The 57,294-nt window shown below is 70.5% G+C and carries 49 protein-coding genes, 4 tRNA genes and 1 pseudogene (1 of these 54 only partly in view); 20 read left to right on the top strand and 34 right to left on the bottom strand.

Annotated features, from left to right (window positions below; all coding sequences use genetic code 11):
* The 6 genes from ACWCRA_RS32410 to ACWCRA_RS32385 form a co-directional block, all read left to right on the top strand.
* Positions 1-442, top strand: partial view of a hypothetical protein gene (locus ACWCRA_RS32410; protein ID WP_451069240.1) — the 3' portion only. 665 nt of this gene lie to the left of the window's left edge; only the last 442 of its 1,107 coding nucleotides appear in the window; its start codon lies off the left edge, out of view; its stop codon occupies positions 440-442.
* Positions 442-1,167, top strand: a complete 726-nt coding sequence (locus tag ACWCRA_RS32405) for a hypothetical protein (RefSeq protein WP_351554798.1) — start codon at positions 442-444, stop codon at positions 1,165-1,167. Before ACWCRA_RS32410 ends, ACWCRA_RS32405 begins: the two co-directional genes overlap by 1 nt.
* A 28-nt stretch (positions 1,168-1,195) precedes the next feature.
* Positions 1,196-1,342 (top strand): hypothetical protein, encoded by a 147-nt coding sequence (locus ACWCRA_RS32400; RefSeq protein ID WP_351554795.1) that lies wholly within the window; start codon positions 1,196-1,198, stop codon positions 1,340-1,342.
* 16 nt (positions 1,343-1,358) lie between these two features.
* Positions 1,359-2,339 carry a peptidoglycan-binding protein gene (locus ACWCRA_RS32395; RefSeq protein WP_451069239.1) on the top strand — a complete coding sequence of 327 codons (981 nt, stop codon included), beginning with the start codon at positions 1,359-1,361 and terminating at the stop codon, positions 2,337-2,339.
* A gap of 97 nt (positions 2,340-2,436) precedes the next feature.
* Positions 2,437-2,676 carry a hypothetical protein gene (locus ACWCRA_RS32390; RefSeq protein WP_351554790.1) on the top strand — a complete coding sequence of 80 codons (240 nt, stop codon included), beginning with the start codon at positions 2,437-2,439 and terminating at the stop codon, positions 2,674-2,676.
* Positions 2,663-2,935 carry a hypothetical protein gene (locus tag ACWCRA_RS32385; protein ID WP_351554787.1) on the top strand — a complete coding sequence of 91 codons (273 nt, stop codon included), beginning with the start codon at positions 2,663-2,665 and terminating at the stop codon, positions 2,933-2,935. Before ACWCRA_RS32390 ends, ACWCRA_RS32385 begins: the two co-directional genes overlap by 14 nt.
* An 82-nt stretch (positions 2,936-3,017) precedes the next feature.
* Here ACWCRA_RS32385 and ACWCRA_RS32380 read toward each other — a convergent pair whose 3' ends face one another.
* From ACWCRA_RS32380 to ACWCRA_RS32335, 10 genes are all read right to left on the bottom strand, one after another.
* Positions 3,018-6,917, bottom strand: coding sequence for a DNA-directed RNA polymerase subunit beta' (locus ACWCRA_RS32380; protein ID WP_351554784.1), 3,900 nt, complete (start codon positions 6,915-6,917; stop codon positions 3,018-3,020).
* Between the two features lie 97 nt (positions 6,918-7,014).
* The gene (gene rpoB, locus ACWCRA_RS32375) at positions 7,015-10,497 is read right to left on the bottom strand and encodes a DNA-directed RNA polymerase subunit beta (protein WP_351554781.1); all 3,483 of its coding nucleotides are present in this window, start codon (positions 10,495-10,497) and stop codon (positions 7,015-7,017) included.
* A 620-nt stretch (positions 10,498-11,117) separates the two neighbouring features.
* Positions 11,118-11,501 carry a 50S ribosomal protein L7/L12 gene (gene rplL / locus ACWCRA_RS32370; RefSeq protein WP_351554778.1) on the bottom strand — a complete coding sequence of 128 codons (384 nt, stop codon included), beginning with the start codon at positions 11,499-11,501 and terminating at the stop codon, positions 11,118-11,120.
* Between the two features lie 110 nt (positions 11,502-11,611).
* Positions 11,612-12,142, bottom strand: coding sequence for a 50S ribosomal protein L10 (gene rplJ / locus ACWCRA_RS32365; protein WP_351554775.1), 531 nt, complete (start codon positions 12,140-12,142; stop codon positions 11,612-11,614).
* A gap of 337 nt (positions 12,143-12,479) precedes the next feature.
* Positions 12,480-13,649, bottom strand: coding sequence for a hypothetical protein (locus ACWCRA_RS32360; RefSeq protein WP_451069238.1), 1,170 nt, complete (start codon positions 13,647-13,649; stop codon positions 12,480-12,482).
* Between the two features lie 169 nt (positions 13,650-13,818).
* Positions 13,819-14,541 (bottom strand): 50S ribosomal protein L1, encoded by a 723-nt coding sequence (rplA, locus tag ACWCRA_RS32355; protein ID WP_351554769.1) that lies wholly within the window; start codon positions 14,539-14,541, stop codon positions 13,819-13,821.
* Positions 14,542-14,621: 80 nt separating this feature from the next.
* Entirely contained in the window at positions 14,622-15,056 is a 435-nt protein-coding gene (gene rplK / locus ACWCRA_RS32350) for a 50S ribosomal protein L11 (RefSeq protein WP_123188882.1), read from the bottom strand.
* A 182-nt stretch (positions 15,057-15,238) separates the two neighbouring features.
* Positions 15,239-16,201, bottom strand: a complete 963-nt coding sequence (nusG, locus tag ACWCRA_RS32345; RefSeq protein ID WP_451069237.1) for a transcription termination/antitermination protein NusG — start codon at positions 16,199-16,201, stop codon at positions 15,239-15,241.
* A gap of 90 nt (positions 16,202-16,291) precedes the next feature.
* Positions 16,292-16,570 carry a preprotein translocase subunit SecE gene (secE, locus tag ACWCRA_RS32340; RefSeq protein WP_190121725.1) on the bottom strand — a complete coding sequence of 93 codons (279 nt, stop codon included), beginning with the start codon at positions 16,568-16,570 and terminating at the stop codon, positions 16,292-16,294.
* A gap of 107 nt (positions 16,571-16,677) precedes the next feature.
* Positions 16,678-16,750, bottom strand: a tRNA-Trp gene (locus tag ACWCRA_RS32335).
* 273 nt (positions 16,751-17,023) lie between these two features.
* On the opposite strand from ACWCRA_RS32335, the gene ACWCRA_RS32330 reads away from it, so the two are divergent.
* Together ACWCRA_RS32330 and ACWCRA_RS32325 are read left to right on the top strand one after the other, a co-directional pair.
* Positions 17,024-18,250, top strand: a complete 1,227-nt coding sequence (locus ACWCRA_RS32330; RefSeq protein ID WP_351554763.1) for a pyridoxal phosphate-dependent aminotransferase — start codon at positions 17,024-17,026, stop codon at positions 18,248-18,250.
* A gap of 139 nt (positions 18,251-18,389) precedes the next feature.
* A complete protein-coding gene (locus tag ACWCRA_RS32325) occupies positions 18,390-19,421 on the top strand; it encodes an adenosine deaminase (RefSeq protein WP_351554761.1) in 1,032 nt (343 codons plus the stop codon).
* Positions 19,422-19,470: 49 nt separating this feature from the next.
* Here ACWCRA_RS32325 and ACWCRA_RS32320 read toward each other — a convergent pair whose 3' ends face one another.
* Positions 19,471-20,070, bottom strand: coding sequence for a TetR/AcrR family transcriptional regulator (locus tag ACWCRA_RS32320; protein WP_351554759.1), 600 nt, complete (start codon positions 20,068-20,070; stop codon positions 19,471-19,473).
* 103 nt (positions 20,071-20,173) lie between these two features.
* Here ACWCRA_RS32320 and ACWCRA_RS32315 point away from each other — a divergent pair, with 103 nt between their 5' ends.
* Entirely contained in the window at positions 20,174-20,833 is a 660-nt protein-coding gene (locus tag ACWCRA_RS32315; protein WP_351554756.1) for an NAD(P)-dependent oxidoreductase, read from the top strand.
* A gap of 30 nt (positions 20,834-20,863) precedes the next feature.
* On the opposite strand, the gene ACWCRA_RS32310 is transcribed toward ACWCRA_RS32315, so the two are convergent.
* From ACWCRA_RS32310 to ACWCRA_RS32285, 6 genes are all read right to left on the bottom strand, one after another.
* Positions 20,864-21,919 carry a UDP-N-acetylmuramate dehydrogenase gene (locus ACWCRA_RS32310; protein ID WP_351554753.1) on the bottom strand — a complete coding sequence of 352 codons (1,056 nt, stop codon included), beginning with the start codon at positions 21,917-21,919 and terminating at the stop codon, positions 20,864-20,866.
* A 448-nt stretch (positions 21,920-22,367) separates the two neighbouring features.
* A complete protein-coding gene (locus tag ACWCRA_RS32305) occupies positions 22,368-22,796 on the bottom strand; it encodes a MaoC family dehydratase (protein WP_351554751.1) in 429 nt (142 codons plus the stop codon).
* Positions 22,796-23,248, bottom strand: a complete 453-nt coding sequence (locus tag ACWCRA_RS32300) for a MaoC family dehydratase N-terminal domain-containing protein (RefSeq protein ID WP_351554748.1) — start codon at positions 23,246-23,248, stop codon at positions 22,796-22,798. Before ACWCRA_RS32300 ends, ACWCRA_RS32305 begins: the two co-directional genes overlap by 1 nt.
* 102 nt (positions 23,249-23,350) lie before the next feature.
* Positions 23,351-23,515 (bottom strand): 50S ribosomal protein L33, encoded by a 165-nt coding sequence (gene rpmG, locus ACWCRA_RS32295; RefSeq protein WP_003956487.1) that lies wholly within the window; start codon positions 23,513-23,515, stop codon positions 23,351-23,353.
* Between the two features lie 94 nt (positions 23,516-23,609).
* Positions 23,610-23,682: transfer RNA gene (locus ACWCRA_RS32290), tRNA-Met, on the bottom strand.
* Positions 23,683-23,728: 46 nt separating this feature from the next.
* A tRNA-Thr gene (locus ACWCRA_RS32285) sits at positions 23,729-23,801 on the bottom strand.
* Between the two features lie 305 nt (positions 23,802-24,106).
* On the opposite strand from ACWCRA_RS32285, the gene ACWCRA_RS32280 reads away from it, so the two are divergent.
* Positions 24,107-25,327, top strand: coding sequence for an amidohydrolase family protein (locus ACWCRA_RS32280; RefSeq protein WP_451069236.1), 1,221 nt, complete (start codon positions 24,107-24,109; stop codon positions 25,325-25,327).
* A 56-nt stretch (positions 25,328-25,383) separates the two neighbouring features.
* Positions 25,384-26,040: an SDR family oxidoreductase gene (locus ACWCRA_RS32275; RefSeq protein ID WP_351554742.1), complete on the top strand. Its 657-nt coding sequence runs from the start codon at positions 25,384-25,386 to the stop codon at positions 26,038-26,040.
* A gap of 16 nt (positions 26,041-26,056) precedes the next feature.
* Here ACWCRA_RS32275 and ACWCRA_RS32270 read toward each other — a convergent pair whose 3' ends face one another.
* The 3 genes from ACWCRA_RS32270 to ACWCRA_RS32260 form a co-directional block, all read right to left on the bottom strand.
* Complete coding sequence (locus ACWCRA_RS32270; protein ID WP_351554739.1) at positions 26,057-26,305, bottom strand: DUF6191 domain-containing protein; 249 nt, start codon at positions 26,303-26,305, stop codon at positions 26,057-26,059.
* A 288-nt stretch (positions 26,306-26,593) separates the two neighbouring features.
* Positions 26,594-26,953: a hypothetical protein gene (locus ACWCRA_RS32265; protein ID WP_351554736.1), complete on the bottom strand. Its 360-nt coding sequence runs from the start codon at positions 26,951-26,953 to the stop codon at positions 26,594-26,596.
* Positions 26,954-26,957: 4 nt separating this feature from the next.
* Positions 26,958-34,004, bottom strand: a complete 7,047-nt coding sequence (locus ACWCRA_RS32260; RefSeq protein WP_451069235.1) for a polymorphic toxin-type HINT domain-containing protein — start codon at positions 34,002-34,004, stop codon at positions 26,958-26,960.
* 197 nt (positions 34,005-34,201) lie between these two features.
* Here ACWCRA_RS32260 and ACWCRA_RS32255 point away from each other — a divergent pair, with 197 nt between their 5' ends.
* Together ACWCRA_RS32255 and ACWCRA_RS32250 are read left to right on the top strand one after the other, a co-directional pair.
* Positions 34,202-37,369, top strand: a complete 3,168-nt coding sequence (locus ACWCRA_RS32255) for an FG-GAP repeat domain-containing protein (RefSeq protein WP_351554730.1) — start codon at positions 34,202-34,204, stop codon at positions 37,367-37,369.
* A 480-nt stretch (positions 37,370-37,849) separates the two neighbouring features.
* Complete coding sequence (locus ACWCRA_RS32250; protein WP_351554727.1) at positions 37,850-38,365, top strand: GyrI-like domain-containing protein; 516 nt, start codon at positions 37,850-37,852, stop codon at positions 38,363-38,365.
* A 128-nt stretch (positions 38,366-38,493) separates the two neighbouring features.
* On the opposite strand, the gene ACWCRA_RS32245 is transcribed toward ACWCRA_RS32250, so the two are convergent.
* Positions 38,494-38,575 (bottom strand) — tRNA-Tyr (locus tag ACWCRA_RS32245).
* A 197-nt stretch (positions 38,576-38,772) separates the two neighbouring features.
* Between ACWCRA_RS32245 and ACWCRA_RS32240 the strand changes: the two genes are divergently transcribed.
* The 3 genes from ACWCRA_RS32240 (at position 38,773) to ACWCRA_RS32230 (ending at position 40,842) form a co-directional block, all read left to right on the top strand.
* Positions 38,773-39,261: a YajQ family cyclic di-GMP-binding protein gene (locus tag ACWCRA_RS32240; protein ID WP_351554724.1), complete on the top strand. Its 489-nt coding sequence runs from the start codon at positions 38,773-38,775 to the stop codon at positions 39,259-39,261.
* A gap of 361 nt (positions 39,262-39,622) precedes the next feature.
* Positions 39,623-40,087, top strand: a complete 465-nt coding sequence (locus tag ACWCRA_RS32235; RefSeq protein ID WP_351554831.1) for a methylated-DNA--[protein]-cysteine S-methyltransferase — start codon at positions 39,623-39,625, stop codon at positions 40,085-40,087.
* Between the two features lie 65 nt (positions 40,088-40,152).
* On the top strand, positions 40,153-40,842 hold the full coding sequence (locus ACWCRA_RS32230) for an alpha-ketoglutarate-dependent dioxygenase AlkB family protein (RefSeq protein ID WP_451069245.1): 690 nt from the start codon (positions 40,153-40,155) through the stop codon (positions 40,840-40,842).
* Positions 40,843-40,937: 95 nt separating this feature from the next.
* On the opposite strand, the gene ACWCRA_RS32225 is transcribed toward ACWCRA_RS32230, so the two are convergent.
* The 13 genes from ACWCRA_RS32225 to ACWCRA_RS32165 form a co-directional block, all read right to left on the bottom strand.
* A complete protein-coding gene (locus ACWCRA_RS32225; RefSeq protein ID WP_351554720.1) occupies positions 40,938-41,207 on the bottom strand; it encodes a GlsB/YeaQ/YmgE family stress response membrane protein in 270 nt (89 codons plus the stop codon).
* A gap of 244 nt (positions 41,208-41,451) precedes the next feature.
* Positions 41,452-41,844, bottom strand: a complete 393-nt coding sequence (locus ACWCRA_RS32220; RefSeq protein ID WP_351554718.1) for a YccF domain-containing protein — start codon at positions 41,842-41,844, stop codon at positions 41,452-41,454.
* On the bottom strand, positions 41,841-42,701 hold the full coding sequence (htpX, locus tag ACWCRA_RS32215) for a zinc metalloprotease HtpX (RefSeq protein WP_351554715.1): 861 nt from the start codon (positions 42,699-42,701) through the stop codon (positions 41,841-41,843). Before htpX ends, ACWCRA_RS32220 begins: the two co-directional genes overlap by 4 nt.
* A gap of 146 nt (positions 42,702-42,847) precedes the next feature.
* The gene (locus ACWCRA_RS32210) at positions 42,848-44,452 is read right to left on the bottom strand and encodes an NADH-quinone oxidoreductase subunit N (RefSeq protein ID WP_451069234.1); all 1,605 of its coding nucleotides are present in this window, start codon (positions 44,450-44,452) and stop codon (positions 42,848-42,850) included.
* Positions 44,449-46,032: a complex I subunit 4 family protein gene (locus tag ACWCRA_RS32205; protein WP_451069233.1), complete on the bottom strand. Its 1,584-nt coding sequence runs from the start codon at positions 46,030-46,032 to the stop codon at positions 44,449-44,451. Before ACWCRA_RS32205 ends, ACWCRA_RS32210 begins: the two co-directional genes overlap by 4 nt.
* Before the next feature lie 3 nt (positions 46,033-46,035).
* A complete protein-coding gene (locus ACWCRA_RS32200) occupies positions 46,036-48,048 on the bottom strand; it encodes an NADH-quinone oxidoreductase subunit 5 family protein (protein ID WP_351554709.1) in 2,013 nt (670 codons plus the stop codon).
* Positions 48,045-48,425: an NADH-quinone oxidoreductase subunit NuoK gene (gene nuoK, locus ACWCRA_RS32195; RefSeq protein ID WP_351554706.1), complete on the bottom strand. Its 381-nt coding sequence runs from the start codon at positions 48,423-48,425 to the stop codon at positions 48,045-48,047. The genes ACWCRA_RS32200 and nuoK overlap by 4 nt, the downstream gene beginning before the upstream one ends.
* Positions 48,425-49,003 carry an NADH-quinone oxidoreductase subunit J family protein gene (locus tag ACWCRA_RS32190; protein ID WP_351554702.1) on the bottom strand — a complete coding sequence of 193 codons (579 nt, stop codon included), beginning with the start codon at positions 49,001-49,003 and terminating at the stop codon, positions 48,425-48,427. The genes nuoK and ACWCRA_RS32190 overlap by 1 nt, the downstream gene beginning before the upstream one ends.
* Positions 49,000-49,623, bottom strand: coding sequence for a NuoI/complex I 23 kDa subunit family protein (locus ACWCRA_RS32185; RefSeq protein WP_451069232.1), 624 nt, complete (start codon positions 49,621-49,623; stop codon positions 49,000-49,002). Before ACWCRA_RS32185 ends, ACWCRA_RS32190 begins: the two co-directional genes overlap by 4 nt.
* A gap of 5 nt (positions 49,624-49,628) precedes the next feature.
* On the bottom strand, positions 49,629-50,594 hold the full coding sequence (locus ACWCRA_RS32180; protein ID WP_351554696.1) for a complex I subunit 1/NuoH family protein: 966 nt from the start codon (positions 50,592-50,594) through the stop codon (positions 49,629-49,631).
* Complete coding sequence (locus ACWCRA_RS32175) at positions 50,591-51,856, bottom strand: NADH-quinone oxidoreductase subunit C (protein WP_451069231.1); 1,266 nt, start codon at positions 51,854-51,856, stop codon at positions 50,591-50,593. Before ACWCRA_RS32175 ends, ACWCRA_RS32180 begins: the two co-directional genes overlap by 4 nt.
* Positions 51,853-52,473: an NADH-quinone oxidoreductase subunit B gene (locus ACWCRA_RS32170; RefSeq protein ID WP_451069230.1), complete on the bottom strand. Its 621-nt coding sequence runs from the start codon at positions 52,471-52,473 to the stop codon at positions 51,853-51,855. The genes ACWCRA_RS32175 and ACWCRA_RS32170 overlap by 4 nt, the downstream gene beginning before the upstream one ends.
* Positions 52,464-52,865 (bottom strand): NADH-quinone oxidoreductase subunit A, encoded by a 402-nt coding sequence (locus tag ACWCRA_RS32165; protein ID WP_351554687.1) that lies wholly within the window; start codon positions 52,863-52,865, stop codon positions 52,464-52,466. Before ACWCRA_RS32165 ends, ACWCRA_RS32170 begins: the two co-directional genes overlap by 10 nt.
* Positions 52,866-53,099: 234 nt before the next feature.
* On the opposite strand from ACWCRA_RS32165, the gene ACWCRA_RS32160 reads away from it, so the two are divergent.
* The 4 genes and pseudogenes from ACWCRA_RS32160 to ACWCRA_RS32145 all read left to right on the top strand — a co-directional run.
* Complete coding sequence (locus ACWCRA_RS32160) at positions 53,100-54,338, top strand: sensor histidine kinase (protein ID WP_351554684.1); 1,239 nt, start codon at positions 53,100-53,102, stop codon at positions 54,336-54,338.
* Positions 54,339-54,625: 287 nt separating this feature from the next.
* Positions 54,626-55,957, top strand: a complete 1,332-nt coding sequence (locus ACWCRA_RS32155; RefSeq protein ID WP_351554681.1) for a sensor histidine kinase — start codon at positions 54,626-54,628, stop codon at positions 55,955-55,957.
* A gap of 168 nt (positions 55,958-56,125) precedes the next feature.
* Positions 56,126-56,824, top strand: coding sequence for a response regulator transcription factor (locus ACWCRA_RS32150; protein ID WP_351554678.1), 699 nt, complete (start codon positions 56,126-56,128; stop codon positions 56,822-56,824).
* Between the two features lie 246 nt (positions 56,825-57,070).
* Positions 57,071-57,294 (top strand): annotated as a pseudogene (locus tag ACWCRA_RS32145) (2-oxoacid:acceptor oxidoreductase subunit alpha); the annotation flags it as partial.

Below are 57,294 nucleotides of genomic sequence, written 5' to 3'. Positions count from 1 at the left end.
CTACTCCTTCCCCCGGGACGCGACCCGGGGCGGCAGCACCGCACGGACCCGGGGCGCCGCCGCCAACAGCGACCAGAGCCAGGAGAGCCGGCCCGCGCTGTCCCGGGAGCATGTCGCCCAGGACCTGATCGACAACGGGTACCCGCGCGTGGACCTCTCCTCGGACCACTCGTCCGTCACCTCCGTGAAGGCGCTGGACTCCCTGGCCGCGGCGCAGCTCGCCGAGGCCAGGGGGGCCGTGGTCATCCCCGAGGTGACCGTCCGGCTCGACGACCGCGACCTGGTGCCCCCGATGCTCCTGGGCCGCACCGTGCGGCTGCGGATCACCGACGAATGGCACCCGGACGGGCTCGACGCCCGCTTCCGGATCATCGGGATCAAGGTCGCCCCGCCCCAGCGCGGACGCCCGGAGACCGCCGAACTGTTTCTGGAGGCCGGCTGATGACCGCTCTGCCCGAGGACCTCATCGATCTGATCCGGGAGCTCCAGCGCAAGGTGCAGCGGCTCTCCACCGCCGTCGCCGCCCGCCCCGCGCTCAACGAGATCACCAACGGGGACGTCACCATCAGCGGCGGCGGCAGTCTGCTGGTGACCAAGCCCGACAAGGGTGTCCTGCTGCACATCGGCGCCATCGGGGCCGTCGGGGAGAACCCCCGGGAACAGGGCGTACGCGTCCTCCGCGCGGACGGGTCGCTCGCCCTGACCGTCTCGGGGAAGCCCACCCAGGCCGTGAACATCTGGGACCGCTTCAACAAGGTCGTCCTCGCCGACGACACCCGGTCGGGCGGCCTCGCCCGCCCCTACATCCCCATCCCCCTCTACCCGTCCCCGATCAGGATCACCTCCACCACCTGGACCCGGGTGCTCCAGGGGGGCATGTACCTCCAGCAGCCGAGGATCGCGGTCGGCGTGTGGGTCCAGGCCGACGCCGGCACCACGGTCGAGGCCAGGGTCCGCTACCTCACCGCGGACGGCACGGCCGTGGAGATCGGCGACAGTGTCGCGGCGACGGGGACCACGGTGCCCGCCGGATTCGCCCAGGAGGTCTCCGCCCCGCACGGCCAGGCCTCCTACACCTGGAGCAACCTCTATGTCGAGGGCCGGGTGGTGGCCGGGACCGGTGGAGGCGCCGTGGGCGTGATCCACGCCGAGGGCCGCCAGTCCTGACCTCCCGTACCCGAGAAGGAGCCCCCGCGTGTCCAACGACGTGATCGTCTCCCCCGGCGGCGAGCTGCTGCTCCCGCCGGCCCCCGAACCGAACATCCCCCCTCCGGGCCCGCCTTCCGAACCCCCGGCCCAGCCGCCCAGCGAGCCCCATGCCGCCCCGCCCCCGCCCGTCTGACGGAAGGACGACCTCCATGGCCACCCCCCTCACCCCCGCCCGGCTGCTCGCCGCGCTCCGGGCCGAGGGTGTGACCGTCGTCGAGCACGGCGGCTGGCGCACCCACCACCGCAACCACGCCGGCGCCTGGGGTCCCGTGAACGGGGTGATGATCCACCACACCGTCACCCGGGGCACCGACTCCTCCGTACGGCTCTGCTACGACGGGTACGCCGCGCTGCCCGGGCCGCTCTGCCACGGGGTGATCGCCAAGGACGGCACCGTCCATCTCGTCGGCGCCGGGCGCGCCAACCACGCCGGCGGGGGCGACCCCGCCGTCCTCGCGGCGGTGATCGCCGAGGAGTACGGCGACCGGCCGCCCGCCCCGGCGGAACACCAGGGCAGCGCGGGAGCCGTCGACGGCAACGCCCGCTTCTACGGCTTCGAGTGCGTCAACCTGGGCGACGGCGCCGACCCCTGGCCCGCCGCCCAGCTCGACGCCGCCGAGCGGGCGTCGGCCGCGCTCTGCCGGGCCCACGGCTGGGGCGCCAGGAGCGTCATCGGGCACCGGGAGTGGTCCGACCGGAAGGTCGACCCGCGCGGATTCACCATGCCGGAGCTGCGCCGGCGGATAGCCGGGCGGCTCGGCGGGCCGCCGGCGCAGGAGAAGCCCCCCGCGCAGGAGAACCCGGAGCCGGGGAACCCGGAGCCGGGGAAACCGGAGCCGGGGAAACCGGAGCCGGGGAAACCGGGGAAGCCCCGTCTCCAGCCCTTCCCCGGGGCGGGCTTCTTCACCGCCCGGACCAGCTCCCCCGTGATCACCGCGATGGGGCGGCGGCTGGTCGCCGAGGGGTGCTCCGCCTACACCTCGGGCCCCGGCCCGCGCTGGAGCGAGGCCGACCGGCGCTCCTACGCGAAGTGGCAGCGGAAGCTGGGCTTCCGGGGCGCCGACGCGGACGGGCTGCCGGGCCACGCCTCCTGGACCGCCCTGAGGGTCCCGTACACCGGGAAGCGCTGAGGGACCGCCGGGAGGCGCCGGGAGCACCCGGGAGCACCCGGGAGCACTGACGCCACCGCAACCCACCAACCCCCGCCGACCAGAGGAGACCGGAGAAGTGTCCGAAGCCGCCAAGCGCACGGCGCGCACCGTCCTCCAGAGCGCCATCGGCATCGCCGTCGCGCTCCCCGCGATCGTGGACGCCTCCGGGCTGCCGGCCGCCCTGCCCTGGGTGGCCGGAGCCCTGGCCGTGGCCGCCGCGGTGACCAGGGTGATGGCCCTGGACTCCGTACAGCGGCTGCTGCCGTCCTGGCTCCGCGGCGAACCGTCCACAGGAGCCGCCGATGGCCGAGTCTGAGCCGAAGAGCGCCCCCGTCACCGTCACCGTCGCCGTGGAGCTGGAACGGCTGCACGGCACGCTGGAGGCCGGGTTCGCCCGGGTCGACGGCTCGCTCGCGCTGCTGGTGCAGCGGAGCGACCAGACCGACAAACACCTCGCGGACATGGAGTCCCGCATCGACGCGCTGGAGCGCGCCCGCTGGCCGCTGGCCAGTATCGCCGCGCTCACCGCCAGTGTCGGGCTGATGCTCGCCGTCTGGGAGCTGGCCGGGCGCTGACTCCCCCGGCCCCTGTCCGATACGCCGAAAGGGCGGTCACCCCGATACGGGGTGACCGCCCTTTCGCTGTTGTCGCTACCGCTTACTGGTTGTACGGACCGTAGTCGTAGTCCTCCAGCGGGACGGCCTGGCCGGAGCCGGTGCCGAACGGCGAGTAGTCGATGTCGTCGTAGCCGACGGCCGAGTACATCGCGGCCTTGGCCTCCTCGGTGGGCTCCACCCGGATGTTGCGGTAGCGGGACAGACCCGTACCGGCCGGGATGAGCTTACCGATGATGACGTTCTCCTTGAGGCCGATCAGGGAGTCCGACTTGGCGTTGATCGCCGCGTCGGTCAGAACCCTGGTCGTCTCCTGGAAGGACGCCGCCGACAGCCACGACTCGGTGGCGAGCGAGGCCTTGGTGATACCCATCAGCTGCGGACGGCCGGAGGCGGGGTGTCCGCCCTCGGTGACCACACGACGGTTCTCGGTCTCGAACTTCGAGCGCTCCACCAGCTCGCCCGGCAGCAGCTCCGCGTCACCGGACTCGATGATCGTCACCCGGCGCAGCATCTGCCGGATGATGATCTCGATGTGCTTGTCGTGGATCGACACACCCTGCGAGTTGTAGACCCGCTGGACCTCGCCGACCAGGTGGACCTGGACGGCCCGCTGGCCGAGGATGCGCAGCACGTCGTGCGGGTTGGTCGCACCGTAGGTGAGCTTCTGGCCCACCTGCACGTGGTCGCCCTCGTGGACCATGACCTTGGCGCGCTTCGAGATCGGGTAAGCGGTCTCGTCGCTGCCGTCGTCGGGGGTGACGACGATCTTCTTGGTCTTCTCGGTCTCCTCGATCCGGACGCGGCCGGCCGCCTCCGAGATCGGGGCGACACCCTTGGGCGTACGGGCCTCGAACAGCTCGACGACACGCGGCAGACCCTGGGTGATGTCGTCACCGGCCACACCACCGGTGTGGAAGGTACGCATCGTCAGCTGGGTGCCGGGCTCACCGATGGACTGGGCGGCGATGATGCCGACCGCCTCACCGATGTCGACGAGCTTGCCGGTGGCCAGCGAGCGGCCGTAGCAGTAGGCACAGGTGCCGACCGCGGACTCACAGGTCAGGACCGAGCGGGTCTTGACCTCCTCGACACCGGCCGCGACGAGCGCGTCGATGAGCACATCACCGAGGTCGACATTGGCCGGCGCGATGACCTTGCCGTCGACCACGACGTCCTCGGCGAGCATCCGTGCGTACACGGAGGTCTCGACGTCGTCCGTCTTGCGCAGAACGCCCTCGGCGCTCTTCTCGGCAATCCGCAGCTTGAGGCCGCGGTCGGTGCCGCAGTCCTCCTCGCGGATGATGACGTCCTGCGAGACATCCACCAGACGACGGGTCAGGTAACCCGAGTCGGCGGTGCGCAGGGCGGTGTCCGCCAGACCCTTTCGGGCACCGTGCGTGGAGATGAAGTACTCCAGCACGGACAGGCCCTCACGGAAGGACGCCTTGATGGGACGGGGGATCGTCTCGTTCTTGGCGTTGGACACCAGACCACGCATACCGGCGATCTGACGCATCTGCATCATGTTTCCACGAGCACCCGAGTCCACCATCATGAAGATGGGGTTGGTCTTCGGGAAGTTCGCGTTCATCGCCTCGGCGACCTCGTTGGTCGCGCGGGTCCACGTCTCGATGAGCTCGTTCGTGCGCTCCTGCTTGGTGATCAGGCCGCGCTCGTACTGCTTCTGGATCTTCTCGTCCGCCGCCTCGTACTGCGCGACGATCGCCTTCTTCGCCTCCGGGACGACCACGTCCGAGATGGCGACGGTGACGCCGGAGCGGGTGGCCCAGTAGAAGCCCGAGGCCTTCAGGTTGTCGAGCGTCGCCGCCACGATGACCTTGGGGTAGCGCTCGGCGAGGTCGTTGACGATCTCCGAGAGCTGCTTCTTGCCGACCGAGTAGTCGACGAAGGGGTAGTCCTCGGGCAGCAGCTCGTTGAAGAGCGCGCGGCCCAGGGTGGTGCGCAGGCGGAAGCTGTCCCCCTGCTGCCACTCGGGCTCGCCCTCTTCGCGGACCGGCGGGGTCCAGCCGCGCGGCGGGATGGTGCCCACCGGGAAGCGGATGTCGACCTTCGCCTGGAGCGACAGCTCGCGGGCGTCGAAGGCCATGATGGCCTCGGCGGTGGAGCCGAAGGACCGGCCCTCGCCCTTGACCTCGCGCTCCTCCTCGTCCGTGGTGAGGAAGAAGAGGCCCAGCACCATGTCCTGGGTCGGCATGGTGACGGGACGGCCGTCGGCCGGCTTCAGGATGTTGTTCGAGGACAGCATCAGGATGCGGGCCTCGGCCTGCGCCTCCGCGGAGAGCGGCAGGTGGACGGCCATCTGGTCACCGTCGAAGTCCGCGTTGAACGCGGTGCAGACGAGCGGGTGGATCTGGATGGCCTTGCCCTCGACGAGCTGCGGCTCGAAGGCCTGGATGCCCAGGCGGTGCAGGGTGGGCGCACGGTTCAGCAGAACCGGGTGCTCGGCGATGACCTCTTCGAGGACGTCGTAGACGACCGTGCGGCCGCGCTCGACCATCCGCTTGGCGCTCTTGATGTTCTGCGCGTGGTTCAGGTCGACCAGGCGCTTCATCACGAACGGCTTGAAGAGCTCCAGCGCCATGGCCTTGGGCAGACCGCACTGGTGCAGCTTCAGCTGCGGGCCGACGACGATGACGGAACGGGCCGAGTAGTCGACTCGCTTGCCGAGGAGGTTCTGACGGAACCGGCCCTGCTTGCCCTTGAGCATGTCGCTCAGGGACTTCAGGGGACGGTTGCCGGGGCCCGTGACCGGGCGGCCGCGGCGGCCGTTGTCGAACAGCGCGTCGACGGCCTCCTGGAGCATCCGCTTCTCGTTGTTCACGATGATCTCGGGGGCACCGAGGTCGAGCAGACGCTTCAGCCGGTTGTTCCGGTTGATCACCCGGCGGTACAGGTCGTTCAGGTCGGAGGTCGCGAAGCGGCCACCGTCGAGCTGCACCATCGGACGGAGGTCCGGCGGGATGACCGGCACGCAGTCCAGCACCATGCCCTTGGGGCTGTTGCTGGTCTGGAGGAACGCGGAGACGACCTTGAGGCGCTTGAGCGCACGGGTCTTCTTCTGGCCCTTGCCGGTACGGATGATCTCGCGGAGGCGCTCGGCCTCCTCGTCGAGGTCGAAGGACTCCAGGCGCTTCTGGAGCGCGGCGGCGCCCATCGAACCGTCGAAGTAGGTGCCGAAGCGGTCGCGCAGCTCGCGGTAGAGCAGCTCGTCGCCCTCCAGGTCCTGGACCTTGAGGTTCTTGAAGCGGTTCCACACCTCGTCGAGGCGGTCGATCTCGCGCTGGGCGCGGTCACGGAGCTGCTTCATCTCGCGCTCGGCGCCCTCGCGCACCTTGCGGCGCACATCGGCCTTGGCGCCCTCGGCCTCCAGCTCGGCCAGGTCGGTCTCGAGCTTCTTGGCGCGGGCCTCGAGGTCGGCGTCGCGGCGGTTCTCGACCTGCTGGCGCTCGACGGAGACATGCGCCTCCAGCGAGGGCAGGTCGCGGGTGCGGCGCTCCTCGTCGACGAACGTGATCATGTACGCGGCGAAGTAGATGACCTTCTCAAGGTCCTTCGGCGCGAGGTCCAGCAGGTAGCCGAGGCGCGACGGCACGCCCTTGAAGTACCAGATGTGGGTGACGGGGGCGGCCAGCTCAATGTGGCCCATCCGCTCACGGCGCACCTTGGCGCGGGTGACCTCGACGCCACAGCGCTCGCAGATGATGCCCTTGAAGCGGACACGCTTGTACTTGCCGCAGTAGCACTCCCAGTCCCGGGTGGGGCCGAAGATCTTCTCGCAGAAGAGTCCGTCCTTCTCGGGCTTGAGCGTGCGGTAGTTGATCGTCTCGGGCTTCTTGACCTCGCCGTGGGACCACTGGCGAATGTCGTCAGCGGTGGCCAGGCCGATCCGAAGCTCGTCGAAGAAGTTGACGTCGAGCACTATGCGTCAATCCCTCTCAGGGTTGTGTCTCAAGGTGGTCTGTACGGGGTCCGGGGCAGCGGCCGGGATCACCTGGAGGTGATCCCGGCCGGACCCGTCAGACCTCTTCGACGCTGCTCGGCTCGCGCCGGGACAGGTCGATGCCGAGCTCTTCCGCAGCGCGGAAGACGTCCTCGTCGGTGTCGCGCATCTCGATGGACATGCCGTCCGAGGACAGCACCTCCACGTTGAGGCACAGGGACTGCATCTCCTTGATGAGCACCTTGAAGGACTCGGGGATGCCGGGCTCGGGGATGTTCTCGCCCTTGACGATGGCCTCGTAGACCTTCACGCGGCCGGTGACGTCGTCGGACTTGATGGTCAGCAGCTCCTGGAGGGCGTACGCGGCGCCATATGCCTCCAGCGCCCACACCTCCATCTCACCGAATCGCTGGCCACCGAACTGGGCCTTACCACCCAGCGGCTGCTGGGTGATCATCGAGTACGGTCCGGTCGAACGCGCGTGGAGCTTGTCGTCGACCAGGTGGTGGAGCTTGAGGATGTACATGTACCCGATGGAGATCGGGTCCGGGAACGGCTCGCCGGAGCGGCCGTCGAACATCCGGGCCTTGCCGGACGGGAGGACCATGCGGTCACCGTCGCGGTTGGGGATCGTGGACTCGAAGAGACCGGAGATCTCGTCCTCGCGGGCGCCGTCGAAGACCGGCGTCGCGACATTGGTGCCGGCGGCGACATCGTCGGCGCCGATCGCCTTCAGCCGCTCCATCCACTCCTCGTTGCCCTCGACCTTCCAGCCCTGGCTGGCGAGCCAGCCGAGGTGGATTTCGAGGACCTGTCCCGGGTTCATCCGGGACGGGACACCCAGCGGGTTGAGGATGATGTCGACCGGGGTGCCGTCCTCCAGGAACGGCATGTCCTCGATCGGCAGGATCTTGGAGATGACGCCCTTGTTGCCGTGACGGCCGGCGAGCTTGTCACCATCGGTGATCTTGCGCTTCTGGGCGACATAGACGCGGACCAGCTGGTTCACGCCCGGGGGCAGCTCGTCGCCCTCCTCGCGGTCGAAGACGCGGACGCCGATGACCTTGCCGATCTCGCCGTGCGGGACCTTCAGCGAGGTGTCGCGGACCTCACGGGCCTTCTCACCGAAGATCGCGCGGAGCAGGCGCTCCTCCGGGGTCAGCTCGGTCTCGCCCTTGGGCGTGACCTTGCCGACCAGGATGTCCCCGGCGACGACCTCGGCACCGATACGGATGATGCCGCGCTCGTCGAGGTCGGCGAGGACCTCCTCGGAGACGTTCGGGATGTCCCGGGTGATCTCCTCGGGGCCGAGCTTGGTGTCACGGGCGTCGACCTCGTGCTCCTCGATGTGGATCGAGGAGAGGACGTCGTCCTGCACGAGGCGCTGCGACAGGATGATCGCGTCCTCGTAGTTGTGACCCTCCCACGGCATGAACGCCACGAGCAGGTTCTTGCCGAGCGCCATCTCGCCCTGCTCGGTGGCGGGGCCGTCGGCGAGGACCTGGGACTCGACGACCCGGTCGCCCTCGGAGACGATGACCTTCTGGTTGACCGAGGTTCCCTGGTTGGAGCGGGAGAACTTGGCCACCCGGTAGGTGGTGTAGGTGCCGTCGTCGTTGGCGACGGTGATGTAGTCCGCGGAGACCTCCTGGACCACACCGTCCTTCTCCGCCTTGATGACGTCGCCGGCGTCGACCGCGCAGCGGTACTCCATGCCGGTGCCGACCAGCGGCGCCTCGGCCGTGATCAGCGGAACGGCCTGACGCATCATGTTCGCGCCCATGAGGGCACGGTTGGCGTCGTCGTGCTCCAGGAAGGGGATCATGGCGGTCGCGACCGACACCATCTGGCGCGGCGAGACATCCATGTAGTCGACCTCGGCCGGCGGCACGTAGTCGACCTCGCCGCCGCGGCGGCGGACCAGGACGCGCGGCTCGGTGAAGCGCATCTCGTCGGAGACGATCGCGTTCGCCTGGGCGATGACGAAGCGGTCCTCCTCGTCGGCGGTCAGGTAGTCGACCTCGTCGGTGACCTGGCCGTCGGTGACCTTGCGGTACGGGGTCTCGACGAAGCCGAACGCGTTGACCCGGCCGTAGGAGGCGAGCGAGCCGATCAGACCGATGTTCGGGCCTTCGGGGGTCTCGATCGGACACATGCGGCCGTAGTGCGAGGGGTGCACGTCTCGGACCTCGAAGCCGGCCCGCTCACGCGAGAGACCACCCGGGCCGAGCGCCGACAGACGGCGCTTGTGGGTGAGACCCGAGAGCGGGTTGTTCTGGTCCATGAACTGCGACAGCTGGCTGGTGCCGAAGAACTCCTTGATGGAGGCGACGACCGGCCGGATGTTGATCAGGGTCTGCGGCGTGATCGCCTCGACGTCCTGAGTGGTCATGCGCTCGCGCACGACCCGCTCCATACGGGCGAGACCCGTACGGACCTGGTTCTGGATCAGCTCGCCGACATTGCGCAGACGGCGGTTGCCGAAGTGGTCGATGTCGTCGGTCTCGACGACGATCTGCGTGCCGGACTCGCCGACCGTCTCGGTCTCGCCGGCGTGCAGCTTGACCAGGTACTTGATCGTGGCGATGACGTCGTCGGTGGTGAGCACCCCGGCGTCCAGCGGCTCGTCGGCGCCGAGCTTCTTGTTCACCTTGTAGCGGCCGACCTTGGCGAGGTCGTAGCGCTTCGGGTTGAAGTAGAGGTTCTCGAGCAGCGTCTGAGCGGCCTCGCGGGTGGGCGGCTCGCCCGGGCGGAGCTTGCGGTAGATGTCGAGCAGCGCGTCGTCCTGGCCCTGGGTGTGGTCCTTCTCCAGGGTGGCGCGCATCGACTCGTACTCGCCGAACTCCTCAAGGATCTGCTCGGTCGTCCAGCCGAGGGCCTTGAGCAGCACGGTGACGGACTGCTTGCGCTTGCGGTCGATGCGGACACCGACCATGTCGCGCTTGTCGATCTCCATCTCCAGCCAGGCACCCCGGGACGGGATGATCTTGGCGGTGTAGATGTCCTTGTCGGACGTCTTGTCGATGGAGGAGTCGAAGTAGACACCCGGCGAACGGACCAGTTGGGACACCACGACACGCTCGGTGCCGTTGATGACGAAGGTGCCCTTGTTGGTCATGAGCGGGAAGTCGCCCATGAAGACCGTCTGCGACTTGATCTCGCCGGTCTCGTTGTTGGTGAACTCGGCCGTGACGAAGAGGGGCGCGGCGAAGGTGAAGTCGCGCTCCTTGCACTCGTCGATCGAGTTCTTGGGAGGCTCGAAGCGGTGGTCCCGGAAGGTCAGGGACATCGACCCGCTGAAGTCCTCGATCGGGGAGATCTCCTCGAAGATCTCCTCCAGACCGGACTTCGTGGGGACGTCCTGTCCACTCTCCAGAGCCGCCTCGACCCGAGCCTTCCACGCGGCATTGCCGAGCAGCCAGTCGAAGCTCTCGGTCTGGAGCGCGAGGAGGTTCGGAACCTCAAGAGGCTCCTTGATCTTTGCAAAGGAGATGCGCAGCGGGGCAGTGCTGGCGCCGTTGTTCGTATTCGCGGTCGAGGCGTTGCGCGAGGCGGCCAAGAGGGGGTCCTTCCGAGGGCTCGGACTCACTACGCGCGTACCGGTCCCAAGCCAGGCACAGGGAGAGAAGTCCCAGGTCAGGGATGATTCAATCCACTGTGCTGATGCGAGGGGATGCCCCTGGTGACGGGCAGGGGGCAGCTAACAGGCAGCGCAAAGGGTCAGTGTAGCCACTCGGCACACTGATGTCCAGTGCGGGTTCTGATGACCCTCGTTGTTCTCAACTCCGCGCTTGCCCCGCGCCGTGTGGCGCACCTCGATACTGCCCGTTCGGCCGCCGATCCATGCCTCGGATACGGATCGTTGTGACGACGCGTCCTGAGAATTGCGCGCTGCGTGCGGTTCGTCAAGGCCCCCCATCCCGGACCGGCCGCCGGGATCGTCACTGACCGGGCTCTGACCTGGGCCTGGTGGGCACGGCGATGATCACGATACTCCCCGCCCGGGGAAGCGCAACGCAGCCCTCGCTCAACGCGAAAAGGCGACCACCCGGATGGGTGATCGCCTTTCACGGGGCCCTGAGCCGCTTCACCGGGACCCGCGGTGGCGTCTCTCAGCCGTACCGCGGGCCCTCAGCGAGCCCTCTGCGGGGCCCGGAGAGTCACAGGTGACTCAGGAGGTCACTTGACCTCGACGGAGGCGCCGGCGCCCTTGAGGGACTCGGCGGCCTTCTCGGCGGCGTCCTTGGCGACCTTCTCGAGGACGGGCTTCGGGGCGCCGTCCACGAGGTCCTTGGCCTCCTTGAGACCCAGGGAGGTCAGCTCGCGCACGACCTTGATGACCTGGATCTTCTTGTCACCGGCGGCGGTGAGGATGACGTCGAACTCGTCCTGCTCCTCGACGGCCTCGGCGGCGGCGGCAGCGCCACCGGCGGCGGCAACGGCGACCGGGGCGGCAGCGGTGACGTCGAACTTCTCCTCGAACGCCTTCACGAAGCCGGCGAGCTCGAGGAGGGTCATCTCCTCGAACTGGGCGAGCAGGTCGTCCTGGGTGAGCTTCGCCATGATGGGCGATCCTTCCACTAAATCGGCGTGTGCCGGGTGTATGTGACGGCGGGCGTACGGCCCGCTGCGATCAGCGCCACGAGACGGCACTGATCAATGCGCGAGCCGAATTACTCGGCACCGCCCTGCTCGGCCTGCTTGGCACGAAGCGCCTCCGCGGTGCGGACGAACTTCGAGGGAAGCGCCTGGAAGAGCGCGGCAGTCTGGGACTGCTTGCCCTTCATGGCGCCCGCCAGCTTGGCGAGCAGAACCTCGCGGGACTCGAGGTCCGCGAGCTTCTTGATCTCATCGGCGGACATCGCCTTGCCATCAAGGACACCGCCCTTGATGATCAGGTTGGGGTTGTCCTTGGCGAAGTCACGGAGACCCTTCGCCGACTCCACCGGGTCACCGGTGACGAAGGCAACCGCCGTCGGACCGTTGAACAGGTCGTCGAGCGAGTCGATCCCGGCCTCGTTGGCCGCAATCTTGGTCAGCGTGTTCTTCACCACGGCGTACTGGGCGTTCTCACCGAGGGAACGGCGCAGCTCCTTGAGCTGAGCCACGGTGAGACCCCGGTACTCGGTCAGCACGGCGGCGTTCGAGCTGCGGAACTGGTCCGTCAGCTCGGCTACCGCGGCAGCCTTGTCGGGCCTTGCCATGAGCGTCGGCCTCCTTCCGGGTGATGATGACCGCGCGGACCCGAAGGAGGACTGTGCAAAACAAAACGCCCCGGCGCAGGCGCACGGGGCGTAGCTCGACCGGAACGAGTCCGGGAGCTTTCCACTGACACCTGCGCAGGTCGTCCGCAGCTAAGCGAATCCTTCGGTTGCCGCGCTCTCTGACGAGCACACGGCAACGACCAGCGGTCTTTGGCTTCCGGGGAAGACTACGCGAGCGGGGCGCGGTGAGGCAAATCCGTACGGACGGGACGGCAGCGCCCCGGCGCCCCGGCTCAGCGGCGGGCCCGGTCCGGGCCCGCCGTGACGGCCGCGGGCGTTAGCCCTGGGTTTTCAGCTTCTTGAGCTCCCGGTCGGCCTCCTTGAGCATCTCCAGCTCCTTGCGCAGCTCCTTGCGCAGCTCGTCGGCCGCCTTGTCGTCTCCCAGCTCCCTGAGCAACCGCTCGGATTCCTTCAGCTCCTTCTCGGCCCGCGCCAGCTCCTTGTCGGCCCGCGCCAGCTCCTTGTCAGCCCGGGCCGTGGCCTCGTCGGCCGCCTTCGCGTCGGCCTTGGCCGCCTTCTCGTACTGCTTGATCGCCTTCTCATCCTCCTCGGCCGTCCTGCCGAGGTCGGAGAGCATCTTCATCATGTCGAAGGTGTCGCCGGCCGGCGGTGCCTTCACATCGGCCTTGACGCCGTAGTCGGTGAAGGTGCCGGACATCTCCATCCGGCCCTTGTCCATCTTCATGGCGACATCCATCTTCACCGGGTAGTCGTCCTCGTTCACCCAGATGTCGGTGTCGTAGCCCTTGATGCCGACGCTCTTCATGTTCGCGACCAGCTTCTTGCGCTCGGCCTCGGTGAGCACCTTGAGCGACTTGTTGGACTTCATCATCTCGTCGATGGTCAGGGTGCCCCGGTAGTGCTGGGCCTTCTCGCCGTCGATCTTCTCCTCGCCGACCCGCTTCACATTCGGCGAGTCGAGCAGGAGCGCCAGCTGCTGGGCCGGGTCCTGGTCCATCGTCTCCATGCCGCCGGTCAGCTCACGCCGGGACGACTCCTTCCCCGACGCGGCGGCCATCTCGGCGGCCTTGCCGAGATCCATCTTCATCCAGCTCTTGCCGTTGCCCATCTCCTTGGCGGTCTCGGCGTCGAGCTTGGTGTAGACGACCTCGTCGACCCACTTCATCCGCATCTCGCCGGAGCCGCTGCCCGGGTCCTCGCCCATGAAGGCCCCGGTCCCGTCCATCGCCACGTCCATCACCATGGGATTCCAGCCCATGGTGCCGGTCATCCTCATGGTGCCGTCGCCCTCGGCGCCGAGGCCGGACATCTTGATCCGGTAGTCGATCCTGGCCGTCTTCGCTTCCTTGGTCTTCTTGTGCGCCGCCGTCAGAACCTGCGTCACCGTGCGCTCGGTCGTGGCCTGTCCCCCACAGCCCGCCATCGCCACGGCCACGGCCACCGCCGTCATCGAGACGCCGGCGCGCTTCCACGCGGTACTGCTCATTCCCCACCCCTTGGTGCATTCCGTGAATTGGTTGAAACCTAACCCACACCGAGGACAGCGGGACAACGGAAAACGGCCCCCGCACCTGGTGATCAGGTGTGGGGGCCGTCCTCTGAGCTGCTGCGCTCCCGCGCTCAGTGCGCGGGAAGGCCCGCGGCCGCCGTCAGGATCAGACGGAGGCCGGGTCCTCCTCGACGAGGAGGTTGCGGGTGCGGTTGGCGTCCAGGGGGATGCCGGGGCCCACCGTCGTGGTCAGGGTCGCCTTCTTGATGTAGCGGCCCTTGGCGGCGGACGGCTTCAGACGGAGGATCTCCTCCAGCGCCGCGGCGTAGTTCTCGACCAGCTTCGTCTCGTCGAAGGAGACCTTGCCGATGATGAAGTGCAGGTTCGAGTGCTTGTCGACGCGGAACTCGATCTTGCCGCCCTTGATGTCGGTCACAGCCTTGGTGACATCGGGGGTGACGGTGCCGGTCTTCGGGTTCGGCATCAGACCACGCGGACCGAGCACGCGGCCCAGGCGGCCGACCTTGCCCATGAGGTCCGGGGTGGCGACGACGGCGTCGAAGTCCAGACGGCCCTTCGACACCTCGTCGATCAGCTCGTCGGAGCCGACGATGTCGGCGCCCGCGGCACGCGCGGCCTCGGCACGGTCACCGGTCGCGAAGACCAGGACCCGGGCGGTCTTACCGGTGCCGTGCGGAAGGTTCACGGTGCCACGGACCATCTGGTCGGCCTTGCGCGGGTCTACACCCAGGCGGAAGGCGACCTCGACGGTGCCGTCGAACTTGGTGGACGCGGTGTCCTTGGCGAGACGGACGGCCTCGAGCGGGGCGTAGTTGCGCTCCCGGTCGATCTTGGCGTCCGCAGCGCGGAGATTCTTGCTGCGCTTCACTTCTTCTCCTGCGTGGTTCAGGTGTGGAGTTGTGGTGCGGACCAGCGCGTGGTCCTGCCACAGAGGTCAGACGGGGACTGTCAGCCCTCGACCGTGATGCCCATGGAGCGGGCGGTGCCGGCGATGATCTTCTCGGCGGCGTCCAGGTCGTTGGCGTTCAGGTCGGGCATCTTGGTGGTGGCGATGTCGCGGACCTGGTCGCGGGTGAGCTTGGCGACCTTCGTCTTGTGCGGCTCGCCGGAGCCCTTGTCCACACCCGCGGCCTTGAGGATCAGCTTGGCGGCCGGCGGAGTCTTGGTGATGAAGGTGAAGGAGCGGTCCTCGTAGACCGTGATCTCCACCGGCACGACCATGCCACGCTGCGACTCGGTCGCGGCGTTGTAGGCCTTGCAGAACTCCATGATGTTGACGCCGTGCTGACCCAGCGCGGGGCCGACCGGCGGAGCCGGGTTGGCCGCGCCGGCCTGGATCTGGAGCTTGATAAGCCCCGTGACCTTCTTCTTCTTGGGAGGCATTGCTCTCTCCGGGTCCTAGTGAGAGTTCAGAGCGCTCCACCCGATCATCCGGATGGAGGCATACCGTACAACGATAACGGGTATAGCTGTCCGGTTAAAAACCGACAGGTCAGAACAGCCACGAGGGCGGTTCTGACCTGGTCGGAGAGTCGGTCCCGGCGGGCCCCGGAGGGCCGCCCGGACTAGTTCTTCTGGATCTGGTCGAAGCTCAGCTCGACCGGGGTCTCCCGGCCGAAGATCTCGACCAGGCCCTTGACCTTCTTCGAGTCCGCGTTGATCTCGTTGATGGTGGCCTGGAGGGTGGCGAAGGGGCCGTCCGTGACGGTGACCGAGTCGCCGACCTCGAAGTCCAGCACCTGGACCTCGACCTTGCGGGCCGGAGCCGGCTCGCCCTTGGCCTCGGCGGCCTCGCGGGCGGCCTTCTCCTCTGCCTCCGGGGCGAGCATCTTGACGATCTCGTCCAGGGTCAGCGGGTACGGGTCGTAGGCGTTGCCCACGAAGCCGGTGACGCCGGGCGTGTTGCGGACGACGCCCCAGGACTCGTTGGTGAGGTCCATACGGACCAGGACGTAGCCGGGAAGCTTGTTCTGGCGGACGTTCTTGCGCTCGCCGTTCTTGATCTGAACGATCTCTTCCTCGGGCACTTCGGCCTGGTAGATGAACTCCTCGACGTTCAGCGAGACGGCGCGCTGCTCCAGGTTGGCCTTCACGCGCTTCTCGTACCCGGCGTAGGTGTGGATCACGTACCACTCGCCGGGCAGCAGGCGCAGCTCGTCGCGGAGCGCGGCGATCGGGTCGACCGGGGCCTCGGCCTCTTCGGCTTCCCCGGCCTCTTCCGCCTCGTCCTCGCCGGACTCGGCCTCGTCCTCGTCGGACTCGCCGGCCTCGACGGACTCAGCGTCCTCGTCGGAGACCTCGCCGACGACCTCGGCGACACCCTCGGTGTCGACCTCGATCAGGGCCTCGGTGTCGTCGTCGATGTGCAGAGCGGATTCCTCGGCCGGCGCCCCGGCCTCGGCGTCAGCAGCTTCCGCCTGGTCTTCGTCGGCCGCCTCAACGATGTCGAGCTCGTCCTCGGCGGACTCGGCGGACTCGAAGTTCTCGTCGCCGGGCTCAACGGCCTCGTTCAGGTTCGGGTCAGACACGGTGGCTGCTTCTTTCTGGATACAGATGGGTGGAACATGCGAAAGGCTGCCGCCATGCCGATACGTCCCCGGCCGGCACCCCTCGCGGGATCAGCCAAAGACGTACTTGACGGCTTCCTGGAATCCATAGTCCATCACGGTCACCAGACCGATCATGATGACGACGAAAACAATCACCACGGTGGTGTAAGTCGTCAGCTGGTTGCGCGTGGGCCAGACGACCTTGCGCAGCTCGGCGACAATCTGCCGGTAGAAGAGCGCGAGACGCCCGAAGGGGCCCTTCTTCCCGCGCTTGCCGCCCCTGCGAGACTTCTGGGGCGCCTCGTCCTCGGCATCAGGCGTGTCGATGGAGCCCACGGCGTCCGTCACGTTCTTTCACCTGATTCCGGGTCGTGGCCGTGCCGCGCCCGGTGGAGCCGCACGGCGGTTCATTGAATGTACGTACATGCGCACACGCCTGGCGAAGGTGTGTGTAGCAGGGCCGGAGGGACTTGAACCCCCAACCGCTGGTTTTGGAGACCAGTGCTCTACCAATTGAGCTACGACCCTTTGTGGCTTCCCCAACCTACCCCATCCGGAGATGTGGTCGCTGTGGGCCAACGACAGGTGAGTGTACGTGCTCGCAGGCCCGGCGTCGAACAGACAGCTCCCGAGCGGGTCTTGTCCGCCACCGCCCGGGCCTCGGCCGGGGCCCCGCCCGGACCTCGGAGGGAGCCCCGCGGGACGGGACGGCGGCGCGGCGGACCGCCACCCGTCCGGCCCTGTGTCCGGGGGTCGAAACACCTGTGCCGCACGGCCGGGGCGTCTGGGACGATGGACCGTATGAGCGCTGCAACCCCTCCCACCGAGCGCCGGGTCTCCGCCCGCATCGGCGCGATCTCCGAGTCCGCGACCCTCGCCGTCGACGCCAAGGCCAAGGCCCTCAAGGCCGCCGGGCGCCCGGTGATCGGCTTCGGCGCGGGTGAGCCCGACTTCCCGACGCCGGACTACATCGTCGACGCCGCGGTCGAGGCCTGCCGCAACCCGAAGTACCACCGCTACACCCCGGCCGGCGGCCTGCCCGAGCTGAAGAAGGCCATCGCCGAGAAGACCCTGCGGGACTCCGGCTACGCGGTCGACCCCGCGCAGATCCTGGTCACCAATGGCGGAAAGCAGGCGATCTACGAGGCGTTCGCGGCGATCCTGGACCCGGGTGACGAGGTCATCGTCCCCGCCCCCTACTGGACCACCTACCCCGAGTCGATCCGGCTCGCGGGCGGTGTCCCGGTCGAGGTGACCGCCGACGAGACCACCGGCTACCGGGTCTCGGTCGAGCAGCTGGAGGCCGCGCGCACCGAGCGCACGAAGGTGGTGCTCTTCGTCTCCCCCTCCAACCCGACCGGCGCGGTCTACAGCCGCGAGGACACCGAGGCGATCGGCCGCTGGGCCGTGGAGCACGGCCTGTGGGTGCTCACCGACGAGATCTACGAGCACCTGGTCTACGGGGACGCCGTCTTCACCTCGCTCCCCTCGGTCGTGCCCGAGCTGCGCGAGAAGTGCATCGTGGTCAACGGCGTGGCGAAGACCTATGCGATGACCGGCTGGCGGGTCGGGTGGATCGTCGGCCCGAAGGACGTGGTGAAGGCGGCCACCAACCTCCAGTCCCACGCCACCTCCAATGTGTCGAACGTCGCCCAGGCGGCGGCGCTGGCCGCGGTCTCCGGGGACCTGGAGGCGGTGGCCGCGATGCGCGAGGCGTTCGACCGCCGCCGGAAGACGATCGTGCGGATGCTCGGCGAGATCGACGGCGTGGTCTGCCCGGAGCCGGAGGGCGCGTTCTATGTGTACCCGTCCGTGAAGGCGCTCCTGGGCAAGGAGATCCGGGGCAGGCGCCCGGCGACCTCCGTGGAGCTGGCCGCGCTGATCCTCGACGAGGTGGAGGTCGCGGTAGTGCCGGGTGAGGCGTTCGGCACGCCGGGCTATCTGCGGCTGTCGTACGCGCTGGGCGACGAGGACCTGGCGGAGGGTGTGGCCCGCGTCCAGAAGCTGCTGGCCGAGGCGACCGACTGAGGCGACCGACTGACGGCTCCCGCGGAGACGGCGAGCGGCCCCGGACCGTCCGGGGCCGCTCGCCGCTTCTGTGTTCGGGCAAGAACCCGATCGGGGAACCGGCTTACCTCCCGGCGGGGGCATACGGCAAGATCCTGGGATGGAGCACGTACGAAACGTCAGCCGGCTGCCGAAGGCCCATCTGCATCTGCACTTCACCGGCTCGATGCGCCCCTCGACCCTGCTGGAACTGGCCGACAAGTACGGCGTCCACCTCCCCGACGCCCTCACCGGCGCCCTCGCGGGCGGTGAGCCGCCGAAGCTCCGCGCCACCGACGAGCGGGGCTGGTTCCGCTTCCAGCGGCTGTACGACATCGCGCGGTCCTGTCTGCGCACCCCCGACGACATCCGCCGGCTGGTCCGGGAGGCCGCCGAGGAGGACATCCGGGACGGCTCCGGCTGGCTGGAGATCCAGGTCGACCCCACCTCGTACGCCCCGATGCTCGGCGGACTGATCCCCGCGCTGGAGGTCATCCTGGACGCGGTGGACAGCGCCTCGCGGGAGACCGGGCTCGGGATGCGGGTGCTGGTCGCGGCGAACCGGATGAAGCACCCGCTGGACGCCCGGACCCTGGCCCGGCTCGCCGTGCGGTACGCGGACCGCGGCATCGTCGGCTTCGGGCTCTCCAACGACGAGCGCCGGGGCATGGCGCGGGACTTCGACCGCGCCTTCGCCATCGCGCGGGACGGCGGTCTGCTCGCGGCCCCGCACGGCGGCGAGCTGTCCGGCCCCTCGTCCGTACGGGACTGTCTGGACGATCTCCGCGCCTCCCGGATCGGTCACGGCGTGCGGGCCGCCGAGGACCCCCGGCTGCTGCGGAAGCTCGCCGAGCGGCAGGTGACCTGCGAGGTGTGCCCCGCGTCGAATGTGGCGCTCGGGGTGTACGAGAAGCCCGGGGACGTGCCCCTGCGGACGCTGTACGAGGCCGGGGTGCCGATGGCGCTGGGCGCGGACGACCCGCTGCTCTTCGGGTCGCGGCTGGCCGCGCAGTACGAGTTCGCGCGGCGGCACCACGGCTTCACCGACACGGAGCTGGCCGAGCTGGCCCGGCAGTCGGTGCGGGGGTCGGCCGCGCCGGAGGACGTCCGGGGGAAGCTGCTGGCCGGGATCGACGACTGGCTGGCCGGCTAGGGAGTTTCCGCCAGGGCTCGCGAGCCCGGCCCGATCCGGGAGAGACGACCTAGCGGGGGGTGATCCCGCTGAGCACGGTGCGGACGAGTCCGGTGGCGAAGGCGTCCAGCGGCGGCGCGGGCACGCCGCCCTCCGCGCTGTCGTAGGCGAAGGCCCGGTGGGTGCAGGCGCCCAGGAGCAGTGAGGCCGCCGCGTAGGTGTCCGCGCCCTCGGCGACCCGGCCCGCGCGCTGTTCGGCGCGGAGATAGGCGTCCAGGCCCTGGATGGGCCGGTGCGGGCCGGTGCCGAGGCCGCGCAGGGCGGCTTCGTGGCGCTCCTTGAGCCGGGGGTCGGCGTAGAGCGAGGCGAGGATCGGGAAGGTCTGGGCGTAGAACCGGGCGGCCTGCCGGACGACCTCGGTGAGGTTCCCCTCCAGGCCGCCCCGGCCGCCGCCGGCGGCGAGATCGCTCAGCAGCGGGCCGAGCTTCGGCAGCCGTTCGTCCAGGACGGCGATGAACAGCTCCTCCTTGCTCGCGAAGCTCTTGTAGAGCGCCGCCTCCGAGCAGCCGGCCGCCCGGGCGATCTCCTTGGTCGTGGTGCGGGCGAGGCCGAGGCTGAGCATCAGCTCGTGGGCCGCGTCGAGGAGACGGGCGCGGGTGGGCTTCTGCATGGTTCCTCCGGGCCGGGTCTCGATCGGCCTTGACGGGTGGGCGGCCGGATACCCACTCTAGAGGTGAGTGAATACTTACTCACCCATGGGAGGTGTGTGACCGATGAGGATCACGGTGTTCGGTGCGACCGGAGGGGTCGGCGGGGAGATCGTCCGGCAGGCCCTGGCGGCGGGGCACGAGGTGACGGCGGTGGTGCGGGACGCGGCGCGCCTCAGAGTGCCGGCCGCCTCGGGGCCGGGCGCGGGGAGGCTCGTCGTGGCCCGGGCCGATCCGTCCCGGAGCGGGGCGGCGCTGCGGGAGGCGGTCGCCGGGCGGGACGCGGTGCTCTCCGGGCTCGGGGCGCGCAGGGCCGCGGACGCGGAAGCCGGGATCACCACCCGGCTCACCCGGTCGGTGCTGAGCGCCATGGAGGCGGAGGGCACCCGCCGGCTCCTGGTGGTCTCCGCCGCGCCGCTCGGCCGCGCCCCGGCGGACGAGCCGCTGGCCGACCGCGCCATCGGTGTCCTGGTGGGCGCCGTCTACCGCAGGATCTACGCGGACCTGCGGACCATGGAGGCGGAGCTGGAGCGCTCATCGGCGGACTGGACGTCGGTGCGCCCGCCCCGGCTGCTGGACGGGCCGCTGACCGGGGTCTACCGGATGGAGACCGGCGGGAACCCGCGCAGCGCCCGCACCATCGCACGGGCCGATGTGGCCCACGCCATGCTCGCGCTGGTGGGCGACGCCGCGTCGGTGCGGCAGGGCGTGGGAGTGGCGTACTGAGGGTGCGAGGCGCGCGGGGGGTGCGGACGGTCAGAGGCTGACGCCGACGGTGACCGGTTCGTTGACCAGGGTGACCCCGAAGGCGTCCCGCACTCCGGCCACGACCTCGCGGGCGAGGGCGAGGAGGTCCTCGGTGGTGGCCTCGCCCCGGTTGGTGAGCGCGAGGGTGTGCTTGGTGGAGATACGGGCCGGGCCGCCGCCGTACCCCTTGGTGAAGCCCGCCCGGTCGATCAGCCACGCCGCCGAGGTCTTGGTGCGGCCGTCGCCGGCCGGGTAGGCGGGCGGGGTGACGGCGCTGCCGAGGCGGGTGCGGACGCGGTCGAGGAAGGCGGCGTACTGCTCCGCGTCCAGGATCGGGTTGGTGAAGAAGGAGCCGGCCGACCAGGTGTCGTGGTCGTCGGGGTCCAGGACCATGCCCTTGCCCGCGCGGAGTTCGAGGACGGCCCGGCGCACGGCGGACAGCTCCGCCCGGTCGCCGGGCTCGACGCCGAGGAGCCGCGCGGTCTCCGCGTACTTCACCGGGGCGGAGAGCCCGGCGGCGTCGTCGAGACCGAAGCGGACGCGCAGCACCACATAGCGGTCGGGGTGCTGCTTGAAGCGGCTGTGGCGGTAGGAGAAGGCGCACTCCTCATTGGTGAGGGTGACGGTCCCGCCGGTGCGGCGGTCGTAGGCGACCACCTCGGTGATGGTGGTGGAGACCTCCTGGCCGTACGCCCCGACGTTCTGGATGGGGGTCGCGCCGGCGGAGCCGGGGATGCCGGCGAGGCACTCGACCCCGGCGAGCCCGGCGTCGACGGTCCGCGCGACGGCGTCGCTCCAGACCTCGCCCGCGGCCAGCTCCAGCCGGGTGCCGTCGAGGCTGAAGCCCCGGGTGGCGATGCGCAGGGCGGTTCCGTCGAAGCCCTTGTCGCCGATGACGAGGTTGCTGCCGCCGCCGATGATGAGGAGGGGGGTGCCGGTGGTGTCGGCGTCGCGGACGGCGGTGATGATCTCGTCGTCCGTGGTGGCGGTGAGGAGGCGGGGGGCGGGGCCGCCGAGGCGGAAGGTGGTCAGGGGGGCGAGGGGCGCGTCGTGATTTTCCTGCACCCCCCAAGCCTACGATCCCCGCACACCGGGCCCCGCACGGTGCGCCCGGGGCCCTGAGGCAACCCGCACAAACCCAGCCCGTCCGGCGCTTGAGGACGGACCCCGCACCACAGGACCCCGCACAAACCCAGCCCGTCCGGCGCTTGAGGACGGACCCTGTGCCACAGGGCCCCGCACAAACCCAGCCCGTCCGGCGCTTGAGGACGGACCCTGTGCCACAGGGCCCCGTCACGCTACGGGCCACCGTCGGGGGCCAGCCCCCGAACCCCCGCTCCTCAAACGCCGGAGGGGCCGAGGTGGCGCGGCTCGGCGCCGGAGGGGCCGAGGTGGCGCGGCTCAACCGCCGGGGGCTGAGCGGGCTCGGCTCAACCGTCGGAGAAGCCGGGGTGGTGGGGCTCCAACGCCGGCGGGGCACGAGGGGCGCGTCCCCACGGGAGGGGGCTCGGGGTCAGGCCAGGCGGACCACGGCACGGGACATCCCGAGCACCTTCACCCCACCGCAGGCAGCGGTCAGATCCACCCGCACACACCCGTCCCCCAGCAACTCCGCCACCTTCCCGCTCACCTCGACCACCGCCCCCTCACCATCGTTCGGCACCACGACCGGGCGGGTGAAACGCACCCCGTACTCGACGACCGCGCCCGGGTCGCCGACCCAGTCCGTCACCACCCGGATCGCCTCGGCCATGGTGAGCATGCCGTGCGCGATCACATCGGGGAGCCCGACCTCGACCGCGAACTTCTCGTTCCAGTGGATCGGGTTGAAGTCGCCCGAGGCCCCGGCGTACCGCACCAGCGTGTCCCGGGTCACCGGGAAGCTCCGCGCCGGCAGCTCGGTGCCGACCGTCACGTCCCCGTACAGAATCCTCGCCGTCATCACGCCCCCTCGGCGGCCCGCGCCACCAGCTTGGTCCACGCGGTCACCACATGCCCGCCGGTCTCGTCGTGCACCTCGCCGCGGACGGTCACGACATCATTGCCCGCCAGGGACTTGATGCTCTCGATGACGGAGACGACACTCAGCCGGTCACCGGCCCGCACCGGCCGGCTGTAGGCGAACTTCTGATCGCCGTGCACCACCCGGCTGTAGTCCAGACCCAGCTGCGGGTCCTGGACGACCCGCGCCGCGGCGCGGTAGGTGATCGCGAAGGCGAACGTCGGCGGGGCGATCACCTCGGGGTGACCGAGCGCTTTCGCGGCGTCGGGGTCGGTGTACGCGGGGTTGGCGTCCCCCACCGCCTCGGCGAACTCACGGATCTTCTCCCGGCCGACCTCATAGGGCGGGGTGGGCGGATAGGTCCGCCCCACGAAGGACTGATCGAGTGCCATGGCCTGGCTTCTCCTCCTGACAGATGGGCCTGCCGCCCTGAGAGCGGGGACAAACGACACGAGGCCGCCCCCTGACGGGGACGGCCTCGCATGCGAGCCTGATCAGCGCGTTTCGCGGTGCGCCGTGTGAGAGTTGCAGCGCGGGCAGTGCTTCTTCATCTCAAGACGGTCCGGGTTGTTACGCCGGTTCTTCTTGGTGATGTAGTTCCGCTCCTTGCACTCCACGCAGGCCAGCGTGATCTTCGGGCGGACGTCGGTGGCAGCCACGTGAGTGCTCCTTGGACGGACGGATGGACGGATTGACGCAAACGCAACAAGAGTAGCCGATCCGAGGACCGACCCCGCAATCGGCTACTATGTGTAGCGGTGACCGGACTTGAACCGGTGACACAGCGATTATGAGCCGCTTGCTCTACCGACTGAGCTACACCGCTGCGATACCGGATCTCCTCGCCCGGAGGCGAGGATCACCGACATCAGAGCCCCAATACGGAATCGAACCGTAGACCTTCTCCTTACCATGGAGACGCTCTACCGACTGAGCTATTGGGGCGAGCGATGAAGACATTACACGGTCGGTCGCCGTTCGCCCAAATCCGTTTCGTGGCCCCCTGTCCGGCATCGCACCCTCCCTCCCGGCCGGCCTCCGCCGAAGCTCCCCGGCGGCCCCTCGCGCCCCTCCGGCGCCGCCCGCCGCCCGGCCCGCGCGGCCGTGCGGAGGACCGGGCAACCCCACCGGTACGACTATTTCGCTCTTCCTCGAAGAGGGAGCGCGGCGCCCCTAGGCTCGACTCACGCTGCGTGACCCTTCCCCCGTCCGGTACGCGGCCCGAGCCGACCTCCCCCGCCAGGAGCGCGATGCCCGACAGCCAGCCGCGGCCCCCCGACGGCGCGACCGCCGACACCACCGCGCTGCTGCTGAGCGGCGCCCGGCTGACGGACGGCCGCACCGTCGACGTACGGCTCGGCGGCGGGCGCATCGAGGCGGTCGGAACGGCCGGCAGTCTCCCCGCCCACACCGCCCGGGTGGACCTGAGCGGCTATCTGCTGCTGCCCGCGCCCGCCGAGCCCCACGGCCACGGCGACACGGCCCTCACCGCGGACGGCCCCGGCCCCGTCTCGTACGACGGCCGGGACGTCCAGCGGCGGGCCACCGAGGCGGCCCTGCTCCAGCTCGGGCACGGGGCGACCGCGCTCCGCTCCCACGTGCGGATCGGGGATGTCCAGGGCCTCGGACCGCTGGAGGCGGTGCTCCGGGCCCGGCGCTCGCTGCGCGGGCTCACCGAGCTGACGGCGGTCGCGGTGCCCCGGCTGCTGACCGGGGTGGCCGGGGCCGACGGCCTCGCGATGCTGCGGGACGCGGTGAAGATGGGGGCCTCGGTGGTGGGCGGCTGCCCCGACTCCGACCCCGATCCGACCGGGTACGTCCAGACGGTGCTGGAGGTGGCGGCGGAGCACGGCTGCCCCGTCGATCTGCACACGCACGGTGACGACCCGGCGCGGCTGGCCCGGCTCGCGGCGATGGCGGGCGGGCTGCGGCCCGGGGTGGCGATCGGGCCGTGCGCCGGGCTCGCCCGGCTGCCCCACGAGCGGGCCGCGCGGGTCGCGGACCAGCTGGCGGCGGCCGGGGTGACGGTGGTCTGCCTGCCGCAGGGCGGCTGCGGGGCGGTGGAGCACCGGGGCTGCGCGCCCGTCCGGCTGCTGCGGGCCGCCGGGGTGCGCGTCACAGCGGGCGGCGGCGCGCTGCGGGACGTGTCGAACCCGGTGGGGCGGGGCGACCCCCTGGAGTCGGCCTATCTGCTGGCCTCCCGGAGCGGGCTGCGCGCCGTGGAGGCGTACGACACCGTCGCGGCGGCGGCGCGCGCGGCGATGGGGCTGCCGGAGGTGCGGGTGGAGGCCGGCTTCCCGGCCGAGCTGCTGGCGGTGCGGGGGGACCGGCTCCCGGCCGTGCTGTCCCTGGCGTACAGCAGGATCGTGATCCACCGGGGGCGGGTGGTGGCGCGCACCAGCGCGGTGCGGGAGTACTGCGACTCGGCGGTGGCGGTGGCGCTCGAACTGCCCCGCCAGGGGCGTTCCTGAGGGCGTGTCCGGCCGCTGCCGGGCGTCGGCCCGCGCGAGGACGTACGGTCGGGGGCATGCGCATTGTCATCGCTGGAGGACACGGTCAGATCGCCCTCCGCCTGGAGCGGCTGCTCTCGGCGGGCGGGCACGAGGTGGCGGGAATCATCCGCGACCCGGAGCAGAGTGCCGATCTGGGGGAGGTGGGCGCCGAAGCGGTGGTCCTGGACCTGGAGTCGGCCTCCGTGGACGAGGTCGCCGAGGCCCTGCGGGGCGCCGACGCCGCGGTCTTCGCGGCGGGCGCGGGACCGGGGAGCGGCCCCGAGCGCAAGGACACGGTGGACCGGGGCGCCGCGGTGCTCTTCGCGGACGCGGCGGAGCGGGCGGGGGTGCGGCGGTATCTCGTCGTCTCCTCGATGGGCGCGGACGCCGGGCGCGAGGGCGATGAGGTCTTCGACGCGTATCAGCGCGCCAAGGGGGCCGCGGACGACGATGTGCGCTCCCGCCCGGGCCTGGACTGGACGATCCTGCGCCCCGGCATCCTGACCAACGACGCCGGCAACGGACTCGTCGAGCTGAAGGCGTCCACGGGCCGGGGCCCGGTCCCGCGCGACGACGTGGCGGCGGTCCTGGCGGAACTCCTGGAGACCCCGGCGACGGCGGGGCTGACGCTGGAGCTGATCTCGGGGTCGGTGCCGGTACTGGTGGCGGTGCGGGACGTGGCGGGGAACTGAGCCCCGGGGGGTCGGGTCAGTTCCCCGGCCCCGGGCCCCTGCCGGGCGCGACGCTCTCGTCGGCCCCGGGCCCGTCCGCCCCGGGCTCCGCCGGCTCGGCCCGCGCGCCGGGCATCCGTATGACGACGACCCCGCCGGAGAGGTCTATCGGCCCCCGCCCGGGGTCGGCGTCGCCGGCCTCGTCGAGGGTGATCTCCAGGCGCTGCCGCTCCTCCTCGGTGTGGCGGCGACTGGGGGCGAAGATTTCGTTGAGACCGCCGAACATGGTGGGCTCCCGCCTTCCGTCAGGGGTCCGGGCATTCGATTGTCGCCCATCGCGGACGGCGGGCCACCAGGTCCACCGCGCGGTCCCCGACAGACTTCGGGAGCCCGCCGGAGGGAGAATTCCCGGTGGGCTCCCGGGCGACGCCGGTCCGGGCGCGGAATCGCGGCGGAAGGACCGGCGCGGGCCCACCGCGGTGTGGTGGACCCGGCCGCCGGCGGTTTCCGCCCCGGGGCGGAAGTGACGGTTCCGAACCGCCACTCCGCCACCCCGGGGCCGAAACACCGTGTGCTACTCCTTCTTCTCGTCCCTGATGGCTCTCGCCTCGGGGGTGTCGAACGACCGGCTGTAATACCGGAGCCAGTGGTCGACCTCGGGGGCGAGCGACGGAAGCCTGCTCCTCACCGAATCCGCGAGTTCGACATGCTCGTCCCAGGATTCCGCCAGGAAGGCTTCCTTCAGGCCGAGTGCGACGGCCACGCGGAACTCATCGCCGGATTCCAACCATTTCCTTCCGACTGTGAAGATCATTCCGCTGTCCTCGGGCGTGATGATCCAGGACATCGACAGGAGCTGCTCGGAGAGGTACCCGGGCGGCAGGTTGGGTGCCCTGTGGTCCGCGAGGAACTCCATGAGTTTCCCGATGTCCATGCGATCACCTCCTTCGATACACCCTGGTTTCGAATACCGCGCCATCAGGAATTGGTTCGCCGTCCGCTCGCTTCATCTTCCCGAAGTCGTGCTCCGGAGCCAAGTCACCGACGGACACCAGCTCGAATCCGGCTTCGGCTATCAGATCGGTACGGAGTTTCCGCCACTTGTTGGACTTCGCTCCGGTCACCATCAGAATCCCGCCGCGCTGCATGACACGGGCGGTCTCCGCGGAAACCGGCTGGAAGCCGAACGGGTTGATGGCGTGCACCGTGCTGAACGTCCCGTCACGGAAGGGAAGCGCACTCGCGTCCGCCCGGACATCGACGCCGGGCCTGTTCTCCATGTCCACATTGACAGCCCCCGGCATGGGGTTGTCGCCCGACCCGAGGTTCAGGGTGCAGTTGTGGGCGAGAACAGCGGCGGAACCCGTCTCCACGTAGTACGTGTGGATGTCGTCGACCGTGAGGTTGTGGACCCGCTGCTGCGCGGTCCAGGATTCCACGGCCTCGATCTGGACCCATGTGCCGGCGCTGCTTCTGAGCATCTGCCCCGGTTGCAGCTCCCCGGCCTTGACCCACTTGCCGAGCGCCTCGATCCAGAAGGGGTGTCCTTCGGTGGCCGTCACCGAGCCCGGCGAGCCGGAGCCGTCGTACTCGCCCGACGGTGCGGCGGCGGCCGGGCCCGAGCCCTTCCCGTCGCCGCGGTCCGAGACCGCCAGAGCCGTGGTGGCCGGGCCCCGGTCCCCGTCGCGGACGGTGATCCTGACGAGTTCCTTGTAGCCGCCGCCGGTGATCGTGGCGGAGACCGTCCTGGCCCTGGTCTCGCCGGTCACCGGATCGGTCGCCATGACCTTGTCGCCGATCCTGACCTTGTCGATCGGCTTCTTCGACCCGTCCGCCATCACCACCAGCGTGCCGGGGACGAAGCTGTTGCTCTCGCAGGCGGCGTTCGTCGCCTCCTCTCGGGCTGTGCTCTGAGCCTCGCTCCTCGCTTCCTTGATCACCCGCTTGGCCGCGGGCCTCTTGACCTGGGACGGCTTCGGCCTGGGCTTGGGCTGAGCACGGGGCTTCGGCTTGGGCTTCGCCCGCGCCGCTGCCTTCCGGGCCGCCGCGCGCTTGGCCGCCGCCTTTCTCGCCGCCGCGCGCTGCGCCTTGGCGCGTGCCTGAGCCGCCGCCCTCTTCGCGGCCGCCCTCTTGGCCGCCGCGCGCTGGGCGGCCCGCTTGGCTGCGGCCCGCTTGGCCGCCGCCGCCTTCTTCGCGGCCTCGCGCTTGGCCTTGGCCGCCGCACGCTTCGCCGCCTCGATGGCGCGCTTGCGGGCGAGCGCCGCAGCCCGGCGGGCAGCCGCCTGGGCGGCCTTGCGGGCCGCGATCTGCGCCGCGCGGCGGGCCGCCGCGCGGATCGCCGCCTGGATCGCCATCCGGGCCGCGAACCCGATCAGCACCGGGAAGAAGAGCCCGGACGGGTCGGAGAACGTCGCCGGAGCGTTGTTGCTGTAGGCGTACGGGTTCATCGTGGCCGGCTGTTCGAAGTCGACCACCGGGTCGACGGAGATGAACCTTCCGGTCGCCGGGTCGTAGTCCCGGACCCCGAGCCTGGTCAGACCGGTGTCCTTGTCGACTGTTCCGCCGACGAAGCCGCGTGCCCCCGGCCAGGTGGACGGCGCGGCGCCGCGCTCCTCACCGAACGGCATCGACTTGCGCCGGGTGACACCCATGTCCGCGGCGACCATGTCGACCACCGTGTTGGACGTTCCGTGGTGGTCCGCCAGCAGAAGCTGACGGCCGCCGCCCGTGGACCGTACCGTGGTCGAACCGTCGGGCTGGCCGTAGAAGCGCTCCGCCTTCCGGACCGCGAAGTCCGGGCCCACCGTCAGTTCCGCCTCCCCCAGGTACAGCGTCCTGCTGCCGTCGGGAGCGGTGCGGATCAGCCGGTCACCGGAGGCGTCGGTGAGGTAGGACGTGGTCTTGGTGCCGCCTCCCTCGACGGGCTCGGAGACCGAGCGGAGCTGGCCCTCCATGTCCCAGTCGAGCGTCTGGGTGGTGCCGTTGTGCTGACGGGTCTTCGTGTTGCCCGCCTTGTCGTAGGTGAACTCGTTGAGCCGCTCACCCCCGGGACCGATCGACTTGATCGTGGCGAGGGCGTTGGGCCCGCCCACGCCCGGCTTGCCGTAGGTGTAGTCGCGGGTGACGTTCTGCGTGGTGTCGCCCGTGATGTCGTGCTCGGTCAGCTTGGTGCGGTTGCCCGCCTGATCGAACTCGTAGCTCTGCCAGTAGGCGTCCGGACCGCCGACGGTGTCCTTGGAGGGAGCCGCCGAACAGTCGTCCTTCGCCGCCGTCCAGGCCGACGTCATCTGACGCAGCTTGTTGTGCACGAAGCACTGGGTGTCCGTCTGACCGCCACCCGCCACCGCGCCGCCGGAGGTGTCCGAGATCTTGGTGACATTGCCCGCTTCGTCATAGGTGTAGCGGGTGTCGCTGATCCGGCCCGGGGCCAGTGAACGGTCGTACGTGGACTGCGTCATCCGACGGGTGAACTCGTCGTAGAGGTAGGTGCCGTACACCCGCTTCGTCGCGGGCCCCGCCTCGGTGCGCAGGATCTCGCCGAACGCGGAGTAGCTGACGTTGTTGAGATAGGTCGACGTGCCGCTGATGGAGATCGGCAGATCGTCGGAGTTGTAGCGGAAGACGATCTGCTCGGTGGTCAGCCCGCCGAGGCCGGGAACCTGCATCCAGGCCGTCTTGCCGGTGGGAGTGTAGGAGAACTGGTACTTGTAGGTGCCGCTGAGGCCCTTCTCCTCCGCCGGGATGACGGTCTGGGTCGACTTCACCCGGTAGGCGTTGTCGTAGGCCGTCACCTCGTCGCGGTACTCACGGCCCTCGTGGTAGCGGATCGACGCCGTGGGAAGGCCCTTGCCCAGCGTGTCGTACGTCCACTCGATGCGCTTCGGGCCGGTCTCGCCACCCTCGCGGAGGGAGGTCGGACGACCGCCGGCGTCATAGGTCGTGACCAGCGTGTTGCCACGCGAGTCGGTGGACGTCGCGACGTTGTCGGTGTCGTCGTACGTGTAGGTGGTCCTGCCGCCGTCGGGGTCGACGGTGGCCGTCTGGCGGCCCCGGCCGTCGTACTCGAAGGTGGTCACCGCACCGCCGGGAGCGGAGACCTTGACCAGGTTCTCCAGGTCGTCGTACTCGTAGAGGGTGTCCCGCCACTGGGTGCGGGCCTCGTTGGTGTACTCGCGGAGCTTCTCCAGCTGCCCCTCGGCGTTCTCGTACGAGGCCGTGACCGTGTCGCCCTTGGGCGGGATGGTGGTGGAGACGTCGCCGTCCCGTTCCGTGGTCGTCCGGAGCTTCTCCACACCCCGGTGGTAGGTGACGTCGGCGACGGGCTGGCCCATCCCGTCGAAGGTGATCCGGGTCTGCGACGGCACCTCGTTGTCGCCGACCTGGAGCAGCTCGGCCTTGGGCTCCAGATCGTTGTAGTAGCCGTCGTTGGTCTTCCACGCCCGTCCGGCGGTGTCGTAGAAGGTGTCGTTGACGATCCGGCCCGCGCCGATGGCCTCGTCCTGGGTCTGCCGCTCGCGCAGCAGGCCGTCGAGGATCTCGTACGAGACGGCGTACTCGCCGTTGTCCTTCAGCGTGCGCGTGGTGACGATCGTCTCGTTGTCACGGCGGATGGTGTAGTCGTACGTCGCGTTCGGCGTCTGCGTCGCCGGGTCGCGGTCGATCTCCCACACCTTCAGGAGCCGGCCCAGCGGGTCGTACTCCATCGTGGCGCGCTTGTTGTTGGCGTCGATCTCCGCCAGCGGCATACCGCGGGCGTCGTCGAACTCGGTGGTCTCCGTGTGCTCCAGCGGGTCCGTGGAGACCTGCTTGGTGGGACGGGCGACCGTGGCCGGGAAGTAGTCGACCTTGGTCCGCTTGTTCTCGGCGTCCCAGGTGATCGTCTCGCGGCCGTGGATGTCGTACTCGGTGCGGTCGATGGTGAGGTAGCCGTCGCCGGCGGCGTTCAGCTCCTCCACCTTCGTCGGCAGCCCCTTCGTCGGCGCGGCGCCGAGAGCGAGGTTGTCGAAGTAGGTGCGGGTGTCCTCGACGACCTTGCCGCCGGTGGTGCCACAGGCACCGAGCCTGGTGACCTCCCTCGACTCCGATTCGAGCAGATGGGCCGTGGTGTTGCGGGCGTACTCGGTGGTCGAGCACATCCGCTTGCCGCCGGCGGTGGTCTCGTCCACCTCGGTCGGCAGACCGTACGTGTCGTACTTCGTCGTCTCCGTCGAAGTGCGCCAGAGATCGCCCTTGACCCGCTCGCGCGTCGACACCGTCTCCGGACGGGTCATCCACGCCTCCAGCGGCGTGGTGCCGGGGCGGACGCGGGTCGCGGTCTTCACCGACCACGGCGTGGTCAGGGTCGACGAGTCGACCGCCCCGCCGTCCGACTCGTAGGTGATCTGCTCCCGGAGCTGCCCCTGGTAGTGGCCGAGGTCCTGGAAGGTTCCGCCGCGGGAGTCCTCGATGACCGAGGTGCGGGTGCCGGTGGGCAGCTTGTCGCCGTGCATGCCGCGGAAGTAGCGGTGCTCGGTCAGCTGCTTGACATCGGTGCCGGAACCGAGGCGGGTGCGGACCCGCTCGTAGCCCCGGTACTGCGACCAGGTGCGGTACTTCTTCTCCGCGAACTCCGAGTCGTCGAACGCCCACGCCGGGGAGCCGAGGAACTCATAGCCCGTGACCTTCGTCGGACTGTCGGAGACCAGGTCCATCTCCTTGACCTCGGTGACGAGGTACTTGTGGAACCAGTCCTCCTGCATCTTCAGGGCGCCCTTGGGCATCCAGTACTGCGGGAAGCAGCGCATCGTGTTCGACTCGGGCGAAGCGGGCATCTTCCTCGGCGCCAGGGCCGAGCACTCGCGCGGCGAGTACGTCACCCCGATCCGGCCGCCGGTCTCCGTGTCGATCGCGTTGATCCGGTAGCGGGAGAACGGCGGCAGACCCTCGACGCCGTCGACCCGGTTGTCGAGCTGCACACCGGCGAAGGTGACCTTCGGCATCGACGCCGTACCGCCGGCGCCATGACCCGTCCGCGTGATGGAGTCCAGCCACAGCGCCGGGGACGTGCCGTCACCGGTCGCCGGGAAGGAGCTCTCCAGCGTCCACGAGTCGACGTTCTTCAGCGCCGACCCGGCCAGCACCTGCGTGCCGATCTTCACCAGGCGCTTGGTGGACCAGAACGTCGGCGAGAACTTGTCCGTGCACTTCGCCCCCGCCAGGCACTCCTGGTCCAGCGGGGTGTCCGGCCAGTGCTTGGCGTTCTCCTTCGTGCGCTTGGCGACCGCGCAGTCGAAGCCCGTGCTCGGAACACAGCGCTCCGCGACGGTGAAGTTCACCCGGCCCGCCGGCAGCCCGGTGAACAGGGCGTCCGAGCGCTGGCCGTAGTCGATCCGGGCCAGGTAGGAGCCGCGGTCGTACGCGACCTGCTGGTCGGCCTTCATGTTCAGGCCGTAGTGGTTCGTGTCCTTGTTCCACCACAGGGTCATGGCGTCGCCCAGCGGGTCGACGACATAGTCCAGGTTCCAGCGGTACGCCTGCGTGCACTCCGAGTCCGTGAACAGCGTCGCGTGACACGGCTCATCGGGGTGGTTGCCGACGACCGGGACGGTCTGGACCGAGTTGGTCCGCTTGTCGGCGGGCGCGCCCGGGAGCTTGTTCATCCCGAAGTGGTACTGCACACCGTCGGTGCCCGTGACGACCCAGAACTCGCGGTCGTGCGCGCCGTTGTCGGCGCCCTTCGCGCCGGTGCGGCGCTCCACGCGCGTGCCGTCGTCGTCCGCCGGACGCCAGGTGTCACCCGCGCCCTTGACCAGCTCGGTGCTGTTGCCGCCGAGCGACATCACCACATGGTCGGAGCCGTAGCAGAGGTCGCCGCTGTCGCCCTTGTTGTTGGGCTTCCTGCCGTCCTCCTCGCCCTTGTCGTCATCACAGGAGCGGAAGCGGCGCTCGATGAAGCCGGGCTCGTAGTCCCAGCCCTCGGCGATCCACGACGACTGGCCGTTGGTGGACGCGGTGCGCCCGTCGACGGCCTGCGAGGAGTACGAGAGCGCGATCTCGGGCTGCGGACCGCCCGGAACCTCCTGCGCCTCGATCGGATACGTCCAGGAGAAGCCGCCGGACGAGCTGCCGGCCATCCAGGAACCGGACTGCGACAGCGAGGTCGCCCCGTGGTTTCCGCCGGGGCCGGAGGCCGACGCCGTCGCCGCCAGCACCCGCGGCGCGGCGGCCGGACCACGGCCCTTCTTCGCGGTTCCCAGGTCCACGGTGGCGCTGACCGTCCGGCCCTCGGGGTCGTTGGCGCCCTTCAGCTCGGTCGGGGTGCGGCACTCCGACTTCCGCGGGGTGGTCAGCGCACAGGCCGGCAGCTCGACCAGACGGAGCCGGGAGCCCCAGTCGCCGCCGAACCTGTCCTTGATGGACGCGTAGTCCAGCTCGATCTCGACAGTTCCTGACGCAGCGTCAGAGGTACTGGACGCCGCGGGGGCAGCGGTGAACAGTACGCCCTCAACGCCCGCCGCACGGGCCGTCTTCGCGTCCTTCACCTGCACTCGGGCGGTGGCGCCCGGCTCCGCCAGGGCCTTTCCGCTCAGCGCGCGGGCGGTGGACCCGGGCTTCCGCAGTCGGACCGGAACACCGGAGAAAGGATTTTCCTCTCGGCCGGAAATCACCCCGTGATCACCGGGGTTGAGTCCCGACCGGCCGGCCTTGCCGGGGACCCGGCCCCGGGTGTCGGCCACCGGAACCACGTACTCGCCGGCGGGAATCGCGCCGGCGGACGGGCGCCAGTCCGTCTCCGCCTCGTTCTTGACCCCGGGCCGCTTCCGGTCGAAGTCCCGTCCGGAGACGGATCGTTCCTGCTTGATTTCGTCCAGGTCGGGGCCGGTTCCCGCCGCGGCGGCCGGGTCGTCCGGGACGAAGTTGATCATAAGCGCCATGAAGACGACAAATGACACGGATCTATGCCAGTGCCCCAGATAGCGCAACTGGCGCAGTAGTTGTTCTCGCACGCTTCCTTCCCATCCTGAGCTGGATAAACACATGACCGGAGGGAACCTAGGACGCCAACAACCCGTCCAGCAACCAGGGTTGGACCGCAAGAAATCCCACCTACTCCCCCTAAAGCGGCGAAATTTCCCATCCGAGCGCCGTGTACTCTTCCGCCGAAAGTTGCTCTTGAAGTGAAGAGATCAAGGGGATTTGGTCCATGCCAGACATACCCACGAAGAGACGGGGAGCGGGCCGCACCGCACGAGGCGCCCTGGCCGCAGTGCTGGTCGGAGGCGCTCTGGGGCTCACTCCCCTCGGGACGACGACCTCCGCCGCCACGGAGGGGAAGCCCTCCGGAACCAGTGCCTCCGGTGCGCCGGCGGGCTCGGAGGAGCATGCGCTGGAGAAGGCCCGGCGGACCGGCGAACCGGTCGAGGTCCTCTCGGCGCGGACCGAGATCAGCGAGACCCACGCACTGCCCAACGGAAACCTCCGCCAGACCCAGCACACCTCCCCGGTCCGGGTGAAGCGCGAGGGCTCCTGGACCCCCGTGGACACCACGCTCGCCCCGGTGGCGGGGCGCGTCGCGCCCCGGGCCGCCCTCGGCAAGGTCACCTTCTCGGCCGGTGGCGACGCCCCGCTGGTGGTCCTCGCCGACCAGGGCCGCACCCTGTCGCTGAGCTGGCCCACGCCGCTGCCCGCGCCGGTCCTCGACGGCTCGACGGCTACGTACCGTAACGTCCTGCCGGATGTCGACCTCGCCGTGGCGGCGAGCGTCAACGGCTTCAGCCAGGCCCTGATCGTCAAGTCGGCGCAGGCGGCCGACAACCCCGAACTGGCCGCCATCGACTTCGGTCTGAAGGCCGAGGGGCTGACGCTGAGGAAGGACCCCGAGAGCGGTGCCATCAGCGCCCTCAACCCCGCCGGACAGTCGGTTTTCTCGACCTCGACCGCCCGGATGTGGGACTCGTCCGGCACCGACACGGCGTCCGGGACCACCCCGCCCGGCGCCCAGGGCCGCAAGGCCCCCGTCGCCAGGCCGACGACCGCGAAAGCCGCGCCCCCGTCGGATCTGAACCCCGGGACCAACAGCGCCGAGGTCGGCGTTCAGGTCACGCAGAGTAAGCTGATCCTGACCCCCGACCAGGCGCTCCTCGACTCGCCGAAGACGACGTACCCGGTCTACATCGACCCCCGGGTCACCGGCGCCCGCCAGGCCTGGACCATCGCGTACAAGCCCCATCCGACCAGCAGCTACTGGAACGGGACGGGCTGGGGCGGCGGCACAACCAGCGAGGCCCGCGTCGGCTACGAGAGCAGCTCGGGAGGGACCGCCCGGTCGTTCTTCCGGGTCGACTCCGCGTTCCTCGCCGGTGTGAAGGTGGTCGACGCGCAGTTCCAGATCACCCAGACCCACTCCTGGTCCTGCACCGCCAAGCCGGTCGAGCTCTGGCTCACCGGAGGCATCAGCTCCGCCACCACCTGGAGCAAGCAGCCCGCCTGGGACACCCGGCAGGACGTCCGCAACTACGCCCATGGCAACGAGACCTTCGGCTGCCCCGACAAGGCCATCGACCTGAAGGCCAACCACGCGGCCCAGAAGGCCGCCGCCAACAACTACCCCAACCTCACCTTCGGTCTGCGCGCGCCGCAGAGCGCCGAGGACGGCAAGGACGAGTACAGCTGGAAGAAGTTCAAGCCGGACGCCAAGCTGATCGTCGAGTTCAACCGCCCGCCGAAGGCCCCCTGGGCGATGGACACCGTCCCCAGCACCAAGGTCGGCACCGAGTGCGGCAACGGCGCTTCCTACGTCACCGTCGGCAACACCGATGTGACTCTTGTCTCGCAGGTCTGGGACCCCGACGGCGGTGATGTCAACGTCGAGTTCCATCTCTGGGCGACGGGCAAGCGCGATGTCGCGCCCGGTCTCCTCTTCGAGAGGAGGGTCAAGGCGACCGTCTCGGCGAAGGACCCGAAGGGCGTACCGGTCCGGGTGACCGTGCCCAAGAAGCTGCTGGACGACCACAAGGGCGCGAGCGGCGGTCAGTTCTCCTGGAAGGCGCAGACCGAGGACGTGGCCGATCCGGCGTTCGCCTCCGACTGGACGCCGAGCCAGGGCTCGTCCGGCTGCCGCTTCGGGTTCGACCCGACGGCTCCGTCGGTGATGCCCACGGTCGTCTCCACCGGCGCCGTCTACCCGGAGCAGCTCACCGGGGACAGCCCTGAGGGCGCGCTGCCCCGCACCCCGGGCGAGTTCGTGTTCAACACGCCCGGCACCTCGGACATCGTCGAGTACAAGTGGGCTCTGGACCGCACCCCGCCGAACGTCTCCGCCAAGCCCGCCGTCAAGGGCGGTCCGGCGAAGGCGACGGTGACCCCGCTGACCCCCGGCCCGCACACCCTCTATGTGCAGGCCTTCGACGCGGCCGGGAACGCCGGCCCCCGCTACCCGTACAAGTTCACGGTGAAGAGCCCCGGTGTGGTGGACAAGCCGGGTGATGTCAACGGTGACGGTCTGCCCGACATGTTCGCGGTCGACGGCTACAACAACCTCCGGCTGTACGGCGGCACCGGCAACGGCTCCGTCGCCACCTCGGTCGTCCTGTCCGAGACCACGGCCTGGGGGGACGCGCTGCTGACCCACCGGGGCGATCTGACCGAGGACTTCTACGAGGACCTCGTCGCCCGGACGAAGGACGGCAGGCTCTGGTACTACCCGAACGACGGCCAGGGCGCGTTCACCGACGACACCCGCCAGGAGTTCTATGTCTTCGGGGACGAGGAGACGGGTCTTCCGTCCATCGACGTCAAGGCGCTCAAGCAGATCGTCTCGGTCGGGGACCTCACCCCGGACGGCGAGGGGCACCACCCCGACTTCGTGGGTGTCATCGGCGACCAGCTCTGGTTCCTGCCCGGGGCTCCGGGCGGCAGAATCCGGGCGGGCTACCCGATCGGCGACTACGGGTGGGGCAAGATGACCCTCGCCTCTCCCGGTGATGTCAACGGCGACACCTTCACCGATCTGATCGCCCGCGACACCACCAATGGGGCGGTCTGGCTCTACCGGGGCAAGAGCATGGGCGACGCGGACGGCGACGGTACCCCGGACGGCGGCACCGACCCCTCGTCCATCGGCAACTCCGCCAACCGCGCCGCGTACGCCACCGGCTGGACCCCGGCCGCCCGGCCGCTGGTCACGGCGAGCGGCGATTCCAACGGGGACGGTGTCTCCGACCTGTGGACCACCACGGCGAACGCCACGGCGGGCCTGGAGTTCATCCCCAGCCGCAAGACCGTCGACCCGGCGGGGGCGCCGGTCGTGGTCGCCGGGACGCCGACCGTGGTCGGTACGGGCGGCTGGCAGGCGATCAAGGTGATTTCCTGACGGGTCGCCGCTGAGGCGGCGGGGCTTCGGCGGCTCGGAAGCCCCGGCGGCCTCGGTGGCCCTGGCTGACCGGCCCTGGGCGGCCGGTGGCCGGTGGCCGGTGGCCGGTGGCCGGTGGCCTCGAAGGGTGCGGGCCCTCGGATGAGGGCCCGCACCCGGGCTTTCCCTCCCGGGGGGCGTGCGCCGGGCTGTCGCCTGCCGGCGGAGGACCCGGCCGGGGGGAGGGAGGCACGGGCAGAGCCCGGGGGCTCGGAGGAGGCACGGGCACAGCCCGGGAGCCCGGCGAAGGCACGGGTATCGGTCTCATCGGGCGCAACCAGCACACCTGCCTCATCCGACACACCCAGCGCATCCGGCGCGGGGAGCACATGGGGCGCATGGGCGCATCCGGCGCAGATGAACGGCGCCGTGGAGTGATCGTCTCCGGGTGGCCGATGAGTCGGCACCGGCCGCCGGGTCTTCTCTGGTATGAGCGATGACATGTCTGACACGCCTGACACACCTGATGTCCAGCCCGTGATCGTGGAGCGCGGGGAGCAGGTGTACGCCTTCATCCGCGGCTCGGTCCGCATGGATGCCTTCGGAGTGATCGCCGACCGCCTCGGCGAGCTGATCGGCTGGCTGACGGCGCACGGTGTCGCCTTCGCCGGCGCGCCCTTCTTCCGCTTCAACACCATCGACATGGCGGGCGAGTCGGAGGTGGAGGCGGGTATCCCGGTCACCTCCATGCCCGAGCCCGAGGGGGACATCCGGGTCGGCGCCCTGCCGGCCGGGCGCTATGCCACGGTCGGCTTCACCGGCCATCCGGACCAGCTCTTCGGTGTGGCCACCGCGCTGCGGTCCTGGGCCGCCCGCCGGGGGCTGGAGTGGGACATGACCGAGGTGGACGGGGTGGAGCGGTGGGGGTGCCGCCTCGAGTCGTATCTGACCGATCCGCGGGTGGAGCCCGATCCGGCCAAATGGGAGATCGAGCTGACCTTCCGGCTGGCCGACTGACCGACTGACCGGCTGACCGGCTGACCGGCTGACCGTTCGGAGCGCATCCACGGGCCGCGCGATCCACACGATCCACGAAAATGACCCCTGATCGGCGTCTCCGCTGATCAGGGGCCATCTCTATCGCGTGGCGGCGCCAGGATTCGAACCTGGGTAGGCTAAGCCGACGGATTTACAGTCCGCTCCCATTGGCCACTCGGGCACACCGCCATGGGATGTTGCCGCCTCGGAGGGGGCCGCTCTGTGGCGGTGCTCCTTGGCAACGACGTAAACGATACCCGATGCCCAGGGGTGCTCCGCCACCGGATTGATCAGCGGCCGGGGCCGTGCGGGGTGGCTAGGCTTGGCCGAGCGGTTCGGGGACTCCGGCCGCCCTCCACGCACCCCGATACAAGGAGCCACAGGACATGGCCGACTCCAGTTTCGACATCGTCTCGAAGGTCGAGCGGCAGGAGGTCGACAACGCGCTCAACCAGGCCGCGAAGGAGATCTCCCAGCGCTACGACTTCAAGAACGTCGGGGCTTCGATCGCCTGGTCCGGCGAGAAGATCCTGCTGCAGGCGAACTCGGAGGAGCGCGTCAACGCGATCCTCGACGTCTTCCAGTCCAAGCTGATCAAGCGCGGGATCTCACTGAAGGCGCTGGACGCCGGGGAGCCGCAGCTCTCCGGCAAGGAGTACAAGATCTTCGCCTCGATCGTGGAGGGAATCTCCCAGGAGAACGCGAAGAAGGTGGCGAAGATCATTCGTGATGAGGGCCCGAAGGGCGTCAAGGCGCAGGTGCAGGGCGAGGAGCTGAGGGTCAGCTCCAAGAGCCGTGACGACCTCCAGGCCGTGCAGGCGCTGCTGAAGTCCCAGGACTTCGACTTCGCGCTGCAGTACGTGAACTACCGCTGACCCCCGCGGGGCCGGGCGGGTGCCGTGGGACGGCTGCCCGCCGGTGCGGCTCGCGGGGACGGACGCCCGGGGGCGGGGTGCGGGGAGGTTTCCGCGCCCCGCCCCCGGGCGTCCGCGTGCGGTGCCGTGGGCCGGGGCTGCGGCTGCGGCTGCGGCTGCGCGATGTCCGATTCCCGCCAGCTTCCGCCGCCGGCACGTCGCAGACTGGTGGGCGAGAGGCAGGACGGCACGAGGAGAGGAACGAGCCATGGCCACCACCACGGTCCCCACGACGACGACCGGTACGGCGACGGCCCGTACGCCGGTCCACGCGCCGGTCCGCACCACGGTCCGCACGACCGTGGACAGCCCGCTGGGCGAGATGCTGCTGGTCGGCGAGGCGTCCCCGACCGCACCGGGCGGCACCGCGCTCGTCTCGCTCTCGCTGCCCGGCCAGAAGGGCGCCGCCACCGTCCGGGAGGAGTGGCGGCGGGACCCGGCCGCCTTCGCGGAGATCGCCGCACAGCTGGAGTCGTACTTCGCGGGCGGGCTGACCCGGTTCGATATCGAGTTCGCGGAGAGCGGCACGGAGTTCCAGCGCGGGGTCTGGCGGGCGCTGGAGGAGATCCCCTACGGGTCGACGGCCACCTACGCGGAGATCGCCCAGCGGGTGGGCACCTCCCGGGTGGGGGTACGCGCGGTGGGGACCGCGATCGGGCGGAATCCGCTGCTGGTGGTGCGGCCGTGCCACCGGGTGATCGGTTCGGACGGCGCGCTGCGCGGCTACGCGGCCGGGCTGGAGCGCAAGGAGCACCTCCTGGGACTCGAGGGCTGGACGGCGGGGTGACGGGCGGCGGAGCGCCCCGCTCCGGGGCCGGCGCGCCGGGGAGTCCGGAGGCGCTCTTCCCCGAGGTGCTCGTCCCGGACGCCGGGCCGGCCGGGGAGCCGGTCGAGATCGCCCCCGGGGCGGTGCGTGTGCCGGGGTGGCTGACGGCCGAGCGGCAGCGGGAACTGGTGACGGCCTGCCGCGCCTGGGCGCGGGGGCCGGTGCCGCTGCGGCACACGGCGCTGCCGAACGGTGGCGTCATGTCGGTGCGGACGGTGTGTCTGGGCTGGCACTGGCAGCCGTACCGCTACAGCCGGACGGCCGACGATGTGAACGGGGCCCGGGTCGCCGATTTCCCGGGATGGCTGACGGAACTGGGCCGGGCGGCGCTGGTGGCGGCGTACGGGGAGAGCGGGGAGGCCGGAGGCACGGGCCCGGCGGCCCGCTCGTACACCCCCGACACCGCGCTGATCAATTTCTATGACGGTGCGGCGAGGATGGGGATGCACCAGGACAAGGAGGAGCGGTCCGGTGCCCCGGTGGTGTCGCTGAGCATCGGCGACAGCTGTCTCTTCCGGCTCGGCAACACCCGCACCCGGGGGCGCCCCTACACCGATGTGAGGCTGGTGTCGGGCGATCTCTTCGTCTTCGGCGGCCCCGCGCGCCTCGCGTACCACGGGGTGCCGAAGGTGTTTCCCGGGACGGCGGGTCCGGAGACGGGGATGCGTGGCGGGCGGTTGAACATCACCCTGAGGGAGACCGGACTGACCGGCTGACGGGCTGGAACGGAGGGGCGGAGGACCGGCCGGCGGGGGACGGGGGTGCGGCCGGGGCGGTCGCGTGTCGCCCCGGGGGTGCGGGCCGCCGGGGCTCAGCGGGAGCGGGAGTGCCCGAAGAGCAGCCGGAAGCCGATCAGCAGCACCAGTGATCCGCCGATCGCGGCGGCCCAGGTGGTGCCGTCGTAGAACTCCTTGGTGAAGGGCCGGTCGAAGAAGCGTGCCGAGATCCAGCCGCCCAGGGAGGCGCCGACGACGCCTATGAGGGTGGTGACGATCAGTCCGCCCGGGTCCCGGCCCGGGAGCAGAAGCTTGGCGATGGCCCCGGCGAGCAGACCGAGGATGATCCAGCTGATGATGCTCACGCCCTGAACCTGCCTTTCTGACGGTGTTGTACCCCTGCGGTACCGAGGACGCCGGATGTCACCGCCGTGGTTGCGGAAGGGCCTGCACGGAGCGGGCCGCCGACCCGCGCGGCTGCCTCCGCGATGTCTCTGACTGACGTATGTCCCGTCGGAGCGGGGACATGTCTCCAGGGTGACCGACGCCACTGACAGCCGGCCCGGGAGCGGCCGGGTCAGGGGCGGCGGCCGGTGTCAGGGGGTGGGGTCAGCGGGTGGCGAACGGCTGGTCCGAGGGGACGATCTCCTTGCCCAGGGGCAGCAGGGAGACCGGGATGAGCTTGAAGTTCGCCACGCCCAGGGGGATACCGATGATCGTCAGACAGAGGACGACACCGGTGACGATGTGCCCGAGCGCGAGCCACCAGCCGGCGAGCACCAGCCAGAGCACATTGCCGACGCACGAGGGCGCGCCCGCGTCCCGGCGGTCGACCACGGTGTAGCCGAAGGGCCAGAGGGCGTAGACGCCGATGCGGAAGGCGGCCAGGCCGAACGGAATCCCGATGATCGTGACGCAGAGCAGCACGCCCGCGAGCATGTAGCCCAGGAACATCCAGAAACCGCACAGAACCAGCCATATGACATTCAGGATCGTCTTCATGGGCGAGGACCTGCCATCTGTTCGAGTCGAGCGATGCGTTCGGCCATGGGCGGGTGGGTGGAGAACATCTTCGAGAGGGCCTTGCCCGGTCGGAAGGGGTTGACGATCATCATGTGGCTCGCCGTCTCCAGCCGGGGCTCGGCGGGCAGCGGCAGCTGTCTCGTACCGGCTTCGAGCTTGCGCAGGGCGCTCGCGAGGGCGAGCGGGTCACCGGTGAGCTGGGCGCCCGATGCGTCCGCCTCGTACTCCCTGGAGCGGCTGACGGCGAGCTGGATGATGGAGGCGGCCACCGGGCCGAGGATCAGGATGAGGATCATGCCGGCGAAGCCGGGGCCGTCGTCGTCGGAGCGGCCGATGGGGATCAGCCAGGCGAAATTCACCAGGAACATCACCACGGAGGCGAGCGCGCCGGCGACCGAGGAGATCAGGATGTCCCGGTTGTACACATGGCTCAGCTCATGGCCGAGGACGCCGCGCAGCTCGCGCTCGTCGAGCAGCCGGAGGATGCCCTCGGTGCAGCAGACCGCGGCGTTGCGCGGGTTGCGGCCGGTGGCGAAGGCATTGGGGGCCTGGGTCGGTGAGATGTACAGCCGGGGCATGGGCTGGCGGACCGAGGTGGAGAGCTCGCGGACGATGCGGTACAGCTCGGGGGCCTCGAACTCGCTCACCGGGCGGGCGCGCATGGCCCGCAGCGCCAGCTTGTCGCTGTTCCAGTACGCGTAGGCGTTGGTGCCGAGCGCGATGACGAGCGCGACGAGGAGCCCCGTACGGCCGAAGAAACTGCCGATGACGAGGATGAGAGCGGACAGTCCGCCGAGGAGTACGGCGGTCTTCAGCCCGTTGTGCCGGCGGTGCACGGTACGCCCTCCAGGTGGTGCGGCAGGGGAACCCTTTTGCGTGGATCTCCACTCTCCAGTGGACCCTTCTGTACTGGTCAACGCCAGGCGAAGGACGCCAGTTCCCTTGTGCTCCGTGACCGGGGCCGGTCCGTTCGGGTGAAGGGTCAGAAAAGGCTGGTCGCCGCGAAGCGGAGGATCAGCTGCGGATAGCCGGAGAGGACGACTCCGGCGACGGCGGTCAGGGCGATGGCCACGGTGACGGCGGTGGGTGCCCGGTGCGGGCGGGCGGTGACCGCCGGGTCCGTTCCCGCGGCCTCGGCGGCGGGGGCCTCGGCGGGGGCACGGAAGAGGACGGCCGTCCACTTCAGGTAGTAGTACAGCGCGATCACCACGTTGACGGCCATGACCACCGCCAGCCAGCCCAGGCCCGCGTCGACGGCCGAGGAGAAGACGATCACCTTGGCGAAGAGGCCGATGATGCCCGGCGGCAGCCCGGCCAGGCAGAGCAGGAAGAAACCGAGGGTGAGGGCGGCGAGCGGGCGGGTGGCGTAGAGGCCGCGGTAGTCGGCGATCCGGTTCAGCGGCTTCGTACGGGCCACGAGGGCGACCACCGCGAAGGCGCCGAGGTTCACCACGGCGTACATCAGGGCGTAGGAGACGGTCGCGCCGATCTGGTCGTCGCTGGAGTACGCGGCGGCGGCGATCGGCACCAGGATGTAGCCGGCCTGCGCCACGGACGACCAGGCGAGGAGGCGTACGGCGCTCCAGTCGCGGGTGGCGGACTGGCGCAGGGCCGCCACATTGCCCGCTGTCATGGTCACGGCGGCCAGCACGGCGAGGGCCGGACCCCACACATCGGCGTAGCGGGGGAAGGCGATGACGGTGACCAGGATCAGCCCGGAGAAGCCGACGGCCTTGCCGACCACGGAGAGGAAGGCCGCGATGGGCAGCGGGGCGCCCACATAGGTCTCGGGGACCCAGAAGTGGAAGGGGACGGCCGCCGTCTTGAAGGCGAAGCCGATGAGGGTCAGCGCCACGCCCGTCTTGGCGAGGGTGTCCAGCTGTCCGGGGACATCGCCCAGCTCGGCGGCGATCCGGGTGAGGTGGAGGGTGCCCGTGGTGGCGTACACGAAGCTGACGCCGAGCAGCGTCACGGCGGTCGCGGTGACCGAGGAGAGGAAGAACTTGAGCGCCGACTCGCTGGAGAGCCGGTCGCCGCGCCGCATGCCGACCAGCGCGAAGGCGGGCAGGGAGGCGACTTCGAGGGCGACGACCAGGGTGGCGAGGTCCCGCGCGGCGGGCAGCAGGGCGGCACCGGCGGCGGAGGAGAGCAGCAGGAACCAGTACTCGCCCAGCGGCAGCTCGTCGCGGCTGTGGTGCAGCGAGAGCAGCGCGGTGAGCAGGGCGCCGCCGAGCACCAGGAGCTGGATGGCCAGCGTGAAGTGGTCGGCGGTGTAGCTGCAGGTGGCGGTGTCGGTGGTGAGACAGAACGTCTCGCGCTCGCCGCCGCGCAGCGGTACCAGGCTGAGGATCGCGGCGGTCAGTCCGGCGACCGCGCCGAGGCCGAGGAGGCGCTTGTGCCGCTCCGGTACGAACAGGTCGGCGACCAGGCAGAGCAGGGCGACCGCGGCGGTGATGACGGGCGGCGCGATCGTGAGCCAGTCGACGGACTGGACCAGGCTGGTGACGCCCGACGCGCTGCCGAGGCCGGCGGCGTCGGCGGAACCGGGTGCGGCGCCCGCGATGGCGCCGTCGATGGTCGTGATCACGACTTGCCTCCTGCGAGCAGCTTCTGCACGGCCGGGTCGGTGAGGCCGAGGAGGACCGCGGGCCACAGTCCGGCGAGGACGGTGAGGGCGACGAGCGGCGACCAGGCGGCGATCTCGTACGTCTGGACGTCGGCGACCGGCTTCTCCTCCTGCTCCCTGGTCCGTGCCGCGCCCATGCAGACGCGGCGGACCACGATCAGGAGGTACGCGGCGGTGAGCAGGGTGCCGAAGCCGCCGATCACCATGAAGGTGAGGAAGGCGGGGCGGCTGAGGCCGGGCGCCGGGTCGAAGGCGCCGAACAGCGCGAGCATCTCGCCCCAGAACCCGGCGAGGCCCGGCAGTCCGAGCGAGGCGACGGCGGCGAAGGCGAGCAGCCCGCCGAGCCGGGGCGCGCGGCCGTAGAGGGCGGCGCCGGTGGCTCCCGCGAGGGTGTCGAGGTCGGCGGTGCCGTAGCGGTCCTTGAGGGCTCCGACCAGGAAGAACAGCAGGCCGGTGATGAGGCCGTGGGCGATGTTGGCGAAGAGCGCGCCGTTCACGCCGGTGGGCGTCATGGTGGCGATGCCGAGGAGCACGAAGCCCATGTGGCCGACGGAGGAGTACGCGATCAGACGCTTGAGGTCGCCGCCCGCGCCCTGCCTGGCGAGGGCGAGGCAGGCGAGGGAGCCGTAGATGATGCCGACGACGGCGAAGGCGGCGAGATAGGGGGCGAAGGTCCGCATGCCGTCGGGCGCGATGGGCAGGACGATCCGGACGAAGCCGTAGGTGCCCATCTTGAGCAGCACACCGGCCAGCAGGACGGAGCCGACGGTCGGCGCGGCGGTGTGGGCATCCGGGAGCCAGCTGTGCAGCGGCCACATCGGGGTCTTCACCGCGAGGCCGATCCCGATCGCCAGAACGGCGATGACCTGCGTGGACGCGGTCAGCCCGCGGCCGTTGTCAGTGGCGAGTGCCACCATGTCGAATGTGCCTGACTGAAGCCCGATCAGCAGCAGGCCCAGGAGCATGACGACCGAGCCGAGCAGGGTGTAGAGGATGAACTTCCAGGCTGCGGGCGCGCGGGCCGCGCCGCCCCAGCGCGCGATGAGGAAGTACATCGGGATGAGCACCATCTCGAACGCCAGGAAGAAGAGCAGCAGGTCGAGGACGGCGAAGGTCGCGAGCGTCCCCGACTCCAGCACCAGCAGCAGGGCGACGAAGGCCTTCGGGGAGGGGCCCGCGGGCAGCTTGAAGTAGCTGTAGAGCGCGCAGAGGAAGGTCAGCAGCGCGGTCAGGACCAGAAGGGGGAGGGAAATGCCGTCGACACCGAGGTGGATGCGCACATCGAGTGCCGGAATCCAGCTGATGTCCGTCGTGGCCTGCATCCTCGACGGGTTGTCGTGGTCGAAGCCGATCAGCAGCACGATCGCCGCGGCCAGGACGGCGCCGGTGATGGTCACGCCATGGCGCAGAACCGCCTGCTCAGGGCTGCTGCCCCGCAGTCCGGGCGGGGCGGGCAGCAGGGCGGCCACGGCCCCCAGGAGCGGCCCGGCGACGATGAACGCGAAAAGGAACTGCATCACGGACTCGCTGATATCGATCACGGTTCACGATCCCGCGTTGGCGTTGGACAGGACGACGGCGGCGACCGCCAGGACGACGGTGCCCGCGAGCAGCGCGCTGAGATAGGTCTGCACATTGCCCGTCTGGGCGCGCCGGACGAGGATGCCGAGCCAGTTGCCGCCGGTGCCCGCGCCGCGCACATAGGTGTCGACGACCTCGCGGTCGAGGAAGCGGACCAGTTCGGCGGCGGCCAGGACGGGGCGGACGAAGAGCTGGTGGTAGACGGCGTCGAGGTGGAACCCGGACGCGGCGTGGCGGTGCAGCGGGCCCAGGAGCAGGCGTCCGGGGTCGGCGGGGTCGGGGGCGGTGGTGATGCTGCCGTAGGCGGCGGTGTGGGTGGTGACCGCTTCGGCCTCGACGGCGGCGGGGCCGGCGTCCGGGTGGGCGACGACGGCGCCCTCGGGAATCCGGTCCGGGAGGGTGCCGTCGCGGTGGCGCAGGGTCCGCCAGGCGCCGTAGGTGACGAGGGCGCCGATCAGGGCCGCGCCGGTGCCGAGGACCGCGGTGACGACCGTGGGAGCGAGGCGGTTGCCGTCGAACCAGCCCTCGACATAGCCGAAGGTGGCGCCGAAACCGAGGGAGGGCACGGCGAGCAGCCACAGCACGGAGGTCATGGCGCGCGGCTCGCGCCCGTGGTCGGGGGCTTCCTCACCCCGGCCGCGGAAGGCGAGCAGCCACAGCCGGGCCGCGTAGGCGGCGGTGAGCAGCGCGGCCAGCAGGCCGGCGGTCAGCACGGTCCAGCCGGCGGCGGCGGGGGCGGGGCCGAGGTCGCCGAGCGCGGTGTGCTCGGCGGCGACCAGCACGGCTTCCTTGGAGAAGAAGCCGGCGAAGGGGGGAATGGCGGCGAGCGCGAGCAGGGCGATGGTCATCGTCCAGTACGCGTCGGGGATGCGCTGGGCCAGGCCGGTCATGCGGGACATGGCGGCGAGGGAGTTGGTGCCGGCGGCGTGGATGACCACACCGGCGGCGAGGAAGAGCAGCGCCTTGAAGGCGCCGTGGGACAGGAGGTGGAAGACGGCGGCACCGCGGTCCGCGACGGCGAGGGCGGCGGCCATGTAGCCGAGCTGGCCGATGGTCGAGTAGGCGAGGACGCGCTTGATGTCGTCCTGGGCGAGGGCGGCGATCCCCGAGCCGACCATGGTGATCGCGGCCATCACGGCGAGGACGGTCAGCGCCGCGGCGGAGGCGGCGAAGACGGGGAGGAGCCGGGCCACGAAGTAGATGCCGGCCGCGACCATGGTCGCGGCGTGGATCAGGGCGGAGACCGGGGTGGGGCCCGCCATCGCGTCGGGCAGCCAGGTGTGCAGCGGGAACTGCGCCGACTTGCCCGCCACGCCCGCCAGCAGGAGCAGCGCCACCAGGGTGGGGTGGTCGATCCCTCCCGTCTCCACCGCGTCGAGGATTCCGGTGATCCGGAACGTCCCGGCGTCGGTGGCGAGTGCGAAGAGACCGATCAGGAAGGGGACATCGCCGAGCTTGGTGACCAGGAACGCCTTCAGGGAGGCGGCGCGCGCCTCGGGCGTCTCCCAGTAGTGGCCGACGAGGAAGTACGAGCAGATGCCCATGATCTCCCAGCCGACCAGGAGCACCATCAGATCGCCGGAGTAGACGACGAGCAGCATCGCGGCGGTGAAGAGGGAGACCAGGGCGGCGTAGGAGGGGTAGCGGGGGTCGTCGCGCAGATAGGCCGTGGAGTAGATCTGCACACAGGTGGCGACGACCCCGACGAGGACGGCGACGAGGACGGCGAAGCCGTCGAGGCGCAGGGCGAGGTCGATGGGGACCGAGCCCGTCGGGGTGAGCCGGGTGGCCGCGTCGATGGCCGCTCCGCCGCCCTGGCGGACGGCGACGACGACCGCGAGGACCGCGGAGGCGAGGACCGGGAGGATCGCCAGGGGCCGGACGAACCCGGGGGCCTTCCGGCCGAGGAGGAGTCCGGCCGCCGCGCCCAGGAACGGAAGGAGGGGGACGAGGACGGCGAGGGTGGTGGTGGTCACGCGGTGGCCTCTGCCTTCTGCGTCCGCTGCGCCGGAGCGGTCCCGTCAGGGTCGTCGGAGCTGTCGTCGGGGCCCTCGGCGGTGTCGCGGAGCCGGTCGACGTCCGAGCTGCCGCGGTTGCGGTAGACCATCAGGACGATCGACAGACCGATGCCGATCTCCGCGGCGGCGATGGCGATGGTGAAGAGGGTGAGCGCCTGACCGGAGTGGAGGGCGTCGCGCAGCCAGACGTCGAAGGCGACGAGGTTGAGGTTGACGGCGTTGAGCATCAGCTCGACGGACATCAGGACCAGGATCGCGTTGCGCCGGGCGAGGACGCCGTAGACGCCCGTACAGAAGAGAAGGACGCTGAGGACGGCGGGATAGGCGAGGTGCATCAGCTCTTCCCCTCGGGGTCCGTCTCGGAGCCCTTGGCGGTTTCGGCGTGCTTGCGGGAGAGCACGATGGCGCCGACGAGGGCGGCGAGCAGCAGCACGGAGAGGGCCTCGAAGGGCAGCACCCAGTGCCGGAAGAGGATGGAGCCGGTGACCTCGGTGGAGCCCTGGACCGGCCCGTCGAGATCGATCCAGGTGGTGCGGAAGGCGTCCACCACCACCCAGACCAGGGCGGCGGCGGCCGAGCCCGCCACGGCGAGGGCGACCCAGCGGTTGCCGGAGTCGGCGTCCGGGGAGCGGCCTATGGGCGCCTTGGTGAGCATCAGCCCGAAGAGCAGGAGGACGACCACGGAACCGAGATAGATCAGGACCTGCACCCAGGCGATGAACTCCGCCGTGAGCAGCAGGTACTCGACGGCGAGGCCGCCGAGCGCCACCACCAGCCAGAGGGCGGCGTGCACCAGTTGCTTGGTGGTGACGGTCATGACGGCGGCGCCGAGGGTGGCGATGCCGACGAGGAGGAAGGCGATCTCGACACCGGTCGGCGAGAGGAAGCCCGGAGTCCCGGCAGCGAGGATCATGCGGTGCCTCCGGTACCGGGGGGCGGGGTGGCCGGGCCCGAGCCGGGCTCCTGGGCGGGAGGCGCCTGGGCGGCGGGCTCCTCGGCCGGGGGTGCCTGGGCGGCGGCGAGCTTCTCGGCGGTCTTGCGGGCCGCCGCGATCTCCTTCGGCTCCTCGGCACCCGGGTCGAGTGCGGGCGGTGCGGGCACCGTCCACATCCACTCGCGGAGCTTGTCCCGCTCATGGGTGAGTTCGCGGATGTCGGTCTCGGCGTACTCGAACTCCGGGGACCAGAACAGCGCGTCGAAAGGACAGACCTCGATGCAGATACCGCAGTACATGCAGAGCGAGAAGTCGATGGCGAACCGGTCGAGGACATTGCGGCTGCGCTCGCGGCCCCCGGGAGTCACCGCCGGGACCGTCTCCTTGTGGGAGTCGATGTAGATGCACCAGTCGGGGCACTCACGGGCACAGAGCATGCAGACCGTGCAGTTCTCCTCGAACAGTCCGATCACACCACGCGTACGGGGCGGCAGCTCCGGCTGGACGTCCGGGTACTGCGCGGTGACGGTCTTCTTCGTCATCGTGCGGAGGGTGACGGCCAGGCCCTTGGCGAGGCCGGAGCCGGGGATGGGAGGCATGGTTTCTAGATCACCACCTTCACGACGCCGGTGAGGGCGATCTGGGCGAGAGCGAGGGGGACGAGGGTGGTCCAGGCGAGCTTCTGCAACTGGTCCTCACGCATGCGCGGATAGCTCACCCGCAGCCAGATGACGATGAAGGCGAGCACGGCCGTCTTCAGGAGGGTCCAGACCCAGCCGAGGCCGTCGGCGCCCATCGGGCCGTGCCAGCCGCCCAGGAAGAGGACGGTGGTCAGGCCGCAGATGATCACGATGCCCGCGTACTCGGCGAGCAGGAAGAGGGCGAACCGCAGACCGGTGTACTCGGTGTAGGCGCCGAAGATGATCTCGGAGTCGGCGACCGGCATGTCGAAGGGAGGGCGCTGGAGTTCGGCGAGGCCCGCGACGAAGAAGACGAGGGCGCCCACGATCTGCCAGGGCAGCCACCACCACTCCCAGGCGTTCAGGATGCCGGGGAGGGAGACCGTGCCCGCCGCCATGGCGACGGAGGCGGCGGCCAGCAGCATCGGCAGCTCGTACGCCAGCAGCTGGGCGGCGGTCCGCAGGCCGCCGAGGAGGGAGAACTTGTTCGCGGACGCCCAGCCCGCCATGAGCGAACCGAGCACACCGACGCCCATGACGGCGAGGACGAAGAAGATGCCCGCGTCGATGACCTGGCCGACCGCGCCCTCGGTCGGGCCGATCGGGATGGCGAGGAGCACCAGGAGATAGGGGAGGAGGGCGACGGCGGGGGCGAGCTGGAAGATGCGGCGGTCGGCGTTGGCCGGGACCACGTCCTCCTTCTGCGCGAACTTCACACCGTCGGCGACCAGCTGGGCCCAGCCGTGGAAACCACCCGCGTACATGGGGCCGAGGCGGCCCTGCATATGGGCCATGATCTTGTGCTCGGCCTGCCCGACGACGAGGGGGAGGACGAGGAAGACCGCGAAGACGATGAGGAGCCGGAGGGCGACGTCGAGAGCGTCGTTCACGCGGGGTCGCCTCCCGGGGAGGGGGTGGGGTGGGGGTTGGCGGTGGGGGGCTCGGGCTTCCGGTCCGGCTCGGGTGCCGGGGGCTCGGGGCCGTCCTCAATCGCCGGACGGGCTGAGTTTTCGGGGGCCTGGTCCGGCTCGGGCGCCGGGCGGGACGGGCTTTCGGGGGCCGGCTCGGGCGCCGAGGGCGCAGGGGTGTCCTCCATCGCCGGACGGGCTGGAGTGGTGCCGCCCTCCTCGTCCGGGGCGGGGGCCGGGCCGGGCGGGGTGGTGGTGCTCTTCTCGTCCGGAGCGGGGGCCGGACGGGCTGGAGCGGTGCTGCTCTCCCTGTCCGGGGTGGAGGGCGGGGAGGTGGGGACGGCCTTGCCCGGGGCAGAGGCCGGGCCGGGCGGGGTGGTGGTGCTCTTCTCGTCCGGAGCGGGGGTGGTCGGGTGGGGGTGGTGCCAGGGGGCGTCCGGGGTCGGGGCCGGGGGGCGGCTCGCGGGGCCCTCCGACGCCGTGCGGGCGCGGCGCGGCGGGCGCTCCGGGGTGGCCGCTCCCGCCGCTCCCGCCGCTCCCGCCGCTCCCGGGGTGGCCGGCTGGGAGGCCGAGCCGTCGGAGGCCGTGCGGGCGCGGCGGGCCGGGCGCTCGGCGGCTGCCGCTCCCGCCGCTCGCGGGGTGCGGGCCGGACGGGCCGGGGCCGGAGGGAGCTGGCCCTTGAGCGGGCCCCACTCGTTGGGGTCGGGGACGCCGGGCGGGAGCATCTGGCGCCGCTTGGGCCCGCCGTGCTCGGACTCACCCGGCTCCTTCGCGCCGGGCCACGCCTTCGCCACCCGCGCCGCGAGGACGAAGTCCTTGCGCAGCGGGTGCCCCTCGAAGTTCTCCGGGAGCAGCAGCGGCACCAGGTGCGGATGGCCGGTGAATCCGACGCCGAACATCTCGTGCGTCTCCCGCTCGTGCCAGCCCGCGCCCGCGTAGACCCCCACGGCCGTGGGGAGTACGGGAGCCTCGTGCGGCACGGTCGTGCGCAGCAGCAGCCGGCGGACCCGGCCGCCCCCCAGGGAGGCGACATGGGCGCAGACCCGGAAGCCGGTGCCGGGTTCGTCGACCGCGCTCAGCCAGTCGAAGTAGGTGCAGGCCAGCTCGTCGCGCGCGGTCTCCAGCGCGGAGATCCACCGGTCGGCCGGCACATCGACCGTGAGGAGGTCGTAGGCCAGTTCGGCGGTCGTGTCCGGGCCGAAGATCTCGGTGACTGCGTCGGGAAGACGGTCGTACGCGCTCACTTGTCGCCCCCGGGAGCCGTGGGCTCGGGTGCGGCCACCAGGCCGCTGCGCAGCTCGGACACCGACGCGCGGCCCGCCCCGTACCGCTCACCGAGCGACTCGCGGGCGATCTTCTCCTGGAGCTTCAGGATTCCCTGGAGGAGTGCCTCGGGGCGCGGCGGGCAGCCGGGTACGTAGACGTCGACGGGGATGATCTGGTCGACGCCCTTGGTGACGGAGTAGGAGTCCCAGTAGGGGCCGCCGCAGTTGGAGCAGGCGCCGAAGGAGATGACGTACTTCGGCTCCGGCATCTGCTCGTAGAGACGTTTCACCGCCGGTGCCATCTTGTCCGTCACCGTGCCCGAGACGATCATCAGGTCGGCCTGGCGCGGGCCCGGCGCGAAGGGGATGACACCGAGCCGGATGAAGTCGTGGCGGGCCATGGAAGCGGCGATGAACTCGATGGCGCAGCAGGCGAGCCCGAAGTTGAAGACCCACAGGCTGTAGCGGCGCCCCCAGTTGAGGACCACCTTCATCGGTTCGGGGGCCAGCCGGGAGAGGATGCCCACCTTGGGCTCGGGCAGCAGCACCGGAGCGGGGGCGGCGGGGCCCTGGGGCGGGGTCGGGGTCACGTCCATGTGAGGACGCCCTTCTTCCATGCGTAGAGCAGTCCCACGGCCAGGAAGCCGAGGAAGATGAACATCTCCACCAGGGTCGTCCCGCCGTATCCGGGCGCGGCGAAGACCGTGGCCCACGGGAAGAGGAAGATCGAGTCGACCGCGAAGATCACATACAGAAACGCATAGACGTAGTAGCGGACCTGGGTGTGCGCCCAGCCCTCGCCGACCGGGTCCACTCCGCACTCGTAGGTGAGCAGTTTCTCCGGCGTGGGGACCACGGGCCGCAGCAGCCGCCCCGCCCCGAAAGCCACCGCCACGAACAGGACGCCGATCAGCGCCAGCAGCCCGACGACGGAGTAACTGGCGTAGTAGTCGTCCGCCGCGAGCACGGCCACGGTCGGTTCCGGCACGTCCGCCCCTCGCTCCCTGACCTCGATTTCGCAGATCAAGCCCTACCGCGAGCCGCGATCCTGCGGACGCGGTCGGCGATCTGCCCGGTGATCTGTGTTCTGTACCCACGGGAGTCTAGGCCCTGCTAAAGCGGCGGTAAGCAGTCGCGTCACGCATAGGGTGGGGATATCCCCACTTCCACCCGCCGAGGTACCCCATGGCTCGGGGCGTCACGGCCGTGCAGGCTGGCATCCATGACCGTGACCAAGACCGTCTCCGACACCCCCGCGCCCGGAGCGTCCGGCGGCGACCGGCCGCCGCCCGTCGGCTTCGCCCTGTCCGGGCCCACCTGGAAGGAGGTCGCCCACCTCCTGGCCAATCTGCCCGCCGCGTTGATCGGTTTTATTTACGCGGCGTTCACAATCGCCCTCGGGGCGGGGCTGTCGGTGACGGTGATCGGACTGCCGCTGCTCGTGGCCGGGCTGGCCGGCGCGCGGCTGCTCGGCCGGTCGGAACGGGCCCGCGCCCGCGCGCTGCTGGGCGTACGGATCGATGAGCCGAGCCCGCTCCGGAGCGCGCGGAGGCAGCGGTCCGGGATGCTCGCCCCGCTGTGGCAGGGGCTGAAGGACCCGGTGGGCTGGCGGTCGCTGCTCTACTGCTTCATCCGGCTGCCCTGGGGGGTGCTGACCTTCGCCACGGTGGCGGTGGGCTTCTTCGTGCTCTGGCCGGTGCTCCCCTTCATCGCGCGCGCCCTGGCCAACGCCGACCGGGCGATGGTGCGCGGGCTGCTCTCGCCGTCGGACGAGCTGGAGCGGCGCGTCGCCGAGCTGGAGTCGGACCGGGGTGTGGTGGTCGACACCGCCGCCGCCGATCTCCGCCGCATCGAGCGCGATCTCCACGACGGCGCCCAGGCCCGGCTGGTCGCCCTGGCCATGGGGCTGGGTCTGGCGAAGGAGAAGCTCCTGGAGGACCCGGAGGCGGCGGCCCTGATGGTCGACGAGGCCCACGGCGAGGTCAAACTCGCCCTTCAGGAGCTGCGGGACCTCGCCCGGGGCATCCACCCGGCCATCCTCACCGACCGGGGGCTGAGCGCCGCCCTCTCCTCCATCGGGGCGCGCTGCACGGCCCCGGTGAAGGTCACCGTGGAGCTCACGGAACGGCCGGCCCCGGCCATCGAGGGCATCGCGTACTTCACCGTCTCCGAGCTGCTCCAGAACATCAGCAAGCACGCGCGGGCCACGAGCGCGTCGGTGGAGGTGTGGCGCACCGCGGACCGGCTGCTGATCCAGGTCGGTGACAACGGGGTGGGCGGGGCACGGCTGGACGCGGGCACCGGGATGTCCGGGCTCGCGGAGCGGCTGGGGGCGGTGGACGGGCTGTTCGTCCTGGACTCCCCGGCGGGCGGGGGCACCAGGGTGACGGTGGAGGTGCCCTGGCGCGAGCGCGCCCCGGGCGAGCCCCGAGCCGGGACCGCGCGCCGAACCCTGGGCTGAGCCGCGAGCCGGGACTCCGAGCAGGGGCCCCGCGCCGAACCCGGGCTGAGCGCTCGGACCCCACGACGAGACCCCGCGACGAGACCCCGCGACAGGCCCCCGCGACGGGACCGACCCCGCGCCGGCCCCGCTGACGGGCGCCCAGGGGCGGCCGGGACAGCGCCGGTCGCCCTCCATGGTGGGGAAAACCCCCGCCCCGAGACGGGAACCGGCCGCATGGTGCCGCCCCCCGCCGGCGGCGCACTCTGGGTGTCATGACAGCCCGCCTCGCAGAACGGACGACACCGATGGCCACGGATCACCACCCGGCGCGGCAGGACCGGAACGATGACCGCGTCCGCCTGATCCCTCCCGTTCTGCGAGCGCCGTTCGAGGCACGCACCTGGCGGGAGTTCGGCTATCTGGTGCTGAGCCTGCCGATCAGTGTGATCCTCTTCACTTTCGCGATGGTCACCGTCGCGCTGAGCGCGGGGCTGCTCGTCACCTTCCTGGGCATTCCGGTACTGGCCGCCGGTCTCGCGACCTGCCGGGGCTTCGGGGCCCTGGAGCGGAGCCGGGCGCGCGTGCTGCTGCGGCTCGACGTGGACAGCCCCGAGCCGGTCTCCCCCCGGGCGGGCGGGCTGATGCCATGGGTCGGCGCGGTCCTCAAGAGCGGTACGTCCTGGCGTCATCTGCTCTACGCGCTGCTGCACCTCCCCTGGGCCGTGGTCGCGTTCGTGATGACCGTCACCACCTGGGCCGTGGGCTGGACACTGCTGGCGTACCCCCTCTGGCAGTGGACCCTGCCCGCCTACACCGACCAGCCGGGCATCCAGCTCTTCGGTGACGGCAAGGGCAACGCGTTCTTCCTGGACACGCCCTTCGAGATCGCCGGCACCTCGGTACTGGGCCTCGGGACCGTGCTGGTCGCCGCCGGGCTGATCCGGGGCTCCGCCCATGTCGACCGGCTGATGATCAGCGGGCTCCTCGGCCCCTCCCGGCTCGCGAACCGCGTGGTGGAGCTGGAGTCGGACCGGGGCGTGGTGGTCGACACCGCCGCCGCCGACCTCCGCCGCATCGAGCGCGACCTCCACGACGGCGCCCAGGCCCGGCTCGTCGCCCTCGCCATGGATCTCGGGCTCGCGAAGGAGAAGCTCCTGGAGGACCCGGAGGCGGCGGCCACGATGGTCGACGAGGCCCACGGCGAGGTCAAACTCGCCCTCCGTGAGCTGCGGGACCTCGCCCGGGGCATCCACCCGGCCATCCTCACCGACCGGGGGCTGAGCGCCGCCCTCTCGGCGGTGGCGTCCCGTTGCACGGTTCCGGTGACCGTCGAGGTGGATCTCACGGACCGCCCGGCCCCGGCCATCGAGGGCATCGCGTACTTCACCGTCTCCGAGCTGCTCCAGAACATCAGCAAGCACGCACGGGCCCGCCGGGCCTCGGTGGACGTCTGGCACTCCGACGGGCGGCTGATGGTCCAGGTCACCGATGACGGCCAGGGCGGCGCCGACCTCACCGCGGGCAGCGGTCTGGCGGGGCTGGCGGAGCGGCTGGGCGCCGTCGACGGAATCCTCGCCGTCGACTCGCCGGCGGGCGGCCCGACCACGGTCACGGCGGAGCTGCCCTGGCGCGGCTGACCCGGGCCCCCGGCCCGCGCGGCCCGTGGCCGGGTCGGCCGAGCGATCGGCCGACCCGGCCACGGGCCGACCCGTGCGAGCCCCACAACACCTCGCTCCCGGCGCTGTCGCCTCCCGCGCTTCCGCACTCCGGTCCCGATACTGGGATGCTGGTGTGTACAGGCGGGAATGGGATCTACAGGGGGGCGTCAGTCAGTGGAGGACCGAGTGCGGGTGGTCATCGCCGAGGATTCAGTGCTGCTTCGAGAGGGCCTGACCCGGTTGCTCACCGACCGCGGGCACGATGTGGTGGCCGGCGTCGGCGACGGAGAAGCGCTGATCAAGACAATCGCCGAGCTGGCGGCTCAGGACGCGCTGCCCGATGTGGTGGTGGCCGATGTACGGATGCCTCCGACCCACACGGACGAGGGTGTACGGGCCGCGGTGCGGCTGCGCAAGGACCACCCCCGCATCGGGGTGCTGGTGCTGTCGCAGTACGTGGAGGAGCAGTACGCCACGGAGCTGCTGGCGGGCAGCAGCCGGGGCGTCGGCTACCTCCTGAAGGACCGGGTGGCGGATGTGCGGGAGTTCGTGGACGCCGTCGTACGGGTCGCCCGGGGCGGTACGGCGCTGGACCCCGAGGTGGTCGCCCAGTTGCTGGGCCGCAGCCGCAAGCAGGACGTTCTGGCCAGACTCACCCCCCGCGAGGGGGAGGTCCTCGGTCTGATGGCCGAGGGGCGGACCAACTCGGCGATCGCCCGGCAGCTCGTTGTGAGCGACGGTGCCGTCGAGAAGCATGTGAGCAACATCTTCCTCAAGCTGGGCCTCTCACCCAGCGACGGGGACCACCGGCGAGTGCTTGCCGTGTTGACCTACCTCAACTCGTAATTGACCAACTCTGATCATTACTGATCCGACCGATGGTCCTAGACCCAAAGAATGAGCGGGGAGCCTCGTACCAGAAAGTCCACGGGGGTGGATAAATTGTGACAAATAGGGGCAACAAAGTGTCTCAAAGGGACGTCCACGATATGAGCGGTCCAGGGAAGGGCACCCTTACCCACGTAGGGTGGCCCCTGGGACGACCAGTGGGACGGTCGACCCGAGCAGCCGCCTCAAGGGAGGTCCAGTTCAGTGAGCAGCCATGTCAGTAGCCCAGCCGAGCATGCCGATGAGGCCGACGGCACCGAGGAGACTCTCGTCGGTGGACAGCGCAAGCCAGCCATCGGTGAGGGAGCCGGTGCGAAGGAGGTTCGCCGGCTCGACCGGGTGATTATCCGGTTCGCGGGTGACTCGGGTGACGGAATGCAGCTCACGGGTGACCGGTTCACCTCGGAGACCGCGTCATTCGGGAACGA

Source organism: Streptomyces sp. NPDC001889, from assembly GCF_053594535.1.
This window is presented reverse-complemented; position numbering and strand designations above follow the sequence as displayed.

Excerpts from the sequence above, each read along its gene's own strand:
- ACWCRA_RS32405 (WP_351554798.1), top strand. The coding sequence starts at position 442 with ATGACCGCTCTGCCCGAGGACCTCATCGATCTGATCCGGGAGCTCCAG.
- ACWCRA_RS32395 (WP_451069239.1), top strand. The coding sequence starts at position 1,359 with ATGGCCACCCCCCTCACCCCCGCCCGGCTGCTCGCCGCGCTCCGGGCC.
- ACWCRA_RS32385 (WP_351554787.1), top strand. The coding sequence starts at position 2,663 with ATGGCCGAGTCTGAGCCGAAGAGCGCCCCCGTCACCGTCACCGTCGCC.
- rplL (WP_351554778.1), bottom strand. The coding sequence starts at position 11,501 with ATGGCGAAGCTCACCCAGGACGACCTGCTCGCCCAGTTCGAGGAGATG.
- rplJ (WP_351554775.1), bottom strand. The coding sequence starts at position 12,142 with ATGGCAAGGCCCGACAAGGCTGCCGCGGTAGCCGAGCTGACGGACCAG.
- ACWCRA_RS32360 (WP_451069238.1), bottom strand. The coding sequence starts at position 13,649 with ATGAGCAGTACCGCGTGGAAGCGCGCCGGCGTCTCGATGACGGCGGTG.
- rplK (WP_123188882.1), bottom strand. The coding sequence starts at position 15,056 with ATGCCTCCCAAGAAGAAGAAGGTCACGGGGCTTATCAAGCTCCAGATC.
- ACWCRA_RS32330 (WP_351554763.1), top strand. The coding sequence starts at position 17,024 with ATGAGCGCTGCAACCCCTCCCACCGAGCGCCGGGTCTCCGCCCGCATC.
- ACWCRA_RS32325 (WP_351554761.1), top strand. The coding sequence starts at position 18,390 with ATGGAGCACGTACGAAACGTCAGCCGGCTGCCGAAGGCCCATCTGCAT.
- ACWCRA_RS32320 (WP_351554759.1), bottom strand. The coding sequence starts at position 20,070 with ATGCAGAAGCCCACCCGCGCCCGTCTCCTCGACGCGGCCCACGAGCTG.
- ACWCRA_RS32315 (WP_351554756.1), top strand. The coding sequence starts at position 20,174 with ATGAGGATCACGGTGTTCGGTGCGACCGGAGGGGTCGGCGGGGAGATC.
- ACWCRA_RS32305 (WP_351554751.1), bottom strand. The coding sequence starts at position 22,796 with ATGACGGCGAGGATTCTGTACGGGGACGTGACGGTCGGCACCGAGCTG.
- ACWCRA_RS32300 (WP_351554748.1), bottom strand. The coding sequence starts at position 23,248 with ATGGCACTCGATCAGTCCTTCGTGGGGCGGACCTATCCGCCCACCCCG.
- ACWCRA_RS32280 (WP_451069236.1), top strand. The coding sequence starts at position 24,107 with ATGCCCGACAGCCAGCCGCGGCCCCCCGACGGCGCGACCGCCGACACC.
- ACWCRA_RS32275 (WP_351554742.1), top strand. The coding sequence starts at position 25,384 with ATGCGCATTGTCATCGCTGGAGGACACGGTCAGATCGCCCTCCGCCTG.
- ACWCRA_RS32270 (WP_351554739.1), bottom strand. The coding sequence starts at position 26,305 with ATGTTCGGCGGTCTCAACGAAATCTTCGCCCCCAGTCGCCGCCACACC.
- ACWCRA_RS32265 (WP_351554736.1), bottom strand. The coding sequence starts at position 26,953 with ATGGACATCGGGAAACTCATGGAGTTCCTCGCGGACCACAGGGCACCC.
- ACWCRA_RS32255 (WP_351554730.1), top strand. The coding sequence starts at position 34,202 with ATGCCAGACATACCCACGAAGAGACGGGGAGCGGGCCGCACCGCACGA.
- ACWCRA_RS32250 (WP_351554727.1), top strand. The coding sequence starts at position 37,850 with ATGTCTGACACGCCTGACACACCTGATGTCCAGCCCGTGATCGTGGAG.
- ACWCRA_RS32240 (WP_351554724.1), top strand. The coding sequence starts at position 38,773 with ATGGCCGACTCCAGTTTCGACATCGTCTCGAAGGTCGAGCGGCAGGAG.
- ACWCRA_RS32235 (WP_351554831.1), top strand. The coding sequence starts at position 39,623 with ATGCTGCTGGTCGGCGAGGCGTCCCCGACCGCACCGGGCGGCACCGCG.
- ACWCRA_RS32220 (WP_351554718.1), bottom strand. The coding sequence starts at position 41,844 with ATGAAGACGATCCTGAATGTCATATGGCTGGTTCTGTGCGGTTTCTGG.
- nuoK (WP_351554706.1), bottom strand. The coding sequence starts at position 48,425 with ATGCACCTCGCCTATCCCGCCGTCCTCAGCGTCCTTCTCTTCTGTACG.
- ACWCRA_RS32190 (WP_351554702.1), bottom strand. The coding sequence starts at position 49,003 with ATGATCCTCGCTGCCGGGACTCCGGGCTTCCTCTCGCCGACCGGTGTC.
- ACWCRA_RS32185 (WP_451069232.1), bottom strand. The coding sequence starts at position 49,623 with ATGCCTCCCATCCCCGGCTCCGGCCTCGCCAAGGGCCTGGCCGTCACC.
- ACWCRA_RS32170 (WP_451069230.1), bottom strand. The coding sequence starts at position 52,473 with ATGGACGTGACCCCGACCCCGCCCCAGGGCCCCGCCGCCCCCGCTCCG.
- ACWCRA_RS32160 (WP_351554684.1), top strand. The coding sequence starts at position 53,100 with ATGACCGTGACCAAGACCGTCTCCGACACCCCCGCGCCCGGAGCGTCC.
- ACWCRA_RS32155 (WP_351554681.1), top strand. The coding sequence starts at position 54,626 with ATGGCCACGGATCACCACCCGGCGCGGCAGGACCGGAACGATGACCGC.
- ACWCRA_RS32150 (WP_351554678.1), top strand. The coding sequence starts at position 56,126 with ATGGGATCTACAGGGGGGCGTCAGTCAGTGGAGGACCGAGTGCGGGTG.